This is a genomic window from Rothia endophytica, assembly GCF_039543885.1.
GTDB lineage: Bacteria > Actinomycetota > Actinomycetes > Actinomycetales > Micrococcaceae > Rothia > Rothia endophytica.
On the sequence record NZ_BAABKP010000001.1, the window covers coordinates 660,170 to 717,840 of the forward strand.

Sequence of the window (57,671 nt, forward strand, 5' to 3'; positions counted from 1 at the left end):
GTAGCGCACGTGGCTAAGCTGTATTTCCGTTTTGGGGCGATGAACTCGGGCAAGTCTACGGCCCTGCTGCAGGCTGCCTATAACTATGAGGAGCGCGGTCAGCGCGTCCTGCTAGCTAAGCCCCGTGTGGATACCAAGGGTGATGCCCTCATTGTTTCTCGCCTGGGCGTGACCCGCCATGCTGACTTCCTTATTGGGCCCGAGGACTCAGCTAAGGGTCTCTTTCATGCCGCTGCTGAAGTAGCTGAAGACCCTGACCGGATGCATTGGCACCTGCCCGTCTCATGCCTGCTAGTAGACGAGGCACAGTTCTTGACCTCAGAACAAATCGATGACCTGATGCGCATTGCCGTGCTGGAGGACATCCCAGTACTTGCCTACGGTATCCGCACCGACTTTCGTACTCACGCCTTCCCCGGTTCTGCTCGCCTGCTTGAAATTGCCCACACTCTTGAAGAACTTAAGACTATTTGCCGGTGCGGCCGTAAAGCACTCTTTAACGGGCGGACGCTGGACGGAAAGTTCATCTTCGACGGCGACCAGGTGGCCATCGACGGCGTGCACGTGGGCTACGAGTCCCTGTGTGCTACCTGCTACCTGGAAGAATCTGGCGGCGCGCTGAGCTAGGCATCCATCATTTTTCTGCAGGATGCTTGAACTATTTCGTAAAGCTCTGTTAAAGTAGTAATCACGATTCAGAAGCCCAACGCTAAGCCCTTTGACTTGTTGGCTGGCAACCGCCTTTCGCAGACGGTGCCCTTAAAGGAAAATCGGTCACCCGGCTCAAATGATCCGGTGAAAGTAGCGATTATTTTAGGAGGCCCTCATGGGTCAGCTTTCTTTTTCTTCTTCCAATGCCGATGCAGAAACCACCAAAGAACGTGTTGGTACCCGCTGTATTCTTCACACTGCCGGTCACGGAATTGTGCCTGCTGTTGGTATGAACGCTTCAAACATGGTGTGGGAGAAAGCCACTGTCACTGCCCGTCGCGGCACCCGGTTGCGGCTGCAAACAGCGGATGGTGCATCTTATTTCTGGCACCACGACCCGCAGCGCGTGGCTTACCTCTGCGCTCCTGAAGCCGGCGAGAACTCTGATAGCGAGACTCATGGGGAGGCGGCTACAACGGAGCTGCTGTGGAATTCCACCTATAAACTTTTGGGCAGGCGTTTCGATCATGGTTTCGCACTGGCACACCTTTCGGATAAACCGCTAGATGGCTGCGAACTAGCGTCCTCTCTTTCCTAGGAAAAGATAGATCAATATAAGGGGTGGTGGGCCAGACTTTCTGGCCCACCACCCCCTATTTTTGGAACTAATGGATAGTTTTAGTGAGGTGTGCGGAGGCTGTGTGCTGTTAGCCTGGAATCACTACCGAGAAGGGAAGACAATGAAGTCTTATACTGGACTGACACTTCTGGCTACCACCGTTCTCTTGGCCGGGTGCGGCTCATCTGGCACAGGAACAACAGATAATGAAACGGTAACCCCACCTGCTTCGTCAGCTGCTGCGGCAAACTCTTCGGTGCCTACGCCGAGCCCGATGCCTTCGGCTACTAGCTCATATGAGGCCCAGCCTGATCTAGTTGAGGTGACTACTACTTTCCCGGTGGGCAAGGAGGTGGCGGCCGATGAGAAAATCGGTATCTTGGTCAGCCCAACCGGCAATATTGGGTGTGACATCTGGGCGGTGGAGGGTCTCGCCCGGTGCGGCGTGAAGTCCTATTATGATGAGGCGAAGTACCCGACCGGTGATATTACTGGCCCTGCCTGGGTCTTTGCATTAGATGATGAGCTGGATGAGGTATCGCTGAATTCGCGTGGTGATGCCATGTTCTTCATGATGGGGGAGCACGAGGGTAATGCCCCGCAGGTTGTTGAGTACGGTACGACTGCTACCTACGGTTCGATTGAATGCCGCTCTGAGGAGGAGGCGATGACCTGTACCAACACTAAAACCGGTCACGGTGTAACTATGAGCCGTGAAGGCTATTCAACCTTTTAGGACCACTATTAAAAAGCTGGTAGCCTTCCCTTTTGGGAAGGCCACCAGCCTTTTTTATAATCTACTTACTTGAGCTTAGTCAGCTCACCGTTCAAGGTAGCACTCGGGCGCATTACCTTATCTGCCAGCTCGTCTGAGGGCTTGTAGTAGCCCCCCCCAGGTCCACGGGCTTACCCTGAACCTCCAGCAGCTCAGCCACAATAACCTCTTCTGAGAAGCCAGAGCCTAAGTAACGGTGGAAAAAGAGAGGAAGCGGAGGTCATAAAGGCTACACCCTGCAGGTGGTTGACCACGGTACGAAGCTACGTACTGTTCGATGCAGTATCGCTCTAAGGAAGAGGCAATGACCTGTACCAACATTAAAATAGGTTGTGGAGTAGAGATAAACAGTGACGGTTATAGAACTTTATGTGTAGACCCGTAAAAAGATTAAGCCAGAACCATATGCTTTGGTGTGTAGATTGACTTGCTCCTATAGATGTAGATAGTTCAAAAATTAATTTTGACTACCTATATTTGACTATAAAATCACGTAATATTTAGTAAATAATTTAAATGTGAAATAATACATGCCTCAAAATAAATGGTCGCTGAACTAGCGTTAAACAAATTTGTCATACTTTATTCGCCTATTGTCGAAAGCAGTTCTAGTTCCTTCGAGAATATTTATTGATGTGTCAGCTATATTGAATTCTGCTATACATCCAGAATCAATATAAAAACGTTGACCATCTGAATGGCAATGAATAATTTGATCTGCGTCTCCTACAATAGCTAAGTTGGCATTATGGGTAACAACTATAGTTTGTCTTCTCCCTGAAGCAAAATGAAGCGCGGGAACTAGATTTGAAGCAATCGTTTCATTATCAAGATTTTCTTCTGGCTGATCCAAAAGCAACGGTGTATTTCTTAAGTCCACTACTAAATAAAACATAGTGAGAATTAATCCACGTTGACCTGGCGATAAATGTGAGAGAGGTAACCCATGTCCAGTGATGCCAAATCTGACACCTAGCCAATCTAGATTTAATATAGTCATAAGGAAATCAGATAAACTAGTCCCTCTGTTGAATACATCTCTAGGATCCCTAGAGTCGCCACCTCCATCGCCCCTAAATGAATTAATTCTAGTAATGAGCTCTCGTAAAACTAAATTTATATTATTGAAATCTGAAACATCTAAATTTTCGTAAATTTCAGATGCCCATTCTTCGAAAAGTGAGCTTTTGTTTTTATTAATCAGACCAAGCAACGTATCCCAAATATTTTTGGAGACAATTTCAGTTGAGAACTCAAGGCCAATATCGCTTAGTATAGGAATTCCTTCTATATATTCAGCTGCAGGTTGGTATAAAGATTTGACAAACTCACTTTGTTGTCTAATTGTATGATGTATTTCTGAGGAAATATTAATCAAATCCTTTTCGATTTTGCTAAGCGTTCCAGGGATCGACTCAAGTCTTAGTAGTCTTCCTTCAATTTCCTTGATTGAACCTGGTTGCTGTTTAGATCCAATTATCAGGTCCTTTCGATTTTCGAGCAAATTAAGATCTTCAATTTTTGCCTGCCGTTCCCCATCTAGCATTCGCAATTGATTCTCCTGTGTGTTGAGTCTTATCTCCAGTTCATCCATCTCTGCGTTAATTTCATAAACTTTTTTTTCTAGTGCATCTGTAGCTTTTTTTGTCTTTTCGATAAGGCTATTAATTACTTCATTTTTTATTTCGATATATGCGATATTTTCTGAGCTGTCAGATATTTCTTGATAGTCAGTGTTAATTTTGTGAACTTGATTTTCAATCTTGACTAAGCGTTCAGCGAAGGCGGTCATGCTTGTGAGCCGTTCTTTGCTGGTGGAAATATTATGAATATATTCCAGTTTCAATTTCTTTTTTGATTCTATTTTTTCTTTGATTTGAGAAACTGTTTTTGAAATATCTGAAATTTTTGAGGATACATTATTTGAAATATCTGACTGGTTCGTATCGGTTGAGTTACTCAATACAGAGATTTCATTTTTTAACTCACTGATAGATTGATTAATGTTTTTGAGATCAGCTTTCTTGGTGTTTAAAATTGAAGAAAGATCGGTCTCTTTGTTGTCCCATTTAAAGCTGACATTTTTTTGATAATCATCTATTATCTTTAAAAGATTTCCACGTAAAGATGAAATTCTTTCCTGAAAGACTTTAGTTTTCGATTCAAGTAATTCATCGAAGTCACTCTTATTTTCACGGTCTTGGGTTTTGATATGAGTAAAAAGAATATTTTTTAATTCGCTTTCAAAAGCCTCTGCCTCAGTAACCTGGTAGTTACATACTCGCTCAACGAACATTTGAGGAAGATACTCAACTTTAACTTCGGTACTTGTGTCAAACTCTTCGTTGAGTGCGACAGACCTTTCGATACCGTTCTTCCAAGTTAGCTTAGCTGTATATCGATCAGCTTTAGATTTACTGTGAGGACTTAAAAATCTTTTTTTGTTGAGAAAAGCAAAATCAGAGTTGCGATTTGAGTTCCCAGCAAGAGCAATGCAATCTAGAAGCGCAGATTTTCCTTGCCCTTTGTTCCCAACTATGGCTACAAAGCCAGGGTTTAGCTTTAGATTATGATTAAATAATTCCAAGTCTGGATTATCAGATTTAATCTCAATTTTATTAATAAATTGATTTGGTGACTCTCTGATTTTTCTTATAGATTTTGGTAGAGATCCAACAAAAACTCTTCGGTCAAACTCGCTCAAAGCGTATTTTAGACCCTCAAAAGTCGTGATAGTGTTAATCCATGTGGAGCAGTTGCCGATACGCATAGACTCAGAAGATTCAGCATTATAATGAGCATCGCTGCAGTCTAGAATTTTGTGGGTTATATTGTGTCTTTTGAAGGATTCAACTTCATTTGCCCAATTGCTATTGTCAATATAAGCAGAGAAAATAAAATCGGATGTATTAATTAGATTTTTTTTCTCTGCAATTGACTGCCCATTCCATTTGATGGAAGACCATTCACTTTTTCCGATACCTAATAAATAATTACCTCTGAGAAACGAGTTATCAAGTGCTTCTTCAACACTTTTTAACGTTGTGTTTAGGTTATTAAAACCTTCCTGGAGGTCCGATCCGTAATCTACCAGCTTCTCAGATGGTACTTGAGCTTTGATTTGTTTGCCTAAATCGATTATTGAATCTTTGTCAATTACTGCATTCCATTGTTCTTCTGTGTTATTAGGTGAAAGTTTGTATTTAGATTCAATGCGACTTAGAAACTGGTTTCTGATTTGGCCCGGCGCCAGAGTATTGTTAAAAATTACGTGTAGGTTTACTCTTGAGAGGCTATTCTTAGACCCTCCGAAATGACTCAAGCGCATTTCGATAACAGGAAGGAATAGTTCAATATTGCTCATTCTCCCTTCATTGTGTGCTCGCAAGACCCTTTCATAGCCATCTAGTATCCAGTAATCATTGATTCCTATGACTTTGAAATTTTCGTCTAAATTTTCTATATCACTAAAAAATTTTTCCCATGAACTTTCGTTATCTCCAGCGTAATGTTGATGAATGGAAGCCGGAGTATGAACATGTAAGTCCCAAATTGACCACTCGGTGCCTGTTTTTGCCATCAGAATTCCTAGACGATTTATATTTCTGTTCGGCATGGAGCTAAGGAAAAAATTAACGCCGCGCTGAAATGTGTAGTTTTGCAAAAATAGCCATGAAATCTACGAGCATAATTTAGCTAGTCCGAATCGGTTTATAAAAAGAGAACTAACAGAAATTTTGCATTCGTAGATATCATGGCTTTGTGATGGGTGATTTCTATATGAGAAATTTTAGTTTACAGTCCGCCCACAATCTCATTTAGAGTTGCGCTTGGACGCATCGCTGCCTCGGCTAGCTCGTCTGAGGGCTTGTAGTAGCCCCCCAGGTCCACGGGCTTACCCTGAACCTCCAGCAGCTCAGCAACAATAGCCTCTTCCTTCTCGCCCAGACCCTCAGCTAGCGGTGCAAAAGCCTCAGCCAGCTCTGCGTCCTCGGTCTGAGCAGCTAGCTCCTCAGCCCAGAACTTAGTCAGGTAGAAATGCGAACCGCGGTTATCGATCTCGCCCACCTTACGTGACGGTGACTTGTTCTCATTCAAGAAAGTGCCGGTCGCAGCGTCCAGAGTGTTCGCCAGAACCTGCGCACGCGCATTATCAGTAGTCTTTGCCAGGTGCTCGAAAGAAGCCGCCAGTGCCAGGAACTCACCCAGTGAATCCCAACGCAGGTGGTTTTCCTCCACCAACTGCTGAACGTGCTTGGGCGCAGAACCGCCAGCGCCAGTCTCAAACAGACCGCCACCGTTGATCAGCGGAACAATGGAGAGCATCTTCGCGCTGGTGCCTAGTTCAAGGATGGGGAAGAGGTCGGTCAGGTAGTCACGCAGAACGTTACCGGTCACCGAGATGGTGTCTTCACCCTTGCGGATGCGGTCAATGGAGAACTGGGTGGCAGCCTCAGGTGCCAGGATGCGGATGTCCAGGCCCTCGGTGTCGTGGTCGTCCAGGTACTTGTTGACCTTGGCAATCAGGTTTGCATCGTGTGCGCGCTTCTCGTCCAGCCAGAAAACGGCGGGGGTCTGAGAATCGCGGGCACGGGAGACAGCTAGCTTGACCCAGTCCTGAACGGGGATGTCCTTGGTCTGGCAGGCGCGCCAAATGTCGCCAGCCTTCACGTCGTGTTCAATGAGCACATCGCCGTTGGATGCAACAATCTGCACCTTACCGGCTGCATCTAGCTGGAAGGTCTTATCGTGTGAGCCGTACTCCTCAGCCTTCTGAGCCATCAAACCAACGTTGGGCACGGTGCCCATGGTGACGGGGTCAAAGGCGCCGTTCTTACGGCAGTCGTCAATGACGGTCTGGTAAACACCGGAGTAGCAGGAATCAGGCAGGACAGCCAGGGTGTCAGCCTGCTCGCCTTCCTTGCCCCACATCTGACCCGAGGTGCGGATCATCGCGGGCATCGAAGCGTCCACAATGACATCTGAGGGGACGTGCAGGTTGGTGATGCCCTTATCTGAGTTGACGTACGCCAGCTCGGGGCCTTCTGCCAGGCTCTTCTCAATGAGGTCGCGGACGTCCTGCTGGATGTCGGCGGGCAGGGTCTCGATGCCGCTAATGATTGCTGCTAGGCCGTTGTTACCGTTGAGACCGGCCTCGTCCAGCTGCTTGCCGTACTTATCGAAGAGCTCGGAGAAGTAGGCGCGTACCACGCGGCCAAAGAGGATGGGGTCAGAAACCTTCATCATGGTTGCCTTGAGGTGCACGGAGAAGAGCACGCCCTCAGCCTTGGCGCGGACGATCTGCTCAGCCAGGAAGGCATCCAGCTTGGCGACGTCCATGAAAGTGCCGTCAATGATTTCGCCATCCAAAACGGGCAGGGATTCCTTGAGAACGGTCACGGTGCCGTCTTCTGCCACGTGCTGAATCTTCAGAGTGTCATCGCCAGAGATAACTACGGACTTTTCGTTGCTGAAGAAGTCGTTCTGACCCATAGTGGCCACGTTGGTCTTGGAGTCTGCGCTCCACGCACCCATGGAGTGAGGGTTCTTGCGCGCGTAGTTCTTGACCGATAGGGGAGCGCGGCGGTCAGAGTTACCCTCACGTAGCACGGGGTTAACTGCTGAACCCTTGACGCGGTCGTAGCGAGCGCGGACGTCCTTCTGCTCCTCGGTCTCAGCTTCATCAGGGTAGTCGGGGATGCCGTAGCCCTGTGCCTGAAGCTCAGCAATAGCTGCCTTGAGCTGGGGCACGGACGCCGAGATGTTGGGTAGCTTGATGATGTTAGCTTCGGGGGTCTTAGCGAGTTCGCCCAGTTCGGTCAGCGCATCTGCAACCTGCTGGTCAGCGGGCAGAATGTCGCTGAACTGTGCCAAAATGCGGCCGGACAGCGAAATGTCGCGGGTCTCAACCTCAATACCGGCAGTAGCAGCGAAAGTCTCAACGATGGGCTTGAACGAGTAGGTGGCCAGCAGCGGCGCTTCGTCGGTGTGGGTGTAGATAATCTTTGCCATAGGGTGGTCTCCCTTGATCAGTTTTTAGGCAGGTACTGTTATTCAGAATACTATCTTGTGCCAACCCTCACATAATTTTACGAAGCGATAAGTCTATGTGTTGAGAAGAGCTGAATTAGCTCTGCCGCAGGGCGCTTGTGCGGTGAGCTGGCTTGGCCCTTCTGGCCGGTACTCTAGAAAGCATGTCTGTTATCCGTGTTTCAGCAGTAGTTTTTGTTAATGACGATATGGAGGTGCTGACCGTGCGCAAACGGGGCACCACCGGTTTTATGTTGCCCGGGGGTAAACCGGAACCGGGGGAAAGCTTCAAAGAGACAGCCGTGCGTGAAGTCTATGAGGAGTTGGGGTTGAGGATTTCTGTTCCTGGACTGCAGGAGATTGGCGTCTTTACCCAGCCTGCCCTCAACGAACCCGGAATGATGGTCGAAGCTCATGTCTATCTGGCGCCCATCGTTGATACCAGCTGGGGTAAGGTGCACCCGCAGGCTGAAATTGAGCAGATCCGCTGGGTTCACCCGGTCGAAGGAAACCTAGAACACCAGGCGCCGCTCAACACCGAGGCGGTCTTTCCTGCCCTGGTCGAGCAGTTTGAGGACTTCGATGTGCAGAAATCCCTGACCGTCTTTATGGGCTCGTCCATGGGAAATAACCCTGTCTTCTCGGTTGAAGCAAACCGGCTGGGGCTTGAAGCTGCCCAGCGCGGCGTCAGGTTGGTCTACGGGGGTGCGCAGGTTGGTCTGATGGGGCAGATGGCAGATGCTGCTCTCTCCGCGGGAGGCGACGTTCTGGGTGTTATTCCCGAATTCATGGTTCCTCTAGAAAAAGCGCATAAGAACCTCACCGAGCTAGTGGTCGTGGAAACCATGCACGAGCGCAAGGCTCGTATGGCAGAGGAAGGGGATGCTTTCGTTGCTCTGCCCGGTGGCCCCGGAACCCTTGAAGAATTTTTTGAAACCTGGACCTGGTACTACCTCAACCAGCATAGTAAGCCTCTCTATCTGCTGAATGTGGGCGGTTACTGGAACCCGCTGATTGAGGCGCTCGAATCGATGGCGGACGCTGGGTTTGTGGATAGCCGCTATTTTGAGGCCTTAACGGTGGTGCAGGACGTGGATCAGCTGTTTGCGGAGCTGGGCTGGTAGCGGCAGCCTGGAGTGTCACTAAAGAGGTCAGTTCGCCTAAGAGAAATAAATTTTTTGGGGGCTGCCCTTTTCTTTAGGGTGAGGGGTTGACGGTTACACTTTTCTAGGAAATACTTTACAAGTAAAGTAAATATTTTCGAAAGGACCCGCCATGACTGCAGCCTCGCATGGAACTAATCTTCTGCCAGCAAATACCACCATGGGCACTGTCCGCCTGCGCGTCAAAGACCTAAAAGCTGTCTATGACTACTACACCCGTGGCGTGGGTTTAGTTGAACTGACTTCTGACCTACCCGGCGTCCACCTAGGGTTGGGAAATCAGGTGTTGGTGACTCTCGAGCATGACCCTTCCCTGCGCGCCCCCGCCCGCACCGAAGCCGGTCTTTTTCACGTCGCAATTCTCTTTGACACCCCGCAGGATCTCGCTAGGTCGCTCATTCGAGGTTTGACCTCCTACCGCAATCGATATGTAGGTTCAGGCGACCACCTGGTTTCCCAGGCTTTCTATTTTGCTGATCCAGAGGGCAACGGAGTTGAACTCTACATTGACCGCCCGCGCGACCAATGGCAGTGGTCTAACGGTGAGGTTTCTATGGACACTCTCCATATTGACCCCGTTGAATTTATTCGCCAACACTTGACCGATGAGCAGATCGCCTTGGCGGCAGAGACCCCAGCAGACTACGCAGGCACCGTGGGCCACGTGCACCTGCAGGTGGGTGATGTGGCTACTGCTCAACAGTTCTATGTTGATGCCCTGGGCTTTGAGCGCACTGCCGGTTTGGGTAACGCCGCGGTTTTTGTCTCTGCTGGCGGCTACCACCACCACATGGCCATGAATGTCTGGAATTCCCTGGGTGCCAGCCCTCGCCAAAACACGCTGGGTCTAGGAGTGGTGAATCTTCACCTGCCGGGGGAGGGAGCGCTCGATGCGCTGGCTGACCGCCTGAAATACAAGGGCATTGCTACCACTTTTGATGGGCAATCGCTGAACTTCATGGACCCTTGGAATAATCAGCTGCGCGCTCACTCTGCCTGATGCGTAGCCCGTGAGATTGAGGCCAGGGTCACTAGCGGGTAACTTGGTAGGCATGACAGAAACGCCGCAGAACACCGATTACCTGACCCAACTGATTGAACACCCCCGCATGGTCTCCCTAACCACAGGCCGCGAGGGTACCCCCGTGCTGACCATCAATACCCCTAACAAGGACGGCGCCAAATACCGCCCCCGCCTCTGGGCATTGGAAAAGAACACTGGTCACACTGGGCGCCCCTACCCGCTGACTGCACCCGACTCCGAGGCCAGCGTCCTCACCGTTACCGATGAAGGGACGCTCTACCTGAGCCTGGGCAAAGACGTGGACGAGGCCGATTCCGAGAGCCTCAAGGGAGTCTACCGGCTGCCTGAGCAGGGCGAACCCGAACTGGTCTTTACTTACCCCGGCGGTATCGACTCCCTAGTGGTGCGTGAGCGCGAGCAGGGAACCCGCTATATTTTTAGCGCTAAAGCCCACCGCGGTAGCTTGGAAGAGCAGGCATCAACCCTGGACTCACGGAAGAAAACCGGCACTAGCGGGGTGCTCTACACCGAGTTCCCTACCCGCTACTGGGATCATGACTTGGGCACCGGCGTCCCCGCCCTCTTCGTCAAAGACGGGGACGGCGAACCTCGGCGCATAGAACTACCTGGCGGCACGCGCGCTCAACTCAGTAGCTTCACTGTTTGCCCCACGGGCAAACTGGTGGCAGTCAGCGTGGAAACCAAAGAACGCGGTATTTATCAGCGCTCTAGCGTCTGGCTACTAGACCTGGACGGCGGCAAGGAGCCCCAGCAGATTGCGGCAGCAGACGGCACCCATGACTACGACCCCGGGAGCTTCAACCCCGGCGGTACCGGGCTAGAAATTTTGAAAGTACGCCGCTGGCAACCGGGCCAGTCCATTAAGCTCAACGCTCACTACTACGACCTAGCCAGCGCGAATCTCACCGAGTTGTCCAGCGATCTGGACCGCTGGTCCTCTAACCTGGTCTGGCTAACGGATACCGACTACGCCTTCGTCACCGATCACCTGGGGGCAACCGCTATCTTTACCGGTAGTATCGGCGGCAGCGAAACCCGCGCTCTGGTTGATGATGGCGCCAGCTACTTCTCCCATCTTGCCTATAACAGGGGGCAACTGGTGGCTCTGAAAAATAGTCACCAGCACTCTGCCTACCCGGTCAGTATTGACCCTGCCACCGGTGAGGTCACCCGCTTGGCCGCTCCCGCGCAGGAACTACGCGCTCCCGGGCGTCTGGAGCGTCTCACCAGTACCGCTGAGGATGGCACCCAGCTGACGAGCTTCCTTGCACTGCCAGAAAGCAGCGATGAAAAGAGTGACCCGCTGCCCCTGCTAGTCTTTGCTCACGGTGGACCTTGGGGCTCCTGGAACTCCTGGAGCTACCGCTGGAACCCCTGGTACTTTACCCAGGCTGGCTACGCCGTGGTGATGCCAGACCCGGCAATCTCCACTGGCTACGGCCAACAGATGATTGACCGCGGTGGGGACGACTTGGGGGGCACCCCCTACCGGGACATCCTGCAGGTGGTCGGAGAGGTAGCTGACCGCCCCGATATTCAGGCCGATAACGTTGCCTTCTCTGGCGGATCCTACGGTGGGTTTATGACTAACTGGGTGGCCGGGCAGGCTGGCACCCGCTTCAAGTGCTACGTCACCCACGCGTCCATCTGGGATTACCAGGCTATGTACTTTGTCTCTGATAACGGTGCCTGGCACGAGTGGAAACTCAGCGAAGGTGGGGAAGGCGATAGTATCTCACCGCGCCAGTTCGCTGCCAACATTGCTGCGCCCATGCTAGTCATTCACGGCGATAAAGACTACCGTGTGCCCATCGGCCAGGCCCACCACCTCTGGGCTGACCTGCAACACCACTCACCCGAGCTGGGGCACAAGTACCTCTACTTCCCGGACGAAGGCCACTGGATTCTCAAGCCGGGCAACTCGCGTCTCTGGTATCAGGTCTTTGGCGCCTGGTTGGCGCAACACCTGGGTGGCCAGGAGTTCCAAGCACCTGAACTATTAGGCTAAAGCCCTTCTTTCGCATTGCGCCGGCGTTTAACCAGCGAGACCGTCGGCGCAATGTTGATTGCTAACCACAAGGGGTTAGTAATGACAAAAAGCATAAAGAGCGTGCGCACCAGTGAGGACGCATCAGCAGGGATCACGAAATAGTTCAGAAGCAGAGTGGTACCGATATAGAGCACGGTGCCTACCACCACGTAAATCATGGCCCAGCGAAACTCAGAAGCGGACGCCGTGCCACGGTCATTCCAGTAATGGCGGTAAAAAAGCCGAACAGCGCGCCCAAAACCTACCTCTTCAGCAACGGCAGGCGCGCGGCGCTCGTCGGCCAGCTCGTCCTCAGTGAAACCGCCTGCGGCAAGAGCATCGGGGGTATCGTCACTCAGGGTCTCATAGACGAAGCTGGGGGTAGGATTTTTCTCAGACATACTCACCAGCCTACCCAAACCAGCCCCATAAATCATACGGAAAGATAGAGATGGCCACGCTACTGCTCACCTATTTCGGTGCCTTTGAAGGGGTGCCCTACAATCCCACCCGGGTAGTTGCCCGCCGGGCTGCTGACCTGCTTGCCGTCAGCGCCCCAGATTTAACGGTGCACCTCAAGGAGCTCCCGGTTGAATTTGCCGGTTCTAGCCGGGTGCTCAGCGAAGCCTTAGATGCATATGAGCCCGATATCGCTATCAGCCTCGGTGTGGCGGCTGGGCGGGAGAAGGTCAGCCTAGAACGAGTGGCTATCAATCTAGATGCAGCGCGTATCGCCGATAACGCGGGTGCCCAGCTCACCGATACTCCTATCCATCTGGATGGGCCGGACGCCTACTTTTCTGCTCTGCCCACCCGCACCATTTATGAGGAATTGAACAGAACCGGGCTGCCGGTAGAGCTGTCCTACACAGCCGGGACTTTCGTCTGCAACCACGTCTTCTACGAATTGATGCACGCTAACCAGGGCAGTATTCCAGCTGGCTTCATCCATATTCCGCTCTCTCACCCAAATCATGCACCAGAAACCCTGAAGCAGGACGCCGGCAAGCCCATCCGTGCTCACGCTGATACTGGTGGGGTAGAAAGCGGCGAGCTGCCCACTCTCGCCGAGGGGCAACTCGCTGCCATCATTGAGCAGTCAGTGCTCATTACCGAAAGGGCGTGATGCGACTAGCTCTTAACCGCCCCGGTCTCGTACCATAAACCGAGCATGGGGTATCAACTCGGGAATGACCCTATTACATACCACGGCGGCTGCTTTAGTCCCCGAGATGCAGGTGCGCGCTCATCCCGTCTCTACTCTGTCCTTGCCTGGCAAGGGCGGGCAGGAAGACTATAACACCTTAGCAATGGTTTCTATTTATAATCTTGAATCCAATATCGGCAGGTTCGACACCCTACTTGCTATTTTGCTGTTACTCTCAGCCCAAGGCATCTATCTCCTTGATGGGCCCCTGGCCGGATTATTGATGGGGGCAGGGGCCGAAGGCAAAGAAGAGAACTATGTCATCTAAAAAACTTCAGAATGTTACCAGCCCACAGATCCATCCAACTGACCCCCAACCTTTACCAACCTTTACCAACCGATAAGGCGGCTTTCATGCCTATACCCCCCGCTATCGAATTCAAGAACGTCACCAAGACCTATGGTGAGAACACCGTGGTCGATGATCTCAGCCTGAGCGTCCCTGCAGGAAAAATTACCGTTTTCGTGGGGCCGTCAGGCTGCGGTAAAACTACCTCCCTACGCATGATTAATCGCATGGTGGAGCACACCAGAGGCGAGATTCTGGTAGACGGTCACCCCAATACTGGACGCCCCGCGCACGAACTGCGGCGGTCTATTGGCTACGTGCTGCAGCAGGCCGGGCTGATGCCCCACCGCACCATCGTCGATAACATCGCTACCGTTCCCGTGCTCAAAGGGGTCTCTACCAAAGAAGCTCGTGACCAGGCACTAGAGCTATTGGAGAGGGTGGGGCTGGACCGGTCCTTCGCGAAACGCTACCCCGCCCAGCTATCGGGCGGTCAGGCCCAGCGGGTGGGCGTGGCCCGAGCTCTGGCCTCCGGATCTTCAATTTTGCTGATGGACGAGCCCTTCAGCGCCGTTGACCCGGTAGTGCGCAGCGACCTACAAAATGAGCTGCTGCGTCTACAACGTGAGTTGGGGGTGACCATCATCTTTGTTACCCACGATATCGACGAGGCCATCACCCTGGGTGACCAGCTAGCAGTTTTTGCTCGCGGCGGGCGTATTGCCCAGTTCGGCACCCCCGAAGAAATCCTGCGTCAGCCTGCCGATGATTTCGTAGCCTCCTTCGTGGGCCGCGACCGAGGCATGCGCCGCCTGACGTTTGCCTCAGCATCCGATGTAACCATTCACCCCCTTCAAGCTCTACAGACCCCCTGGCAGAACTGGCAGCTGAAGGTTGACGACGGTAAACCTGCTGGCTGGCTCGTGGACGGGCGGTTGATCCCGGGAGGTTCCCTCTACCGCGAAGGAGCTAGCCTGCGCGATGCCCTGGATTCGGTGCTGTCTTCACCTTCAGGTTGGGGCGTTGCCGTGGATAATGAGGGAAAGCTGCTTGGCCTGCTCAAATCCGATGACGTACTGGACGCCACGGAGACAGAACGCCAGCATCGATACGGAGTGGGCGCGTGAACTGGCTGTCTTCTAACCTCGACTATGTTGCGCAGTTAGCAGCTCTCCATGTATTGCAAGCCCTCATCCCGCTGGTGGCTGGCACACTGATTGCCCTGCCTTTGGCCCGTCTGGCGGTAGGACGCCGCCGCGACGGCCGTTCCACAGAACTGAGCACCACCGCCGGTAAGGTGCGCAGAGCTACGGTTATTAACTCTGCTGCCCTGCTCTATACCATCCCTTCGCTGGCACTCTTTGTACTCATGCCCCTCATCCTGGGCACCTCGATTACCTCCCTGCTCAACGTTTACGTGGCGCTTTCACTCTACGTGCTGGCCATGATGGTGCGCAGCTCCGTTGACGCCTTCGAATCCGTCTCACCCATCACCTTAGAAGCCGCCACAGCGATGGGCTACACCCCGGTCAGGCGTTTCTGGATGGTTGAACTGCCTCTGGCTATCCCCGTCATGGTCGCCGGTCTGCGGGTGGCTCTGGTCTCTAATATCTCCATGGTATCGGTGGGTGCCGTTATTGGCATTCAGTCCCTGGGCACCCTCTTCACCGACGGTTTGCGCCGCAACATTCCCGCTGAAATTATTGTGGGCATCGTTGGCACCGTCCTGCTCGCCCTCGTCCTAGACCGAGTGCTGGCAGCCCTGGGCGCCTGGAATACTCGCTGGAGGAAAGCATGAATATCTTTGAAAGCACCGCAGCCTGGTTTACTGCTGAGGGTGCCTGGGCAGGTGCCGGCGGTATCATCCAACGCACCACAGAGCACCTGGGCTACTCTGCGCTGGTGCTCCTCATTGCAGCCCTCATCGCTTTTCCGCTGGGTCTCTTAGTAGGTCACACCGGTAAAGGCGAAAACCTGGTGGTTGCACTCACCGGTGCCCTGCGTGCCCTGCCCACCCTGGGTCTTCTGACCCTGTTTGCTCTGTGGCTGGGGTTGGGGCTCACCGCTCCCATCGCAGCGCTCGTCATTCTTGCCATCTCACCTCTACTGGCAGGGGTTTACGCCGGAATTGCAGCAGTAGATCCAATCACCGTGGACGCCGCTCGTGCCCAGGGAATGACCGAATGGCAGATCTTGAGTCGGGTAGAAATTCCCCTGGCCCTGCCCCTCATCTTCGGCGGAATCCGTAACGCCGCTTTACAGGTGATTGCTACCGTCACCATCGTTGCCTATATCAACCTGGGTGGTCTGGGTCGTTTCCTCATTGACGGGTTAGCCGTGCGCGACTACTCCCGTATGGTGGGCGCGGTTCTTCTGGTCGCCGCCCTCGCCCTGCTGGTAGATCTTCTGCTCGCAGGTCTACAACGCCTCACGACTCCCGCCGGAACATCCTAGGACACCCTCATGAATATTTCTTTGAACACCACCTCCCTGAACCGACGCCGGTTCCTTGGCGTCCTGGGCATCGGGGCAAGCGTGAGCGCCCTGACCGCCTGCGGCATCTCCGGGGAAACAGCCTTCGGCACCGGTACCCAGGGCGGGCCCATCATCGTTGGGTCAGCCGACTTTCCCGAATCCCAAATCATCGCTGAAATCTACGCGGCGGCACTCAACCAGCGGGGCATATCAGCTGAAACCCGCCCCGCTATAGGCGCCCGTGAAGCCTACATCGGTGCCCTGCAAGAAGGGTCGGTGGGTGTGGTCCCTGACTACTCCGGTAATCTGCTGCTCTACTTCGATGCCCAAAGCACCGCGGTCACCGCTGAAGAGATTATTGCTGCCCTGCCCCAAGCACTGGGTGAGACCTTAGCCGCTCTGAAACCCTCAACCGCGGAGAACAAAGACTCCATGGTAATTACCTCCCAGACCGCGCAGAAGTTGGGCCTGCGTAGCCTGGATAACTTATCAGAACACAACCGTCAACTGGTGCTAGGTGCACCCCCAGAATTCGCAGAGCGAGGCTATGGACTGCCCGGCCTAGAAAAAAACTACGGTTTCACCCCGCAATCTTTTGAGCCCATCAACGATGGTGGCGGCCCCCTGACCGTCAAGGCACTGCTGGATGACCAGGTACAGATCGCTGATCTCTTCTCCACCGACCCAGCCATCATCGCCAACGATCTGGTAGTGCTAGAAGACCCCAAGAACAACTTCCTGCCCCAGCAGGTACTGCCAGTCATCAACGGTGAGCTTGTCTCATACGCCGCAGCTCAGGTGCTGAACGAGGTCTCAGCGGTGCTCACCACCGAGGATTTGATCGCGCTCAACACCCGTGTTTCTGGCGAAGAAAAGGCTAACCCTGCCACCGCCGCCCAGGATTGGGTTGCCGAAAAGCTCTAGACACGCACTGCTAGACAAAAGGTGCCCGGTTCGTAAGAACCGGGCACCTTTTTAGTTTTAGCTACTTGGGACTGAGCGTTTACTTGCGGTTGTTCAGGTAGAACTCAATCAGACCCTGGGTTGAGGAGTCCTGCTGAGCCAGGACCTCGCGGTCACCGCTCACAGCGGGTGCCAACTGCAGGGCGAGCTGCTTGCCCAGTTCAACGCCCCACTGGTCGAAGGAGTCGATGCCCCAGACGACACCCTGCACGAAGGTGATGTGCTCATAGAGGGCAATGAGCTGACCCAGAACTGACGGGGTCAACTGGGAGGCCATGATGGAGGTGGTGGGGCGGTCACCGGAGAAGACACGTGCGGGTACAATCTCTTCGGCGGTGCCTTCAGCGCGTACCTCATCAGCGGTCTTGCCGAAGGCTAGTGCCTTGGTCTGGGCGAAGAAGTTAGCGAGGAAGAGCTCGTGAACATCCTGCTCGCCATCCTTGGTGGGGTGCACCGGGTTGGCGAAGGCAATAAAGTCAGCGGGGATTAGGCGGGTGCCCTGGTGAATAAGCTGGTAAAAGGCGTGCTGGCCGTTGGTGCCGGGCTCGCCCCAGAAAACCTCACCGGTCTCGGTGGTGACAGGGGTGCCATCCGCGCGTACCGACTTACCGTTGGATTCCATGGTCAGCTGCTGCAGGTAGGCGGGGAAACGATGCAGGTACTGGTCATAGGGTAGGACGGCGTGGGTTTCGGCACCCAGGAAGTTGACGTTCCAGATGTTCAGCAGACCCATGAGAGCAGGGACGTTCTCTGCCAGGGGAGCGGTACGGAAGTGCTCATCCATAGCATGGAAGCCAGCCAGGAACTGCTCAAAAACATCGGGGCCCAGCACGATCGCCAGGGGAGTGCCGATAGCTGAGTCAACGGAGTAGCGGCCGCCCACCCAGTTCCAGAAACCAAAAGCATTCTCGGGGTCGATACCGAAATCAGCGACCTTATCCAGGGCGGTAGAGACGGCGACGAAATGGGCTGCAACGGCGTCCTTCTCATCCTTGCCTTCCAGCGCCCCGGCTTCGCGCAGATTGGTCAGCAACCACTCGCGGCAAACACGTGCGTTGGTCAGGGTCTCCAGAGTGCCAAAAGTCTTGGAAGCAACGATGAAGAGGGTGGTTTCTGGGTCCAGGTCAGCCACGGTCTCAGCGGCGTCGGTGGGGTCAATATTGGAGATGAAACGAGCGGTCAAGCCGGGCTGAGCGTAAGGCTTGAGAGCTTCGTAGACCATGACCGGGCCCAAGTCAGAGCCGCCGATACCGATATTAACCACGGTTTCAATCTGCTGGCCGGTGATGCCGGTCCACTCACCTGAACGTACACGGTCAGCGAAGTCGTAGACCTTAGCAAGAACCTCGTGAACGTCCTCATCCACGTTCTGACCGTCCACAATCAGCGGGGGCTGGGCATCAGCAGGGCGGCGCAATGCCGTATGCAGGACGGCGCGGTCCTCGGTGACATTGATGTGCTCACCGGCGAACATGGCAGCCCTGCGGTCTTCAAGATTAACTTCGCCTGCCAGCTTCATCAGCAGGTCAAGTGTTTCATCAGTAATGAGGTTCTTGGAAAGATCAACGTGCAAATCTGCGGCGGTGAAGCTGAGCTTACTAGCGCGCTGGGGGTCCTGCTCAAACCAGGTGCGTAGGTTGGCATCCAAAGCCTGGCTGTGAGCGTCCAGTGCCTTCCACGCGGTGGTGGTGACGGGGTCAACGATGGTGTTAACAGACATGTGCCTGCATCTCCCTTGCTGTTGTGGGGTACTTGTTTCCATCTTATGTTGGATTGGTGGGATTTTGATGTTTTTCGTGTGGTTTTTTGTGGTTTTGACGGCAAATTCTAGCCAGGAATCATCAGTAGTGTTATGGTTGTTGCCAGTGAGTGCCTCCACCTCGATACCTAAGCCAAGGGGTAGGGGAGGGCACTTTTTAATGTGTAAAGACGACGATAAACATACAGACTGCATACTAAAGGAATAGATACATGACTACTTCTCAGAACCAAACCCCGCCCGGTGCGGGCGTAGACCTGCGGAAGGGAGGCCTAAGTAAAGAGCAACGTCAAAATATGCGTGAGGGCAATCTTGCTCCCAAGGTTTTCTGGCCCGCCGCAGCCATCATGGTGCTTTTTGTTGGTCTGACTATAGCCTTCCCTCAACGTGCAAAATCAATTTTTGACGCCCTGCAGGCGGATGTTATCAACTACTTCGGTTGGTACTACGTTGCCATCGTCGCCTTCTTCGTGGTTTTTGCCCTCTACTTAGGGTTCTCCCGCATGGGTGATATCAAACTGGGTGATGATGACGACGAGCCTGCTTACAGCTTCACCACATGGTTTGCTTTTCTCTTCGCTGCTGGTATGGGCATCGGCCTGGTCTTCTACGGCGCGACCGAACCGCTGATGCACTATGTTGACCCCCGCCCCGGGGTGGAAGGCGGCAGTAGAGAGCAGATAGCGCAGGCGGCCATGAGCCAGTCCTTCCTGCACTGGGGACTACACCCCTGGGCTATCTACGTAATTGTGGGCCTTGCGATTGCCTACTCAGCTCACCGCCTCAAACAGCCCCTCTCTATTCGTTACTCCCTCAAGCCGCTGCTGGGCGACCGTGTTACCGGCAACTGGGGTAACCTCATTGATATCGTTGCCCTGGTGGGCACCCTCTTCGGTGTCGCCACCTCTCTTGGGCTGGGCGTGATGCAGATTGCAGCGGGTCTTGGCTACCTCAACATTCCGGCTGAGGGCAATCTCTGGCTAATTGGCATCATCCTGGTGCTCATGGGAATCACCCTCTTCTCTGTAGTCACCGGCCTTGAGAAGGGCATGAAGTGGCTCTCAAACGGCAACCTGATTCTGGCGGCTATCGTCTGTATCTTTGTGTTGCTGGTTGGTCCCACCCTCTTCATCTTCCGCGAGTTCATCGGTTCCCTCGGTCACTACCTACAAAATATTGTGGCCATGACCTTCGAAACCCTGGCCCTTTACGGCGTGGACGGCGAACAGTTCCAGGCTGCCTGGACTACCTTCTACTGGGGCTGGTGGATCTCCTGGTCGCCCTTCGTGGGCATGTTCATCGCCCGCGTCTCCAAGGGACGCTCCGTGCGTGAGTTCGTCACCGGCGTCCTGCTGGTCCCTGCCCTAACCTCCTTCTTCTGGTTCTCTGTGCTCGGCGGCACCGCCTTGCACCAGGAGCTCTTCAGTGGCGAGACCCTCAGGAATGCTGACGGCAGCGTCTCCGCTGAGCACGCTCTCTTTGAGATGTTCAGCAACCTGCCCGGCGGTGTTGTTCTAACCGTTGGTGCAGTCTTGCTGATTACCGTCTTCTTTGTGACCTCGGCTGACTCAGGCGCTCTGGTGTTGGGTATGCTGTCCACCAACGGCTCACCCGAGCCCAAGACCTGGATCCGTGTCTTCTGGGTCTGCGTAGCTGCAGTAACCTCTATCTCCCTGATTATTGTGGGTGGTAGCGAAGCGCTCTCCGCCATCCAGACCATCGCGATTCTGACCGCTCTGCCCTTCTCAGTTGTCATCATCATGATGTGTATCTCGCTCTATAAGGCACTAAGCGTTGAGCACCGCCTCTTTGTGCGCGCTCAGCGACGCAACGCCCGCGAAGAGCTGATGGACTCGGTGACTGACCGCGTGGACGAGCACCTTGATAGCCACTTCGATGCAGCCCTCGACAAGGCCGTAGAAGCTAAGGTTGAAGAAGCGGTTGAAGAAGCGGTTGAGAAAGCAGTAGATGAGGTCAACGTTCAGATCTCAGCGAACACAGCAGCAATCGATCAGATTCGTACTTCCACCGGTGCAATCCCCGTCGTTACTCCTAAGACACAGGAAAAGCCCTGGGATAAGTAACCCACCTCATTAAAATGAGTTATTGTGGCGGCGCCCTTTTCTACTCACTTGTACCTCAAGTAGTCAGAAAGGGGCGCCGCACCTCTATAAATATGTGTTCCACGTGATAGTTCCACTTGAACCGTGGGGCGGTATACTCAGAACGAAAGCCCAAAAGCACCCGGCTCTCTTTAATGAGCGTTCGGTGAGCTCCGGCGTCCTTTTACCCTAGATAAAGCGAGATATTTTACGCATGTCTGAAACTCAGAACACCGCTTCACGTAGCGACCTTCGCAACGTGGCAATCGTGGCTCACGTTGACCACGGCAAGACCACCATCGTTGATGCGATGCTCAAGCAGACCAACGCCTTCTCAACCCACGGCGACGTTGAAGATCGAGTCATGGACTCCGGTGACCTTGAAAAAGAAAAGGGCATCACCATTTTGGCCAAGAACACCACCGTGTTCTACTCAGGCCCCGCAGCTAACGGTGAGACCATCACCATTAACGTGATTGATACCCCCGGCCACGCTGATTTCGGTGGTGAGGTTGAGCGCGGCCTGTCTATGGTAGACGGCGTTGTTCTGCTGGTGGACGCTTCAGAAGGCCCCCTGCCCCAGACCCGCTTCGTTCTGCGCAAGGCACTTGCAGCTAAGCTGCCCGTCATCCTGGTTGTTAACAAGGTTGACCGCCCCGATGCGCGTATCGATGAGGTTGTTGGCGAGTCAATGGACCTGCTCCTGGGTCTTGCTGGCGACCTGGCGGACGAGGTTCCCGACCTAGACATTGACGCTCTGCTCAACGTGCCCGTTGTCTACGCTTCCGGTAAAGCTGGCGCTGCTTCACTGAACCAGCCCGCTGACGGCGCACTGCCCGATAACGAAGATCTGGAACCCCTCTTCCAGACCATTCTTGAGCACGTCCCTGCCCCCACCTACAACCCCGATGAGGTTCTACAGGCACACGTTACTAACCTTGACTCCTCACCCTTCTTAGGTCGCCTGGCGCTGCTGCGTATCTTCAACGGCACCCTAAAGAAGGGCCAGACCGTTGCCTGGGTACGCCAGGACGGTCAGACCAAGAACGTACGTATCTCAGAACTTCTTGCTACCAAGGCGCTGGAGCGCGTTCCCGCTGAATCAGCTGGTCCCGGTGAAATCGTGGCTGTTGCGGGTATCGAGGACATCACCATTGGTGAAACCTTGACCGACTCAGAGAACCCCAAGCCCCTGCCCCTGATCAAGGTTGATGACCCCGCAATCTCCATGACCATCGGTATCAACACCTCACCTTTGGCCGGTAAGGTCAAGGGCGCTAAGGTAACCGCGCGTCAGGTCAAGGACCGTCTTGATAAGGAACTGATCGGTAACGTATCCCTCAAGGTTCTTCCCACCCAGCGTCCTGACGCCTGGGAAGTACAGGGCCGTGGCGAGCTCGCTCTGGCGATCCTAGTTGAGCAGATGCGCCGCGAAGGCTTCGAGCTGACCGTCGGCAAGCCCCAAGTTGTGACCAAGGTTGTGGATGGTAAGGTCCACGAGCCCATGGAACACATGATTATCGATGTTCCCGAAGAGTTCCTGGGCGCAGTTACCCAGCTCATGGCAGCTCGTAAGGGCCGCATGGAGAACATGGCAAACAATGGCACCGGATGGGTCCGCATGGAATTTGCCGTCCCTGCCCGTGGCCTGATTGGTTTCCGCACCCAGTTCCTCACCGAGACCCGCGGTGCTGGTATCTCTAGCTCCTACGCCACCGGCTACGAGCCCTGGGCTGGCACCATCGAGTACCGCACCAACGGCTCCATGATTGCCGACCGCGCAGGTGTTGTGACCCCCTACGCTATGATTAACCTGCAGGAACGCGGATCCTTCTTCGTAGAACCCACCACCGAGGTTTACGAGGGAATGATTGTTGGCGAGAACTCCCGTGCGGATGACATGGAAGTCAACATCACCAAGGAAAAGAAGCTCACCAATATGCGTTCGGCATCGGCTGATAACTTCGAAAACCTGACCCCTCCCCGCAAGCTGACCCTCGAAGAGTCCCTCGAATTTGCCCGTGAAGACGAGTGCGTTGAGGTGACCCCCGAGGCAATCCGCATCCGCAAGGTCGTGTTGAACGCCAACGAGCGCGTCCGCGAGGCACGTAAGCGCGCACGCGCCTAACGAGGCAGAGGTAGCCATCATAGCTACCCACGAGCAACAGGGGAGTAGGGTAAACCTGCTCCCCTGTAGCTGTACCAGCTAGGCATCCTAGCCCGGCAAAAGCACAGAGAATGAGGACGTTTTGAGTCAGGACAACACCCCCTACTACCCGGTAGCCGGTGAACTTATTACGGAGACCGCAGTTGATACCCTCGCCCCGGCAGGTAAGTCATCGGGAGAGACCGTCTTTCTATTTGTGCACGCCCACCCAGATGATGAATCATCATCCACGGGTGCCACCATGGGGGCGCTTGCTAAGGCTGGCGCCCAAGTGCACCTCTTGACCATGACCCGCGGGGAAATGGGGGAGGTTATCGACCGTTCCCTCGCCCACCTTGAAGCTGAAAACCCCGCGAACACCGATGGGGGAGTAGCTCTGGGCAAACTGCGCACCGCTGAACTAAAACAAGCGCTAGCTGCTCTGGGCATCACACAGCATACTTTTCTGGGAGAAAGGAATGCCAGGGCCACCCAGACCCCACCTCTTTACCGTGACTCTGGCATGACCTGGGGGGAAGACGGTCGAGCTGCCCCCAACCCCCTCGCCGCACCCGACTGCCTAACTCGCACCTCTCTAGAGCCCCAAGCCGAGGCTATCGCCGCACTGATAGAGCAGGTTCGCCCCGACGTCCTAGTGACTTATGATGCGGACGGCGGCTACGGGCACCCCGACCACAAGCGCACCTATGAAGCAACACAGGCCGCTGTTGAGCTGCTTAAAGGTTCGGACGCCGCACCCACCCTTTTCTGGGGTATCGAGGGTGAAGCTGATGCAACAGATACCCGGCAGCAGGCTGTCATTACCGGGGACTTGGTGCGTAAACGCGACGCTATGGCGGCGCACGCCACCCAAATCACCATCACCGGGGATACCACCTTCGAATACTCCAACGGGGTGCCCCAACCCATCTCAGCCATCGAAACCTACCGGCTCCTTGGCGGTGAAATTGAGGGGATTAAGCCAGCACCCCCCACCGCACACCAGAACTCATCAGAGACCCAAGAAGAACCCCCTGGGGTTATTAATAGTCTGATTACCTCCATAGCCCTAGGTCTGCTGGCAGGTTTTTCAGGCACCATATATCATTCCTGGATCTGGTACATCAACCAAGACCTTTGGGTGCCCTGGGGCGCCTTGCTGGGCTGCCTGACCGTCTTCTTTGCCGCGACATGGGCCACCCTGCACACCCGCAAAAATTGGACTGCAGCACTGGTTGGCTTCACCGTCTTCACTCTCATCAGTATCTTTGCCTATGCCAAGGGCAACTCCATGCTGGTCTACATCAACCCCATCAATCCGCCGGGTATAGCCGGAACCCTCTGGGCGATGGGGTCCCTAGCCGCAGCCACACTATCGCTCATCGCTACCACCCGCTACCGCCTCAAACGCGGTTAGGTGCGGCGACTAAGGTTACATATTTTGACTGTTGCCTAGACCACAAAAATAAGCTCCATGGGCATGCACCCTATAAACTAGAGCACAGAACAAAACCTACCCAGCGCACCAGCCCCCACCCGCGCCCAGAAAGGCAGAGATGACCTACGTTATCGCCCAGCCCTGCGTCGACGTCAAAGACCGTGCATGCGTCGAAGAATGCCCCGTTGACTGCATCTACGAAGGCGAACGCTCCCTCTACATTCACCCCGATGAATGCGTGGACTGCGGCGCCTGCGAACCCGTCTGCCCCGTAGAAGCCATCTACTACGAAGATGACGTCCCCGAAGAATGGGAAGACTACACAGCGGCTAACGCCGACTTCTTTGACGATCTGGGCTCACCCGGTGGTGCAGCCCGGATGGGTCTCATCGAAAAGGACGTCCCCTTTATCGCTGCTCTGCCCCCACAGAATCAGGACTAAATAGCTTTCTACCCCTCTCCTCCCCTAACAGGGTGAGGTGAGGGGCTTTGCTTTTAAACTCGCAGTAGCCCAATGGAGCCACCTCCGACCTGCAACCGTGCCAGCATTCGAGCAGCTGCCAGCCGGGTTGCGGCGTCCTTGCGTAGACTAGAGGCAGAACAGAACGTAGCCTAGTGAAGGAAAACCTATGAGCGCCTTTGGCCTTTCTCTGCCCGACTACCCCTGGGACACCATGGCTCCTTACTTGGAAACGGCTAAGGCGCACCCGGACGGATTGGTCAACCTTTCCATTGGCACTCCCGTGGACCCTACTCCTGCTGTTATTCGGGATGCCTTAGCCGCGGCCACTGACGCTCACGGTTACCCCACCACGCACGGCACTGTGCAGGTGCGTCAGGCGATTGTGGACTGGTTTGACCGCCGCCGCGGAGTGCCAGGTTTGAGTGTCGAGCAGGTTATGCCGACCATCGGTTCTAAGGAATTGGTCGCCTGGCTGCCCTTCCTCCTGGGGTTGGGAAAGGGAGATGTGGTGGTGCGCCCCTCCGTTGCTTATCCCACCTATGACATTGGTGCTCAGCTGGCTGGTGCCACTGCTGTTGCAGCTGATTCTCTCGATGAGCTGGACGCCGATACCCGCGCCCGGGTGCGTCTGGTCTGGGTTAATTCACCCGCCAACCCCACCGGTATCGTCCGGGGCGTTGATGAGCTAAAGAAACTGGTTGATGACGCCCGAAGTCTCGGTGCTGTGGTCGCCTCTGATGAGTGCTATGCAGAGCTGGGTTGGGGTGAGTGGGACACCCAGCGCGGTGGAAAGCTTGTGCCTTCCATCCTTGATTCTCGTGTGTGCGGTGAGAGTCAGCAGCTGGTTTTCTCGGTCTACTCCCTTTCAAAGCAGTCCAACTTTGCTGGCTACCGAGGTGCCTTTATCGCTGGGGACGCAGAGATCATGCCCAACCTCATTAATTCTCGTAAGCACGCAGGCATGATTGTGCCGACCCCCGTACAGGCTGCTATGGCAGCTGCGCTCAATGACGATGCCCATGTGGAAGCGCAGAAGGATCTCTACCGTGCCCGCCGTGACCTACTGCTGCCAGCTGTGCAAAAGTTCGGGCTGACCGTTGAAAATTCTGAGGCCGGTCTTTACCTCTGGGCGACTGCCGGTGAAGGTACCTGGACGACGGTCCAACGCTTTGCTGAGCTGGGTATTCTTATTGGTCCAGGAGTTTTCTACGGTGAATCAGGTGAGGGCTATGTGCGCCTAGCACTCACCGGTTCTGACTCAGATATTGAGAAAGCAGCAGCTCGTCTAAAAGCTGCATAAACAGCGGTTTTAGAGGTCTTATTAGGGCGTAATCTTTTACCCTACCTCTCCTCTGAATGTGACCTCACCCATGGTTCTGTTGTAATGTGAACCATAGATGACATGCGTACGCGTGCGGTGTGGCTCTCAACGGTTGAAAGCCACACCGCTCTCTATGAAATCCTCTCTAGCGATTCGTGTACGTTTGACCTCACACACCAGGAGGAACAATGACAGAAAACCACGCGACCCTCAGCTATCAGGGCAAGGAACTGCCGCTGGCAGCGGTGGAAGCAACCGAAGGTAACGGTGCCTTCGAAGTAGCTGGCATGCTTAAAGAGACCGGTAAGGTAGCCTACGACCCCGGCTTCATGAATACTGCTAACGCAAAATCAGCGGTGACCTATATTGACGGTGACGCCGGAATCCTGCGTTACCGCGGCTATCCCATCGAAGAGCTGGCGGAGAAATCAAGCTTCATCGAAACCGCTTACCTGCTGATTTATGGGGAGCTTCCCACCGCTGATCAGCTGGAAGAGTTTGACCAGATGATCCGCCGCCACACCATGGTGCATGAGGATTTCAAGACCTTCTTCAACGGCTTCCCCCGTGACGCCCACCCCATGGCTGTGCTGGCGTCCAGCGTTTCAGCTATGTCTACCTTCTACTCAGATTCACTGGATCCTTTTGATCCGCGCCAGGTAGAGATTTCTACCTTCCGTCTGCTCTCCAAGGTTCCTACCCTGGCGGCTTATGCTTACAAGAAGTCCAAGGGCGAGCCCCTGATTTACCCCCGCAATGAGCTCAATTACTCAGAGAACTTCTTGCGCATGTGCTTCGGTTTCCCCACTGAGGAATACGAAGTTAACCCCGTGCATGCTAAGGCTCTTGACCTTCTGCTGCTCTTGCACGCAGACCACGAACAGAACTGTTCCACCTCCACGGTGCGCCTCGTAGGTTCATCTAACGCCAACATGTTTGCCTCGGTCTCCGCCGGCATCAACGCTCTCTACGGCCCCCTGCACGGGGGTGCCAACGAAGCTGTGCTGAAGATGCTGACTCAGATCCAGCAGGAGGGCATCAGCCCTGAGGACTTCATGGAAAAGGTCAAGCGTAAGGAAGACGGCGTGCGCCTCATGGGCTTCGGTCACCGCGTCTATAAGAACTACGACCCCCGTGCCCGCCTTACCAAGAAAACCGCTGACGAGGTGCTTGAGACCCTAGGTGGCAATAACGAGCTGTTGGATATTGCTATGCGCCTTGAAGAGAAGGCACTGAACGATGACTACTTCATTGAGCGTAAGCTCTACCCCAACGTAGATTTCTACACTGGCATGATTTACAAGGCGATGGGCTTCCCCGAGAAGATGTTCACCGTTCTCTTTGCCCTGGGCCGTATGCCCGGCTGGATCGCCCAGTGGACCGAAAGTGTGCAGGACCCCGACCGTAAGATCGGACGCCCCCGCCAGGTCTACATTGGCGAGAACGAGCGCCACTACCCGGGTGCGTAAACCTAGGGTTTAAACGTTAGAGCCGGCCCCCACAAGGGGGGCCGGCTCTTTTTATTCAGTCATGAATTGATGAGGCTTCGTAACCGTTAGGATTATTCTTCTGCCAGTTCCAGTGATCGCGCACCATGGTCTCAATGTCGCGGTGAGCGCTCCAACCCAGGTCAGAAAGGGCAGCTGAGGGGTCAGCGTAGGAGACAGCGACGTCGCCGGGGCGGCGGTCCACCATCTTATAGGGGAGCTCCTTGCCGGCAGCCTTCTCAAAGGCATGCAGAACTTCGAGAACCGAGTAGCCGTTGCCGGTGCCTAGGTTCCAGGTGTGCAGGCCCTGATGGCTGGTGATGTAGTCCAGCGCCTTGAGATGGCCATCCGCCAGGTCCGATACATGGATGTAGTCGCGCACGCCGGTGCCATCAACAGTGGGGTAGTCGTTACCGAAAATATTCAGGTGCTCGCGGCGGCCCACAGCTACCTGGGCGATGAAAGGCACTAGGTTATTGGGGATACCTGCGGGGTCCTCACCAATACGACCGGACTCGTGTGCGCCCACCGGGTTGAAGTAGCGCAGCAGGGCGATGTTCCACTTGGGGTCTGATGCAGCAAGGTCGACCAGCATATCTTCGATGTGCTCTTTGGTGCGGCCGTAGCAGCTCTGAGCATCCATATTGATTTTTTCGGTCAGCGGCATGGACTCCGGCTCACCGTAAACGGTAGCTGACGAAGAGAAAACGATGGAGGTGCAACCTGCCTCTTCCATGGCGTAAAGCAGGTTGAGGGTACCGGTCACATTGGTCTGGTAGTACCAGAGGGGCTTTTCAGCTGACTCGCCCACAGCCTTAAGACCCGCGAAGTGGATGACTGCATCTGGCTTGACCAGGTTGAAGAGCTGCTTCATCTCGGGCAAATCCAGCAGATCAACCTTGCGGAACTCTACGGTCTTTCCGGTCAGTTCTTCAACACGTGCCAGCGACTCCATAGAAGAGTTGGAGAGGTTGTCCATGACGGTGACCTCGTGTCCAGCGTTGAGCAGTTCAAGGACGGTGTGCGAGCCGATGTAGCCGGCGCCGCCGGTAACGAGAATTTTCACGTATTCCCCTCAAGTAAGGTGTGGTTATTTGTGATGTTTCTAGCTTAGCGGCTTAGTAGCACAGCGGCGGGGTTTGGCACACAGATGTGGGCACATGCACCGACAATGACGCCCCGCCCGTGCGGTTCTTGTCGGAACCGTTCACAGGCGGGGCGTCCTCAGCGAGGAGCTGATGCTCCGGCGCCTAGTCTAGCTTTTACTGCTTGCCCTTGCGAGTGGCCCGCATGGCAATACCTCCGGTTACTAGTAACAGGAAAGCAACAGCGAGCAGAGTAAGTAGCGGAGCGCCCGTATGGGCCAAGGAATGCTTGGGTGGGGAACTTGCTGCAGCTTCTTGGTTGCCTGTGGTTTCACCCGGGGTTGCTACTGCTGTGGGAGCATCCTCGCTGGGGGCAGCGGTGGGCTCATCGGTAGGTTCAATACTGGGATTTGCAGTGGGCTCTGCAGTGGGCGAAGCAGTGGGTTCAGCTGATGCTGAAGGTTCGGGGGTCTGACTGGGAGTAGGAACAGGTCCCACGCTATGATCTAGTGAGCTGGTGCCGACCGTCCAGTTCTTGACGAAGAAGTCGGTGGAGTCGATAGTCGTATTGGATACCGCCCAGTCAATCATCAGGTCGCGGACGGCCTTCTGCTCCTCATAGACAATGGGAGCTGAGGTCACGTGTGGGTAGCCCGAGCCACCGCTCCAGCGGTAGTTGTTAAGAGCCAGAATGACCTTCTGGTCATCGGCCAGGGGCGAGCCGTCGGCAAGGGTTAGATTCTCAATTCTTTGGCCCACAGGCTGGGAGATGTTGATGTGGTAGTTAACGCCAGAAAGCACATCGTAGGAGTAGTCCGGAATACCGCGGGTCGCACCGTCGTAGAGAGCATTGGTGACCGTTGACCAGTCCTCAATGACTGCTCCAGGCTCCTGCTGCTGATAGTAGCGTGCCGAGTATTCCAGGTAGTCCCGTAGCTGGGCTCCGGTCAGTTCAACCGCATAAAGGGTGTTGTCATATATGTAGAGTGAGGCCATATCAGCGATAGTCACAGGGCCCTGCTTGAAAACGGCAGTGCGTGAGAAAGGTGATGCCTCAGCAATCAGCGGTAGATCAGCGTAGGGGGTGCCTTCCAGTGCGCGTGCTACCTCATCGGTTTGTACACGGTTGATGAAGTCCAGCACCGCGGTGTCCTCCCAAGCAGAGGTAGCTGCCGGCATGTCTTCGGTAGCCTGGGCAACCACGGTCTGCACCCACTGGGTGGTTTCTGTGTGATAGGGCTCAATAGCCGCGCGGATACGCGGGTCGGCAGCGTAGTTACCGGCAGCCAGCGGCGCGGCGGTAGGACGCCCGGTCTCGTCCCACTTAACTTCAATCTCCCCATCAGCATCTTTCACCAGGGGAAGGGTCACTTCAGAGAGGAAGCGAGCCCAGTAGCCCGGCTGAGTGAAGAGCACCGGCTCCCCGTTTTTATTGGTGAAATACTCTTGAACCTTGTTGGTGACGTGGGAGTGCCCGCCTACCACCACATCAACATCCGTGGACTGTTCAGCGACCGACTGGGCAATGTTTTCGTTGAGATCAGCAGGGTTGTAGGTATAACCGGTAGCATCCAGACCGGTATGAGCAAGCACGATAACCACATCAGCGCCAGCCGCTTTCACCTTGGGAGCCCATTCAGCAGCGGTGGCAGCGGTGTCCCTAAACTCGAGGTTGCCCTCAACGGTTGCCTTATCCCAGACCCTCACCCCGGGGGTTACTACACCAATGACGCCAACCTGAACGGTCTCACCACCCACGGTTTTATTGATCATGGTATAGGGCTCATAGGCGGGCTGGCCGGTGCGGGCATCAATAACATTGGCAGCCAGCAGAGGCATAGCAAGGCTGTCCTTATACTGGGCGGATGCCTGCAATCCGTAGTTGAATTCGTGGTTTCCCACCACACCCGCGTCATACCCCAGCAGGTTAAAGACCGACGCCATGGGGTCCACTGTGCTTGCCGAACGGTTCTTCTGGTAGTAGGTGGCCAGGGGATTGCCCTGGTTAGCATCCCCATTATCGAGCAGGACGGTTGAGTCTTCACCCTTTGCACTGCGCGTCTGTTCAATGGCGGTTGCTAGGTGTTCCATACCCAGCGCCTTATCCCCAGTGCCGTAAGGCTCTCCGGTGAAGTAGTCATAGTTCAGTTGCCGCCCGTGAATATCGGTGGTAGCAAGAACGGTGAGGTTACCTAAATCGGTGTCACCGTCATCCGCTACAGCAGCCGGTGCTAAAAACGCGGATGATACCAGGCCAAGGCCTGTCAGTAGAGCGAGAGAACGCTTCATAAAAGAGGATCTTTCATCAGATAGTGTGTTGAATACCTGTGTGTGCGAGCTCTCTTCAGTTTAAAGGGCAAAAGCCCCGGCCTGCCACCCCATAGAGGAGGTTAAAATTGCAGGTCAGGGCTCTTGGCCGGTTAGTGCGCTTTAGTTAGCGTGCAACTCTGAGTTCAGCTCAACGGTTTTACCCTCACGAGGAAGCGCCTCAACGGCACCAGTCACCGAGTTGCGGCGGAAAAGCAGATTATTGAAACCCGATAGCTCGACAGCCTTGATGATTTGAGGCTCTGCGCCGGGGTTAAGCAGGGTGACGCGTGACCCTGCGGTCACATACAGACCGGCCTCAACGACGCAGTCATCGCCCAGAGCAATACCAATACCGGCCTCGGCGCCTAGCAGGGAGCGCTCGCCGATTGCAACGCGCTGGGTGCCACCACCTGAGAGAGTGCCCATGGTTGAAGCGCCACCACCGATGTCAGTGCCGTTGCCGATGACTACGCCCTGAGAAATACGACCCTCCACCATGGATTCACCCAGGGTGCCGGCGTTAAAGTTCACGAAACCCTCGTGCATGACGGTGGTGCCGGCTGCCAGGTGAGCACCTAGACGCACACGGTCAGCGTCACCGATACGGACGCCTGCGGGCACGACGTAATCAATCATGCGGGGGAACTTATCGACGTGGGTAACGACCAGGGCACCGCGGCGGCGCAGCTTCAGGGAGACCGTATTGAATTCGCTGGCCAAAACGGGGCCAAAATTGGTCCAGGCGACGTTGGCCAGCTTGCCGAAAAGACCCTCAAGGTTGATGGTGTTGGGTTCTACTAAAGTGTGAGATAGCAGGTGAAGGCGCAAGTAGGCGTCCTCTGCGTTGGCGGGGGCGGCGTCCAAATCAATGGTGACGTCTACGATTTCACGCACCACGTTACGGTCTTCATCGGTCTCTACCAGTGCTTCCAGATCAGCGACCACGGACTGGTCGGAGGTCTGTGCGAGAGTGGGGGCGGGGTACCAGACATCTAGTACGGTACCTTCGTGCTCGCCGCTTGCGACAATAGTTGCCAGGCCCAGGCCTGCTGCTGTGCGGGTCTTTTGTTCAGTCATAGATACCAGTTTACGAAATCAAGATGTACTGTGCAGTCTCTGCTTGTATGGTGGACGTATGACTGAACCTCGTGTTACTTCCCGTGACTTTGCCAGCTTTGGCCCGGCCACCCTTGACCTCATCCAGCCCGTGGAACAGCTAACCGCTGACCTGCTCGATATTTTCTCCGTATCTGGTGAGGAAACAAGGCTGGCAGATGCAGTGCAGATTGCCCTTGAAGGCATCGGCGGCTTAGAGATTACCCGTGATGGAGACTCCCTCATTGCCCGCACCCATCTAGGAAGGAGCCAGCGCATTGTGCTGGCCGGTCACCTGGATACCGTTCCCTTGCCCCGCGCTGAGGGCTCTTTGGGCACGGTGCCTTCAGTATGGAGGAACGACGAGGGGGAGCAGGTGCTGTACGGACGCGGGGCGGTGGATATGAAGGGCGGGGTTGCCGTTCAGTTGGCGCTAGCTGCCCACCTGGCTAATCCAGCCTACGACATTACCTACGTTTTTTACGACAACGAAGAAGTTGCTTCAGAGCTCTCGGGTCTTGCCCGCCTCATGCGTCACCACGAGCAACTATTGACCGACGCCGATTTCGCGGTGCTCCTTGAACCTACCGATGGCGTTATCGAGGGTGGCTGTAACGGCACCATCCGTTTCTGGATTCATACTGAGGGGCTGACTGCCCACTCGGGGCGTGCATGGAAGGGGGAGAACGCCATTCACAAGATGGCCGATGTCCTGGGCCGCCTGGCCGTCTACCAGCCTCAGACCTACGAGGTGGAAGGGCTAGCTTACCGAGAAGGTCTCAACGCCGTGCAAATCTCTGGCGGTGTTGCCGGTAACGTTATCCCCGATACTGCTGGCGTCCACATCAATTACCGCTTTGCCCCTAACAAAACTCTGCGCCAGGCTCTAGACCATCTCCAAGAGGTCTTTGACGGCTATGAGTTAGATTTTGTCGATCAGTCCCCGGCTGCCCGCCCTGGCCTGGACGCACCTATGGCGGCATCCCTGATTGCCTCGGTGGGGGGCGAACCCAAGCCCAAGTACGGCTGGACGGATGTTGCCCGCTTCAGTGAAATCGGTATCCCCGCGGTCAACTTCGGTCCGGGTGACGCACTGCTGGCCCACACGGATAACGAGCATGTGAAAGCCCGTGAAGTCCAAGCCTGTTACCAGGCACTTGCTACCTGGCTGACCGCCTAAGGCAGAGGCTGTAACCGTTTAAAGCCCGATCCATGAAAAGGTCGGCGGGCCCACCAGATGGTGGACCCGCCGACCTTTTCATGGACCGGAACTAAGGAACCCTAGTGCTTAGGGATCTTAAACATCATTTCGGTCTTAGGCCTAGCGTTATCGACCTCGCCGGGCACACCATCAGCGTGCTTAATCTCAACATCGGTGCGTGAGCTTAGGAACTGGGAGAGCCACTCAGCTAGCAAGGTGAGAGCGAAGTTAATCACTACGAAGATGAGAGCAGCCAACAGCAACATCTGCAGGATGTTACCTTCACCGGAGCCAAAGCGGCGGGCGGCTGCCAATAGCTCGGGGTAGGAGATGATGTACCCCAGGGCGGTGTCCTTGAGGATGACCACGAACTGCGAGAGCAGAGAGGGCATCATAGCGGTCAGTGCCTGAGGCATGAGAACTGAAGTCAGCACAGCCCAGGGAGTCAGACCGATGGCCAGGCCGGCCTCACCCTGACCCTTTGGCAGCTGGTGGACACCGGAGCGTAGTAACTCAGCAATCACCGAACCGTTGTAGAGGGTCAAGCCTAGAACGACGGCGATGAAGGGCAACTGGGAGGGTGAGAAGAAGGTGAACTGACCCAGGAAGAGCCAGAAGAAAATCATCATCATCAGCACGGGTACAGCGCGGAAGAACTCGACCACCACGGTGCCAAAGCCACGAATATATTTATTGGGTGCTAGGCGTGCCATGCCGAAGAAGAGACCAAATATCACTGAGGTAACAACTGAAATTAGTGCGGCCAGCAGGGTTTTACCCAGAGCAGGCAGGATGTAGTTAACCCAGAGGTTACCGGTGAAGAGTGAAGTCCATTTATCGGCTTCGAGCTGCCCCTGGCGCCCCATCACCATGAGAACGTAGGCCAGGATACCTGCCAGCAGCAGAATGGCAATGATGTTGAAAATACGGGTACGGGCACGTGCCTTGGGCCCCGGAACGTCAAAGAGAACAGAGGTTGAGGTCATACGTTTCATCGCTTCACCGCCAGTTTACGAGAGGCCCAGGTGGTCAGTAGACCGATGGGGACGACAATGATGACAAAGCCCATGGCAAAGACAAAGAAGATCATGAAAATGAGGTCTGAATTGAACTCAATCATGGACTTCATCATGCCCGATGCTTCTGCAACCGAGGCTACGGTGGCAACGGTGGTGTTCTTAGCCAGCGCGATCAAGGTGTTACCTAGCGGGGTAATGGAGCCGCGCAGCGCCTGCGGGAAGATGACATAGCGGGCGGTTGGCATGAAGCTTAGACCGATAGCGCGTGCTGCTTCTGCCTGCCCAACGGGCACCGTGTTCACACCTGAACGGATTGCTTCGCAGACGAAGGCCGCGTGGTAGATCGCGAGAACGATGGCGGCGTAGATAAAGAAGTTCCATTCAAAGCTGGTAGCCAGTGAGAGTTGGAACTGGGTCCACACGCCCAAAATTGCCAGGGTCATGAGAATAGTTAGCGGAGTGTTACGGATCAGGTGCACGTAAGCGGTACCTGCCCAGCGCAATGAAGGCACCGGGGAGATACGCATGAGCGCCAGCACCGAACCGAGGACGAACGAGCCGATAGCTGCCCAGAAGGTCAGCTGCACGTTGGTCCAGAACGCTCCGAGAACGTCATAGGTGGCAAAGAGCGTGGAGAGCTGTTCAGAGAACGACATGAAAGCCTCCAAAATCTAGAAAATGTGTGTTGAGAATGTTTACTGGGCGGGGACGGTGGCGCAGGCACTATCAAGAACGGGCGGGTTCAGCTCGGCGTTATAGACATAACCCGATGCTCCCACGTTCTTTTCTACAGCTTCTTCCCAGGCGCCGGTTTCTACCATCTTGTTGATGGCTGCGTTGATATCAGCGCACTGATCCGAGCCCTTGGGCAGACCAATGCCGTAGCGTTCTTCGGTGAACGTGTTGCCCACCAGCTTTAGTTCGCCCTGATTAGCTCTGGTAGCGCCAAGACCTGCCAGGATGATGTCATCGGTGGTGACAGCATCGACCATGCCGGCGTTGAGCGCGACCACGCAGTCAGAGTAGGAGTTCTGCTGAACCAGCTGCACGGTTGAGGAGTACTTATCCTGAATCTTTTTTGCAGAGGTAGAACCGGTGACAGAGCAGAGATTCTTACCTGCCAGGGAATCTGGGCCGGTGATATCGGTGTTCTCCTGCTGTACTAACAGGTCCTGGCCTGCGTAGAAGTAGGGGCCGGCGAAGTCTACGGTTTTGAGACGTGATTCAGAGATGGAGTAGGTCGCAAAAATCATGTCGACCTGTCCGTTGACGAGCATATTCTCGCGGTTAGCTGAGGGAGCCTCAACCCACTCAATCTGATCTTCTGAGTAGCCGAGTTCCTTGGCAACGTAGCGGGCGACGTCGGTATCAAAGCCGGTGTAGTCACGGCCGTCCTGATAGCCCAGACCGGGCTGATCGTACTTGATGCCAATGCGGATGCTCTCACCGTCAGATGAAGAGCCACACCCTGAGAGGGCGAGGACGCCGGTCGCAGCCAGGGCTACAGCGGCTAGTGCCTTGCCTTTGAGCTGTGAGAAGTTCATGGTGCACCTGCCCTAGTGACCGATAATCTTGCCGAGGAAATCCTTGGCACGATCTGACTGGGGGTTGGTGAAGAACTGATCGGGTGTGGATTCTTCGACGATTTCACCATCTGCCAGGAAAACAATGCGGTCGGCTGCCTTGCGGGCGAACCCCATTTCGTGGGTTACCACAATCATGGTCATGCCTTCGCGGGCTAAGGAAATCATGGTGTCAAGAACTTCGTTGACCATTTCGGGGTCAAGGGCGCTGGTGGGCTCATCGAAGAGCATCACTTTGGGCTGCATCGCTAGGGCGCGGGCAATGGCTACACGCTGCTGCTGGCCACCCGAGAGCTGGGCGGGCATCTTGTGTGCCTGATTATCAACGCCGACCTTCTTGAGCAGGCTCATCGCCAGGTCTTCAGCTTCAGTTTTGCTGAGACCGCGAACCTTGCGGGGGCCTAGAGTGACGTTGTCAAGGATGGACTTGTGCGCGAAGAGATTGAAGGACTGGAAGACCATGCCCACTTCAGCGCGCAGATCAGCCAGCGCTTTACCTTCTTGAGGCAGGCTGACGCCGTCGATTTTGATGTCGCCTGAAGAGATGGTTTCGAGGCGGTTGATGGTGCGGCAGAGCGTGGACTTGCCGGAGCCCGAGGGGCCGAGCAGGATGATGACTTCACCCTTGCCCACTTCGAGATTGATGTCCTTGAGGACGTGGTGGTCACCGAAGTACTTATTGACCCCGGTTACCTGGACCAGTGCGTCGTGAGTCATGCGGGTTTCCCTCCCTATGTGGTGTATTGACTGCCTCGCCGGTAGCATGGGCTACCGAACGTGTGTAGACAAAAAGGTGTATGTGCTTTACCTTACCCTCTCAAACGTAAACAGAAAGTTACACGGCAGGGGGTGAAGCGAGTAATAAGTGTTTGGGTGGGGTGACAAACAGTAAAGCGCCAGCCGTTGATGGTGGGAAGAGACCGTGAATTATCTTTTAGTTGGCCTGACTTTTCTAGTACTGGCGGTAGTGGTAGCTGCTTGCGCGGTGCTGGGAACTGATCGCTTGATACCGGGGCGAAGGGTGTTAGACGCTCTGAGCTCTGACGGGGTGGATGCCGCGGTGGGGGGCGAGCTGCCGCTGATTCTCTCGGATCACCCTCGCGGTAAAGAACTGCACAGCATCCGTTTCTCTACGGCCTTTTTTGGCTATCACCGAGATGAGGTGGACGGCGTGCTGGCTAAACTCATGGACGAGAACACACGCCTGCGCTCCCTCCTTGAAAGCGATAGTTCCTCAGCTGAAACGGATAACCCTGGGCAGATCTCCTCGGAGCGACCCTAGATGCAGGACAACCGCTCGGAGGGGCAAGGATCTGCCGCTACGCTTTCAACCCTGGACAGGCTGAGCCTGCGACTGAATGAGATAGCTCTTAGACTGGCCCTTCACTTTGGCAGGTGGCCGGCGGCGGTGCAGGTTATGCTGGTCTACCTTGCCAGTCGTATTGTTAGCTGGTTTATTTTCAGTACGGTTGGTCTACAGCAGACCTTCAGCCCCTGGAAGCAGGGCGCTATGAGTTACGGCGAGTTCGTGATGATGTGGGATGCCGACTGGTACCAGAAAATTTCGCAGCAGGGTTACCCGCAGACCCTCCCTCTGGATGCGAACGGACGGGTAGCTCAAAATGAGTGGGCCTTCTACCCTCTCTATCCGCTTCTAGCCCGCACGCTGGTGACGGTGACAGGCTTACCCTACGAGACCGTAGCCCCCGCCCTTTCTCTACTAGCTGGTTTTGGTGCTGCCTGGTTGCTCTACCGCCTCTTTCGCCTCTGCTGTCAGCGGGCATCCGACTCTCTCGGCACGGACCGAGGTGAAGAGCGATGGCATACTACCGCCCTGTGGGCTGTAGCTGCTGTCAGTTTTTGCGGTGTGGCCCCGGTGCTACAAACCGGTTATGCAGAGTCTTTGGGGTTGCTCTTTCTCATCTGGACCCTTCTCTACCTGGTTCAGGGTTCCTACACCCTGATGCTGGTGCCAGCCCTATTTGCTGCCCTTACCCGACCGGTGGGGGTTCCCCTGGGAGCCGCCGTTGGAATGTGGTGGATGGTCTGCTGGCTAAGAGATTATTCAGCCCGTAGACCTCAGCGCGGTGCCGCCCTGGCCGCTCTCGGCACTACCGGCTGGCAGCTAATTTCAGCAGTGATGGTCTGCGCTTTTGCCTTCATCCACCCTGCCCACGCCTGGCTGGTGACCGGCAGAATCGACGCCTATACCGCCACCGAGACAGCCTGGCGGGCAGGCGGGGAACATGTTCTGCCTTTCATGCCATGGGTACATCAAAGCCAGCACTATCTGGGGGTTGCGGGGCCGCTGGTCCTCACCCTTCTTCTCCTGCTCTTTTTCGCGGGTCTGCTGAGCCGCACCGTGCGACTTAGCCTGCCTCTGCCCCTGTTGCTCTGGGTCTGGAGCTATACCCTCTACATGCTGATGTTCTTTAACCCTCAGTCCTCTACCTTCAGGTTGCTCCTGCCGCTCTTTGCACTGTATCTGCCGCTGGTTATGCTCTCATCCTCTCGGGCCTACCGGGGTCTGCTGGTGCTGAGCGGGGCAGCCATGCAGTTTGGCTGGGTGGGTTGGCTGTGGCACTGGAAACAGCTACCCGGCGGGGGAGATTACCCACCCTAAACAGAGCTGAAAACGGGATGTCCCCACAAAAAGGTGCACAGGCTTTATTATTAAAGGAGTCACACAGCGGGTTCGCCTCAGAGCCGCGTTTTTTTAGACAGCATCGCAAAGGAGAGACCACCGATGGCAGCACAGAAACCCCGCACTGGCGAGGGCCCGCTTGAAATTGTCCGTGAAGGCCGCAGCATCGTTATGCGTATCCCTGTAGAGGGCGGTGGCCGTCTGGTGTTGGACCTCTCTGAAGCTGAGGTAGAAGCAATCCGCGAATGCGTTGAAAAGTTCTAAAGACCTTAGAACCCTGAATTTTTAGTTCACCCCGGTGCTTAGCGCCGGGGTTTACTTTTTGTAAATGAGGTACAGTCCGCTGCCGGCAAAAACTAAGGAGACGTGTACATCGTCCACACAGGCTGCGACGTCGGTAAGCAGGCGCCGCAGGGAAACGCTGCGGGCATCACGGGCTACCGGATCAGCAACAGCGCCACCTGCCAGCGGATCATGAACTACTAGCAGACCGCCGGGTGAAAGCAGAGCCAGGGCATCATAGGTAAACTGCTCAGCCTGGTCAGCACCTGCATCGATAAAGGCGAAATCATAGGAGGCTGCCGAGAGACGGGGGAGCACATCGGTGGCGTCCCCGGTAATAATGCGCACCCGGTGGTTCTTATCGAGCCCAGCTTCTGCCAGTAGTTCACGAGTGAGCTGGGAATGGGCAGCATCAATATCGAGGGAGGTCAGCGCCGCTCCCTCACGCAGTCCCAAGAGCAGAGCAACCGTTGAGACGCCGCAACCTGTACCAATTTCAACGGCGTGCTCCGCCCCGGTGGATGCCGCTAAAACGGTCAACAAAGAAGCTACAGAGGGAGCCACCGGGGCCGCACTCTGACGCTCAGCCTGCTGCCTCGCCTGGGTGAGAGTTGGCACCTCATAAGGAAACTCTTCAGCGTAACGCCAGCTACGAATCTGTTGGTTGGTGTTCAAAGCCCTACCTCTTCGTTTAGCTCTTCATGATTCTAAGAACATCTTATTGAACGGTACCCAAGATTGCCCGTTTTGCCCAGGGAATACTGGTAACCTCGTGATGTGTTTGGAATTAGTGGTCTCGAGTTCATCGTCCTGGCGATCCTGGTGTTTGTAGTCATCGGGCCTGAACGCATGCCCGAATACGCCCAGCAACTCAAAGATTTCGTCAAGCAAATACGCCGCATTGCCTTTGACGCTAAGGACGACCTCAAGGAAACTCTCGGCCCTGATTTGGGCGACATCAACTGGCGCCAGTATGACCCTCGCCAGTATGACCCCCGCGTGATTGTGCGTGAGGCTTTCGCTGAGGACGAGGAAGAGCGCCGCAAAGAACTTGAGGCTAGGGCTCAGGCCGCACCAGCCGCATCGGTGACCTCCCGCTTGCCCCGCGGCGCCTGGGCACCCTTTGACTCCGAGGCAACCTAATCCCCTCACTCTTTAGAAGAAGGGCCCGCACCAAGAAGGTGCGGGCCCTTTCCTTCTGCAAAAAACAAGTATTCACCAGGGATGGACATCGCTAGCGAGCACCAACAGAGCAAGAACCCTAAATAATACTGTTAGACGTTGAAGGGCAGGGGCTTCCCGGCCAGCCCGCGGGGGCGGTGTGTTAGCTGAGTTGCGATATCGGTGAAGACAGCTGCTGCCTTAGTTTCTGGTGCCGACCAGACCACCGGGGTACCAGCGTCCCCGCCCTCGCGCAGTGCCATATCCAAGGGGATAGATCCCAGGAGCGGCACGGGGTAGCCCAGGGCTTTGCCCAGGGAATCAACCAGGATTTGGCCGCCGCCCTCACCGAAAAGAGCCATAGTGGAGCCATCGGGCAGGGTCATAGCTGCCATGTTCTCGATAACGCCGGTCACTTTCTGCTGGGTTTGAAGGCTGAGGGTACCAGCGCGCTGGGCAACGTCCACAGCGGCATGCTGCGGGGTTGAAACCAGCAGGATTTCTGCATGGGGGAGTAGCTGTGCCATCGAGATGGCGACATCCCCGGTGCCGGGAGGCAGGTCCAGGAGAAGGACGTCCAGAGCGCCGAAATGGACGTCAGTCAAGAACTGTTCCAGGGCTCGGTGAAGCATGGGGCCACGCCAGGCCACCGGTTGATCTGCGGCTACGAACATGCCGATTGAGATGACTTTGATATGACCGTTGCCGGTGGGTGCTTCAACGACCGGGGGGATGATCATGTCATCCATGCGGGTGGGACCTTCGACCAAGCCCAGTAGGCCGGGGATAGAGAAACCGTGCACATCGGCGTCGATGATGCCGACGCTCAGCCCGGCCGAGGCAAAGGCTGCTGCCAGGTTGGCGGTTGCTGAGGATTTACCAACACCGCCCTTGCCGGAGGCGACAGCAAAAACGCGGGTGAGGGATTCCGGCGCGATAAAAGGGTTAGCTTTGGTATGCCCCAGACGCTGACGCAATTCGGAACGCTGGTCGGCACTCATATAACCGATTTCAAGATCCAGGTGCTCTATCTCGGCAACCCGACCAACGGCTTCCCGCACGTCCGCTTCGATGGTGTTCTTGAGCGGGCACCCCTCGATGGTGAGCAGGATTTTTACTCGGGCGGTGGTGCCATCCACCTGGGAAGTTTCCACCATACCCAGCTCGGTGATGGGTAGACGCAGCTCCGGGTCAATGACCGTGGCTAGAGCGCTGTTAAGAGAGGTATCGGGGGTCTGTTCAGTCATGTTTACGGGGCCGACTACTCAGGTGAGCCGTCGATATCCTTCACCATCTTCTTCTTACGGTTCTTAGGGCGGTGTTCACTCAGCAAGTCAAAAGCGCTGGTTGAAGGGTTGGCTGAGTTGGGGTCAAAGTCCGGGAGCTCCATTTCGTGGTCGCTCTCATCCAGGCCGCGTGCCAGATGCTCAGCGCGGGCAAAGAGCTCTTCCTGGCGTTTTTGAACCTCTTGAATTTCGTCCATCAAATCTCGCATTTCACTGCGCACGAAGTCGCGGGTGGCTACCTCACGCAAAGTGATGCGCAGGGAAGCAATTTCGCGGGTCAGGTACTCAGTTTCTTCCAGGTTCTGCTGGTCGCGCTGGCGGTCCTGTTTAGAGACCACGCGGTCGCGGTCGTCCTGCCGGTTCTGCGCTAGAAGCAGCAGAGGCGCGGCATAGGAGGCCTGCAGGGAGAGCATGAGGGTGAGCAGGGTGAAGTTCAGTGCCCGAGGGTCAAACTGCATTTCCTCGGGTGCCAGGGTATTCCAGCCCAACCAGACGGCACAGAAAACGGTCATCCACAGTAGGAACTGCGGGGTGCCCATGAAACGGGCAATTTTTTCGGTCATCTGACCGAAGGCATCCGGATTGGGGTTGGCCAAGAAGAACCTGCGCCGCTTTTTCTCTTGGGGGGTGCCCAGAGTCTGCGCGGTATCTAGCGAAGGGCGTGCATCACTCAAAGCGTCGGCCTACCTTTCGGATCGGAGTCCCATCATCATAGGTGCGCCAGTCATCGGGCAGCATCTCATCGAGCACGTCATCCACCGTGACAGCTCCGACCAGGCGGTCAAACTCGTTAACTACCGGCACGATGGTAAGGTCATAGGTTGCCAGCACACGGGAGACTTCCTCGATGCTGGCGGCATCGTTGACTGCCTCAATTGAAGTATCCAAAATGTTGCCCACCTGCTCGCTGGGGGAATGGCGCAACAAACGCTGCATATGCACCAGACCCAGGTACTTGCCAGTGGGAGTCTCTAGGGGTGGACGCGCCACCATAACGGCAGCGGCCAAGGCAGGGGAAATTTCCTCTTGGCGAATGTGCGCTAGTGCCTCGGCAACAGTAGCTTCGGGGGAGAGCACAATAGGTACGGGGTTCATCAACGAACCGGCGGTGCCCTCCTCATATTCGAGCAGACGGCGCACGTCATCGGAATCGTCCGGGTCCATGAGGGTCAGCAACTCTTCACGCTGCTGATCAGAGAGTTCGCTGAGCAAGTCAGCGGCGTCATCGGGTTCCATTTCTTCCAGCACGTTGACCGCGCGCTCTACCTCAAGGTGGGAGAGAATCTCTACCTGATCGTCCTCGGGTAGCTCCTGCAAGACGTCCGCTAGGCGTTCATCTTGTAGCTCTTGGGCTACCTCTACCTTGCGCTTTTTGTTCATCTCGTGGATGGCATCCGCAAGGTCAGCGGGGTTGGAGTCCTCATGGCTTGCCACGAATGCAGTGGCTGCCTGGGGCTCAAAATCGGTGGAAAGGATAGCTTCATGCCAGTCGATAATGAGTGTTTCTTTACGGCGGCGCATCAGCGTATTGTGCCCGCGGGAGACGAAAAGTTCAGAGATGAACCAGTCACCATTGCGGCGTTGCTCCATCGCAACGTCCTCAATCTGGGCTCTGCCAGAGCCGTCCCGCAACTGCACCTTACGGTCAAAAAGTTCACCGACGACCAGGGCTTCTGAACCGCGTTGCTCAAAACGGCGCAGGTTCACCAGACCCGTCAGAATAATTTGGGTGGAATCGATGCTGGTCACGCGCGTCATGGGCACAAAAATACGTTTTTTGCCCAAAATCTCAATTACGATACCCACAACCACCGGCTCTTTGAGCTTGCCCAGGGAACCCACCGCTGAGAACTGCGTGAAACCGTGTTTAAGCACCACAACATCCCGCAAGCGGCCTAAACGGTCACCGTGCGGGTCAAAGACATCCAGACCAAGAAGGCGGGCAATAAAAATCTTATTCGGTGCAGTACTCACAGTTTCTAAGGGTACTAGCCTTTACAACGCCCCGCTACGCCGCACCCGCTGTGACAGCCGTCCTTTCTTCTTTCCGAGGCAGTAAGGGCGCCAGTGCTCTCGTCCCGACCAGGAGCACCTCTGCGTTCACCAGGGGCGATAAAGCACCGCCCATCCAGCAAGCTGTCAGCAGAGTAAGAGAAAATGGGGGAATGGACCAACTGAAAGCACCCCCGGCCCTCACCATGGCAGACGGCTCGAACATCCCGCCCGGTGAACTTGTGGCAACTTTTTCTGACCGCAAAGAACTTAACAAGGCGGTCGAATTTCTGGCAAGCCAAAAGTTCCCCGTGCACAGCCTCTTCATCGTGGGTCATGACGTCAAGCAGGTAGACTACGTCACCGGCCAGGCAACCTACCCCCGAGCCGCCCTGAACGGTGCACTACAGGGCATCATGCTAGGCATCATGGTAGGTGTTTTCAACTCGATTCTTACCCAAACCTCCATGCTCGCCAACATTCTGAGCATCGTTCCACTGGCGATTGCCTTCTGCATCATCTGGTCCATCCTGGTTGCTTCCCGAGCTAAGGGAAAGGGGATTCGCACCCGCACCCAGATGCTGCCGACTCGCCTAGACCTCATGGCTATCCCCGCTAAAGCTGCCGCCGCGCGTCATCTGCTGCGCGTTCCTCTGCAGGGCCACCCTCACCAGCCCGCCCAGCATCACCACCAGCAGATGCCCCATCAGCAGGCACCTCACGACCAAGCTCCTGGGCAGCCGGTAGCACCAGCCCAGCACCCTCACGCCACTTCCGTGCCCGCGGGCTCACTAGCAGCACCTCAGCCTGCTCACGGACAGGTCGAAGCGCCCACTCCGGTTTTTACCCCACCGGCTGAAACCAACAAGGACGGGTCAAGAGCCGCCGGTAAGTTCGGTCTGCGTATCGACAACCCTCAGCAGTTTGAGCAACAGATTCGTGAGCAGCCCGCTCCCGCCACCACCAATGAACGGGTGGAGCAGGTACGTGCCCAGCAGAGCGAGTCACGCTACGGGATCCGCGTGGAGGATGAGGCAGAGTTTGAGAAAACCATTCGCCAGGCACCCGCTCCTGCACCGAAAAAGGACGAGGGCAGCCCAGAAAGCTAGGATGCCGCCGTCAATCTGCTGGTAAACACCGCCCCTGTGCCGCCCGTTAGCGCGTGCACTCCCAACACAAAGCCCCTCACGAGTAGTAACTCGCGAGGGGTTTCTTGGTTCTAGGCTGGGGCTAGCTACTGAGCTGAGCCATCCAATCCTCAATGCCCTCTACCGTGCGGGGCAGGGCGGCCGAAAGGTTCTCGTTGCCGTTTTCGGTGACGAGCACGTCATCCTCAATACGGATGCCGATGCCACGTAGCTCCGCTGGGATCCCTAGATCCTCTTCCTTGAAGTAAAGACCGGGTTCAATGGTGAATACCATGCCGGGTCCTAGTACGCCGTCCATGTAGAGCTCACGCTTTGCCTGGGCGCAGTCATGCACATCTAGGCCCAGGTGGTGGCTGGTGCCGTGGGGCATCCAGCGGCGGTGGTGCCCGCCTTCTTCTGACAGGGAAACTTCAGCCGTGACGGGCAGCAAACCCCACTCCTCAAGACGGCTCGCCAGCACCTGCATAGTTGCGGCGTGAATATCCTTGAAACGGGCACCAGGAACAGCTGCTTTAAAAGCGGCCTCTGATGCTTCCAAGACAATGCTGTACGCCTTAGCCTGAACCTCGGTGAACTTACCGTTGACGGGGAAGGTACGGGTGATATCTGCAGTGTAGAGGGTGTCATCTTCAACACCGGCGTCCACCAGCATGAGTTTGCCGTCTTCGACGGTGCCGTTGTTACGGATCCAGTGCAAAACAGTGGCGTTGTTACCGCAGGCGGCAATGGTGTCGTAGCCTAAGTCGTTGCCTTCAGAACGGGCCTTGGCAAAGAAAGCGGTTTCGATGATGCGCTCGCCGCGGTGGTGGTCGCGGGCAGCAGGTAGAGCTTTGATGACCTCTGCGAAACCGTCAATGGTGTTCGCTACCGAGCGGCGTAGGTTCTCTACCTCAATGCTGTCCTTGACCAGACGTGCCTCTGACAGCGCCTCGGTAAGCACAGCGTCCAGCTTGTCAGATTCTTCTAAATCGACGGCGGTGTTGTAGCGGGAGGTATCGACCAGGGCATCCACGTTGAGGTCAACATCGCGGACTAGGCGGATACGAATGCCGCCCAGCGCCTGGTTACCAGCGTTCTTGGTGATTGCAACTTCAAGTTCGGACAGGTCAGCGGTTGCAATACCGTACTCGGCTGACAAAGCCTCAAGGGTGGGGCGGGCTCCTACCCAGAACTCACCGTAACGCGGGTCCTTATAGAACTGCTCGGTGTCCCGGCCCGCCAGAGGGCGGAAGTAGAGGGTCGCTTCATGGTCAGACCCGTTATCACCGGTGCCTTCTTCAACCGGCTCAAAGACCAGCACGGCATCCGGTTCGTGATCCAAGCCTAACCCGGTCTGGTGAGCGAAAGCTGAGTGGGGGCGGAACCGGTAGTCGGTGTCATTGGAACGCACCTTCAGCGGGCCAGCTGGGAGAACCAGCCGTTCGCCGGGGAACATCGCTGAGATAGCGGCACGGCGTTGAGCGGAAAAGTCCGCGACGGTGGAGCGCGCGGGTAGCTCGGTGTCTGCCGGTGCCCAATTGACTGCCATGAAATCAATAAAGGCTTTGGAAGAAGGTGCTGCTGAGCGGTTATTTACGCGCTCTTCGATGGGCTGTTCAGAGCCTGCTGTATGTTCAGAAGTGGTCATATCTCCACTCTAACCTATGGTTTCGCACCCGCTTGGGTGCTCGGTACAGTAGAGGGTATGTACGACCTCCACACCCACTCACAGATTTCTGACGGCACCCAGAGCTTGGATGAGTTAGTCGGTGAAATCGCTACCACCGGGCTGACCGGTTTCGCCCTCACCGACCACGACACCACCGTCGGGTGGCAGCGCGCTGGGCAGCTGGCAGAACACTTTGGGTTGGATTTTTTGCCCGGTATGGAGGTCTCGTGTTCCGGCCAGGGAGTCAGCGTCCACCTCCTGTCGTATATGCATGATCCTCTGGACACCGCTCTGCTGGCTGAAATTTCTAGGGCCAGGGAGTCGCGGGTGGGAAGAGCCCAGCGCATGGTGCAACTTCTGGCAGAGGACTATCCGCTCACCTGGGAGGCGGTTCAAGATCATACCCATGAAGGGGCTACCGTGGGACGCCCGCACATTGCAGATGCACTGGTAGCTGCCGGAGTGGTAGCTAACCGGTCCGAGGCCTTTGAAACCATTTTGACGGCCCGCTCCAAATACTATGTGCCTCACTACGCGGTGGACCCTGTACAGGCGGTTAGCTTAGTGCGAGCCGCCGGGGGAGTTCCTGTCATGGCTCACCCCCGGGCGGTAGCCCGAGGGTGGGTAGCGTCTGAAGAGCTGATCTTTGCCATGATAGACGCCGGTCTTGCTGGGCTAGAGATTTACCACCGGGACAACGGTCCTGAAGACCGCGCCTGGCTACTACAGGTAGCTAAAGAACACGACCTGCTGGTCACCGGCTCATCCGACTACCACGGCGCAGGCAAACCTAACCGTCTGGGTGAGAACACGACTGACGGCGAAACCGTTGCCCGGATCCGCGAGCAGGCGCGTTAGATTCTTACCTTCTGCCGCTGAGCTGTCCCTAGACAGGACGTTTATTCTCTGTTTACTGCTGGAGCCAAGCGGTCGCTGGGCCGGGTAGCTGGCCGTCTACTAGCTCCGCTGAGGCTAGAACCAGCTGACCTGCCGGAAGCTCAATGGTCTGGTCGCCGAAGTTAGTGACGTTAACCCAGCCGGAGGGGCGGCGGAAGGCGAGTACCTGCTCAGAGTCTGTCTCCAGCCACTCTATTTCTTCAGCCCCCTGGAGCTTGCGGCGGGCTGTCAGCGCTGCCCGGTAGAGGTTGAGTGTTGAGCTGGGGTCGGCATCCTGCAGGCTCACTGCAACGTCAGCAAACCAGGTGGGCTGTGGTAGGTGTGCAGTGCCGGGGCCGAAGCCGTAGGAGCTTCCGTGGCTCTTCCAGGGCAGGGGCACCCGGCAGCCGTCGCGGCCAACATTGACCCCGGGGGAGTTGAAGAAGGTGGGGTCCTGACGCTGGCTATCGGGGATGTCGGCAACCTCGTGCAAACCGAGTTCTTCACCCTGGTAGAGGTAAGCTGAGCCCGGCAAAGCGAGTTCGAAGAGGGTGGCTGCACGCGCACGGGCCAAACCTAGGGCACGATCCAGCTGACTTTCGGGGCCACCGGCGAGTAGCCACTCGTGGCCCACCTTCTCGTTGGTCTTCCCTTCGACAAAAGGCAGGCCGTAGCGGCTGGGGTGCCGCACCACGTCGTGGTTTGAGAGCACCCAGGTGCTGGATGAGCCGGACTCAGCAGACAGCTCCAGGTTCTCGGTCACGATCTTTTTGAACTCGTCAGCATCAAAGTGAGCGGTGAGCAAATCAAAGTTAAAAGCCTGTCCCAAACCCTCGGGGCTGGCGTAAGCGGGGCGGCGGTCTCGCTCTACCCAAGCCTCAGCAACGGCAGTGCGTGGCGGGGTGTACTCGTTGAAAACGGTTCGCCATTCGCGGTAAATCTCTTGGACCTCGTCGCGATCCCAAATAGGGTGAGTTCCGTCCTTAGGCAGTTTCTGCAGTTCTGCTTCGCTGGGCAACTCGCCCCACATGTCACCCTTAGCGAGGCCGTGGGCGACGTCAATGCGGAAACCATCAACCCCCCGATCTGCCCAGAAGCGGAAGGTGTCCAGGAAGTCCTGGTGTACCTCGGGGTTGCGCCAGTTCAGGTCGGGCTGTTCCTTGGCAAAGATATGCAGATACCATTGGCCGTCCCCGACCTGTTCCCAGGCTGGACCACCAAAAATTGATTCCCAATCTGAGGGCGGTAGCTCACCCTGTTCGCCCGAGCCATCACGGAAGATGTAACGGTCACGCTCGGGTGAACCGGGGCCTGCGGCTAGAGCTGCTTTGAACCAGACATGCTGGTCTGAGCTGTGGTTTGGCACCACATCCACAATGAGCTTGATACCGGCCTCGTGCAGAACCCCAGACATCTCATCAAAATCCTCCAGGCTGCCGATTTTGGGGTCAACATTGCGGAAATCGTCCACATCGTAGCCACCATCTGCCAGCTGGGAGGGGTAGAAGGGCGACAGCCAGACAGCGTCTACACCCAACTTCTTGAGGTAGGGAACCCGGCTGGTGATGCCCTTTAGATCACCGATCGAGTTACCGTCGCCATCGGCAAATGAGCGGGGGTAAATTTGGTAGACGGTGGCTTGACGCCACCAGTTAGGATCATCAGCAGCGGGGACCAGGAGGTTCTCGAGGGTGCTCACAGTGAAGTGCCTTTCAGTCGGGGGAGGGCTTATGTCAAAGCCTATAGAACCGTCTGCGCCTTCGAGCGCTCTTGGCAAAAATTCCCGACTTTGGAGCGACCCCATCACCTCCATCTGCTTCATCCAGCCCGCCGTGCAATCAGTATTCGGCTATGAGCTAAGTAGAAGAAAGAGGAATGTGCGCGCTCCTGTTTGTCCCCGTAAGCTAGGTTACATGAAGTTCCTGAACGATATGACTCCCTCCACCGATCTGACCTACAACGACGTTTTTATGGTGCCCTCTCACTCGTCTGTAGGCTCACGTATGGGTGTTGACCTTGCAACCGCTGACGGCACCGGCACTACCATCCCTCTGGTCGTTGCCAACATGACCGCCGTTTCAGGCCGACGCATGGCAGAAACTGTTGCCCGCCGCGGTGGAATCGCCATCATCCCTCAGGATGTTCCCGCCGACATTGTGGCTGAGACCATCGCTCGGGTGAAGAACGCCCACCTGCTCTTCGAAACTCCCATCACGGTCAAACCCCACCACACTGCTGGCTATGTGCGCCACCTTTTGCCCAAACGCGCCCACGGAGCTGCCTTCGTCATGGACGGAGAGCAACCCATGGGTGTTGTCACCGCAAAAGACCTGCGCGGCTGCGATAACTTCGACCAGGTGGAAAACGTCATGTCCACCGAGCTGCTGACCCTTCCCGACACCGTCAGCCCCCAGGAAGCCTTCGAGATTCTGCACCAGCACTCCCGTAAGGTAGCACCCGTTGTGGACGCGCAGGGCAACCTGGTAGGTGTTCTCACCCGCGCAGCAGCACTGCGCGCCAGCCTCTACACCCCCGCCACCGATGACCAGGGCCGCCTGCGCATCGGGGTCGCTATCGGAATTAACGGCGATGTAGCCGGCCGTGCCCGCACGCTCCTGGACGCCGGTGCCGACGTGCTGGTGGTAGACACCGCCCACGGCCACCAGGAAAGCATGATTGAAGCCCTCAAAAAGGTGAAGGCTCTCAACCCGCAGGTGCCCGTCGTCGCTGGCAACGTCGTCACCGCTGCTGGCGTTCGTGACCTTGCTGAAGCAGGCGCTGACATCATCAAGGTCGGCGTTGGCCCCGGCGCCATGTGCACCACCCGCATGCAGACCGGCGTAGGCCGCCCCCAATTCTCAGCCGTGCTTGAATGTGCAGCCGAGGCCAAAAAACTGGGCATCCATATCTGGGCAGACGGCGGCGTCAAAGACCCCCGCGACGTGGCCCTAGCCCTAGCAGCAGGTGCCTCCAACGTTATGATTGGCTCCTGGTTCGCCGGCACCTACGAGTCACCCGGTGACGTTCTGCAGGACGCCGACGGCCGTCTCTACAAGGAATCTTTCGGCATGGCATCCCGTCGCGCCGTCACCAACCGCAACGCCCAAACCGAAGCCTTTGAAAAAGCCCGCCGCGAAATGTTCGAAGAAGGAATCTCATCAGCCCGCATCTACCTTCCCCAGGGCAAGGGCGGGGTTGAAGACCAAATCGATTCCATCATCTCCGGCGTCCGATCCTCCTTCACCTACGCCGGCGCCTCAAGCATCGCACAATTCGCTGAGCGCGCCACCGTAGGCATCCAGTCCGCCGCCGGCTATGCCGAGGGCCAGGCACGCGAAACCCGCTAGCCCGACCCCTTAATCATTACCGGGGGGGCACTTGTTTACCCGGTGGGTAAACCTTCCTGCCTAAGAAATATGGCTGGGTTGGTCAGAAAGAAATTTTCTTTCTGACCAACCCAGCCATAGCCCTTTAGATTAAATTAATTTAGTTTTCTGCGCGGGGAGTGCGGCGGCGACGACGGCGGGTGCCCTCCCCACTCTTCTCCACTGACTTTTCCCTCGGGGTACGCTCAGCGCTACCATCGCCCTGACGGGTGCGGCGGCGACGCTCACCCTGGGGCTTATCCACGGTGCGCTCGACACCTTCCGATGAGCGTTCACGTGAGCCATCGCGAGCACCGGAGCGACGGCCACGGCCCTCACCGCGATTACGGTTGCCTTCGCGACTATTGGAACGGCGCCGCTCATTACCTCCGCGAGGGCTACGGTGTTCGTGGCCCTCCCCGTAATTCTCTGCCTCTTCAGCATCCAGACCGGCAGCAGTCTGCTCACTCTTGGGAAGCTTGCCCTTGGTGCCCTTCTCGATGCCCAGGTCAGCGAAGAGGTGGGGGGAAGAAGAATAGGTTTCTACCGGGTCATCAACACCCAGCTCTAGGGCAGCATTGATGAGCTTCCAGCGGGGTACATCTTCCCAGTCCACCAGGGTGACAGCGGTACCGGTGTTGCCCGCACGGCCGGTGCGGCCTACACGGTGCAGGTAGGTTTTTTCGTCTTCAGGGCACTGGAAATTGATGACGTGGGTAACGTCCTCAACGTCGATGCCGCGCGCTGCCACGTCGGTGGCGACCAGAATATCAACCTTGCCGTTACGGAAGGCGCGCAGCGCCTGTTCGCGAGCGCCCTGGTTGAGGTCGCCGTGGATAGCGCCAGCTGCGAACCCGCGGCCCATGAGTTCCTCTGAAAGGCGGGCGGCGCTGCGCTTGGTCTTGGTGAAGATGATGGTGCGCCCTCGGCCTTCGGCACGCAGGACGCGGCCGACCAGCTCGTCCTTGTCCATGGGATGGGCACGGTAAATAACCTGGCGGATAGAAGCCTTGGTGGCGGTTTCGTCCTCGCCACTTTCAGCACGAATGTGCATGGGACGGCTCATGTAGCGGCGCGCCATGGTCAGCACGGCACCGGGCATGGTAGCCGAGAAGAGCATGGTCTGGCGCTTTTCGGGAATCAGGGAAAGCAGCTTTTCAACATCGGGCAAGAAGCCCAGGTCTAGCATTTCGTCGGCCTCATCGAGCACCACAATTTTGACCTGAGAAAGGTTCAAAAAGTGCTGGCGTTGCAGGTCAATGAGACGCCCCGGGGTGCCAACGATGACCTCAACACCTGCTTCAAGTTCTTTAACCTGGCTTTCGTAAGGACGGCCACCGTAGAGGGTAGCGACGCGGGCGTTGCGCTTAGTCGCTGCGACGGAGAGGTCGTTGCCCACCTGAATCGCAAGTTCACGGGTAGGGACGATAATGAGCGCCTGGGGTGCTCCTGGGGTCTTCAAAGACGCCCACGCTTCGTCCTCACGACCGACGACGGACTGAATCGCAGGTAGACCAAAGCCGAGAGTCTTACCGGTGCCGGTCTTAGCTTGGCCGATGATGTCATGCCCCGAAAGAGCAACGGGAAGGGTCAGAGCCTGAATTGGGAAAGGAGTGGTGATACCCTTTTCTGCCAAAGCATCGCTGATGTCCTGGCGAACGCCGTAATCGGCAAAAGTGCGGCTGTCGGTGGTGACCGTTTCAAAATTTTCTGTCAAGAATCGTTTTCCTTAGATGGTGCCGCAGCGAGGTGCGGCAATGGGGAAGCCGATCGCAGGTTAGTCTCGTTCAATCGACCGCACAAACGGTGCGGGAGAACTTTGTTCAGGTGTTGATAGGTGAGGTTCACGACCGGGCAACCAAATAACTTTTTCATTCTACCGGCAAAAAGGCATAAAGACAGGGCAGGTGGGTGAGTCACCTGCGACTCACCCACCTGCCCTGAAGCGTGGGAGAGTTATTCGCCCACGCCGATGCCGAAGCCGATGCGACGCTTGGACTCAGCGCCGATTTCAACGAAGCCAATTTGAGCTGCTGGTACCAGGGTGGTTGCACCCTTGGAGTCAGTCAGTTCAAGAATGCTGCCCTGAGCCAAGGCGTCTGCCACTTTAGCCTTGATGTCAGCAGCGGTTTCATCCGAGTCGACAACAACCTGGGTGGGCACATTCAGCACGCCAATTTTGATTTCCACGAGAAACTCCCTCAATACGGTAGGGCACGATGAAACCGTGCCAAGCTTTACCCCAGTGTACGTGAGCGCACTAGTTCTCAGGCTCCTCGGCGTCCTATGTTCGTAACAGGCGAAACCGGTCTTTAGACTTGTTTATTCCCAGTCCTCGTCGATGATTGAAATGCCACCCCAGGCAAGGCGGAAGGTGGCCCTTTCGGCTGCTGCAAGTGCTTCATCAGAGCTGCCATTGTCGATCACGACCTGTGTTGAGGAAAGTACCATACCGGTCAGCATGCGGGCAGTCAGCATTGCTTCCTTAAAGGATAGGCCAGCATTGGGCGCTAGGATCCCGGCGATATGTTCTGCAATGAGGGTATGCAAATTTTCGATGCGTTCAAGCACCGCAAAGTCGTTGTGGATATCTGATGCAAAAATCAGGCGGTAGCCGGCAACGTTAGTGCGGGCATACGTAAAGAAAGCGCTGATAACCCCCTCAACGCGCTCCCTATTGACCTCCGATTGATGCAGGGGCGCGATGACGAGCTCCAACATATTCTTGATTTCTTCATCAAGCGCCGCCAGGTAGAGATTACGTTTACCCGTAAAATGCTGGTACAGCACCGGTTTGCTCACATTTGAGGCGTTAGCAATGTGATCCATAGTGGTGTAGTGGTAGCCTTGGGCAGCAAAAATCCGTACTGCGTTATTGATGAGCTGCTGCCTCCGCAAATCCTTAGGTAGGCGGGACACAACAAACGCATCGTTGGAGCCTTCTGGTGCATTGGGTGCTACTACAAGGTGAGAGCTCATCTGGAGATAAACCTTAGATGTAGGGATGGGGTCTTGCTAGTGAAGCCATGAATCTAACCCCTGCGTACGGCTCCAGGTTATGAAGCGTCATCTTGCGAAAGGGCCGGATCTTGGATTTGTTCCTGCACTTCGATGCCATACAGCGCCTCGAGGGCGGATACGTAGTCATCAATCCTGCCGTCACGGGCTAGTTCCCTAGCTCGCACGGTGGGGGTGTGCAAAAGTGATTTAACCATACGGCGCATGGCAAATTCGAGTTCTTCGGTGGCCGCCGTGCACCCGTATTGATGATGAACTTTAGCTAGTTCTGCATCGAGAACGCTCATGGTGTGCTGCCTGAGAGCAACAATAGCAGCGTCCACATTGCGTGCCTTCTCTTTGACCCTGAATTCAGCAGCTTCTTCGTCCACAATTGTGCGGGCAGTATGCACTGACTCCACGGTTTCTTCCGGTGAGGCTATGCGTACCGACTCCAGGGTAATGAGTTCGACGTTGGGTAAATCGGCCACCTCTGGGGCGAAGTCCCTAGACAGTGCTAGATCAAGGATGACGCGCTTACCTTCGGGGATTTCGATGGGCAGCATGGGGGAGGAAGCGCCAGAGCAACCAATGATAATGTCGGCCTTTTCCATAGAGGAATAGAGGCTACCGTGGGACACCGCTTGAGCGCCTCTCTTGTCCGCAAAAGAAGCTGCGCGGTCACTGCGAGAATAAACCCAAATATCGGTACATCCACGCTCATGCAGTGCGGCAATAGTCGCACCGGCATAGGCGCCCGTGCCAAAAACCAGCGCGGTGCGAGTAGCCCAGGTCTTCTCGGTAATGTCATCAGAAATATCTAGAGCGACAGAAACAATCGACCGGCCACGAGAACCCAGCATGGTGCGCTGACCAACTTTACGTGCTGTAGCAGCCCCGTGATCAAAAAGCCGAACCAGGTTGCCGGTTGCCCGCCCCTTTTCTTGCGCCAAAGAAAGAGCACGACGCACCTGGCCGGTAATTTCCCGCTCCCCCACAACCGCAGATTCCAGCCCAGAAGCAACCGTGAAAAGGTGATGGGCGGCATCCGAATTAATGAAAACATCAAAGCTGCTCTCAACAATGTCATAGCTAAGACCAGAGCGTGCTGAAACCATTTCGAAAATCTTTTCTGAAGTGAGAGCTACATCGTTATGAATGTTTTGCTGGGTCGCCCCCGGCTTGCTAGCTAGTTCAACGTAAATTTCTAGACGGTTGCAGGTAGACAAAATAACCTCGCCTTGAATGCCTTTGCTGACAAGGTGGGAGGGCAGGTCTTGAACACCCTCGCTGAGATGAGCGATGGTGGTGAGGTCTACAGTGCGGTGCGATGCAACGAGGCTAAAAATAGTCACAACGTTCTTAATAATAAACAAAAACTTGTTTGAAATCGTTGACAGGGTGTCACTAAGGTGACGCTGGTAGGTGCCAAGCGTGGGCACTGGGGCTTGGCAAGGCTGCATTTCGCGGCGTAGCGAATCTGACCTTAAAGGTACATTTTTTCTGGTGGTAGCCGGGTCATACATCTCGAGGTTTACTTCAGCGACACCCTGTCTCTAAAATTTTTTATTTTAATTGGCACAATAGTGTGTATGAGTATGAACCAGAGCCCTCCCCTCAGGCAGCGTGCCCTGCTCACCGATGAGCAGCTTGCGCACCTTCCTGCCAACCACCCCCTCAAAACTGCGAATACCGGCGAATCCGCCATGATTCGCACTCTCACCGGGCGCCCGGCTGACCATGCCCCGGTCTGGTTCATGCGTCAGGCTGGTCGCTCTCTGCCGGAATACCGCGAGGTTCGTGAAGGGATCCCCATGCTGGATGCCTGCCTCACACCCGCACTGGCTGCCGAAATTACGGTGCAGCCCGTTCGGCGACACAAGGTGGACGCGGGTATTTTCTTCTCTGACATCGTCATCCCCATGAAGCTTGCTGGGGTCAACGTTGATATCGTTCCTGGCCGCGGCCCGGTGCTGGACGCCCCCGTACGCACCATGGAAGAGATCAAGAACCTGCCGGAACTTGAGGACTCAGCCCTAGACCCCATCCGCGAAGCTGTTGCCCTGACCGTCAAAGAGCTAGGATCCACCCCGCTCATCGGTTTTGCTGGCGCACCCTTCACCGTAGCCGCCTACATGGTGGAAGGTGGCCCTTCCCGCGACCATTTGCGCCCCCGCACCATGATGCACGCAGACCCGGAAGCCTGGGACGCCCTGGCAGCCTGGGCAGCACGCACCAGTGCCCAGTTCCTGGCAGCTCAGATTGAAGCTGGCGCATCAGCGGTGCAGCTCTTCGACTCCTGGGCAGGCTCCCTGGGCGAGGCTGACTACCGCCGCTTCGTGCAACCCCATTCTGCCGCCGTCCTCTCAGCTGTTGAGCATTACGGTGTGCCCCGCATCCACTTTGGTACCGGTACCGCTGAACTACTGCCCGCCCTGCTAGAAGCTGGTGCTGATGTGATTGGCGTGGACTACCGTCTGCCCCTATCCGTAGCCCAGGAGCGTCTGGGCGGCGGCATCGTACTGCAGGGCAACATTGATCCAGCGCTGCTTGCCTCGGGCTGGGAGGCGCTTGCCGCCCACACCGACGCGGTACTGGAGCAAGGACGATCCGCACCGGCCCATGTCGTCAACCTGGGCCACGGCGTACCACCGACCACTGACCCCACCGTGCTCACCGCCCTGGTGGACTACATCCATACCCAAACTCGTAAAGGCTAGGTAGAAAGCCTATGGCAACCGGAGCTTCACAGGCGGAGACCGCACTCGTTATCGGTGGCGGTATTTCGGGTCTTCTTGCTGCGCGCGAGCTAGCGCGTGCGGGTAAAAGAGTCACCCTGGTTGAACGCGAGGAGCCTCTGGGCGGTGCGGTAGGTTCGCATCAGCTCGCTGGGCTGGTGCTGGACTCCGGTGCAGAGTCCTTTGCCACCCGCACCCCGGTGGTCACCAACCTACTGGGTGAACTGGGGCTTGAAGACCAAATCGTGCAGCCCAACCCCTTGGGATCCTGGCTCTACCTGCCTGAAGGCGCCTTCCGCTCACCGTCCACCGGTGTGCTGGGTATCCCCGGAAGCTTTGATGACCCAGCTCTCAAACAGATTTTGGGGCGTAGAGGCTACCGCCGAGCCACCCTAGATAAGGTGCTACCTCGCTCGGCTGGTTCTACGGCAAAAACCCTGGGCGAACTCGTCCGAGTGCGCATGGGCCAGCAGGTGCTCAATCAGCTGGTTACCCCCGTCGTATCGGGTGTCTTTTCAACCCACCCTGACAAACTCGAAATTGCCACCATTGCTCCGCGCCTATTGGACGGTCTGGCCCAGTACGGCTCTCTGGCCGCTGCCTCTGCTGCTCAGCGGGCTGCTTCACCGGCTGGCTCGCAGGTCGCTGGCATTGAGGGCGGCATGAACCGGCTATCCGAGGCACTGGTCGATGAATTGCTCAATCTTAGAGTGAGGCTAGTCAGCGGGTTCGACACTATTGCCGTTGACCGCGATCCCTCGGATGGCCGCTGGACCGCTATCCAGCGCCAGCCCCACAGTGGTGAGCGGGCAGCCGTTATTTCTGCTGACCTTCTGGTCGTCGCCACAGACGCCCAAACCGCTGTGCGCCTACTGGGCCCCTACCTGCCAGCTAGCGCCCTGCCTGCTGTGAAACCGGGCCCAGAGGTTGCCCTGGTCTCCCTTGTGCTGGACGCTCCAGCACTGGACGCCAACCCCCGTGGTACCGGCCTTCTGGTGAGCGAGCAGGCCACCGGCGTCCGTGCCAAGGCACTGACCCACGCCACTGCCAAATGGAGCTGGGTTGCCGACAGGGCTGGGGAGGGGCGCCACGTCATCCGGTTGTCCTACGGCCGTGCTGGCCAGGAGAACTCACCGCTCTCCGACCTTGCCCTGCACGATGACCAGTTGGTCACTTTGGGCCTGCATGACGCAGGGCGTCTGCTGGGCGTGCCCCTGAGCAAGTCATCGTTGGTTGCCGCTGATGTGGTGCGCTGGCGTACGGCGCTACCCTCCACCGG

At 56.1% G+C, this 57,671-nt stretch carries 49 protein-coding genes and 1 riboswitch (1 of these 50 cut by a window edge); of the genes, 28 read left to right on the forward strand and 21 right to left on the reverse strand.

Annotation, left to right across the window (positions count from 1 at the left end):
• The first annotated feature begins 9 nt into the window (after window positions 1-9).
• From ABD982_RS03010 to ABD982_RS03020, 3 genes are all read left to right on the forward strand, one after another.
• A complete protein-coding gene (locus tag ABD982_RS03010; RefSeq protein WP_345444569.1) occupies window positions 10-627 on the forward strand; it encodes a thymidine kinase in 618 nt (205 codons plus the stop codon).
• Window positions 628-692: 65 nt separating this feature from the next.
• Window positions 693-810: riboswitch (SAM riboswitch) on the forward strand.
• Between the two features lie 16 nt (window positions 811-826).
• Window positions 827-1,249 (forward strand): hypothetical protein, encoded by a 423-nt coding sequence (locus ABD982_RS03015; RefSeq protein ID WP_345444572.1) that lies wholly within the window; start codon window positions 827-829, stop codon window positions 1,247-1,249.
• A gap of 142 nt (window positions 1,250-1,391) precedes the next feature.
• Entirely contained in the window at window positions 1,392-2,006 is a 615-nt protein-coding gene (locus ABD982_RS03020; protein WP_345444575.1) for a hypothetical protein, read from the forward strand.
• Between the two features lie 601 nt (window positions 2,007-2,607).
• On the opposite strand, the gene ABD982_RS03030 is transcribed toward ABD982_RS03020, so the two are convergent.
• Entirely contained in the window at window positions 2,608-5,625 is a 3,018-nt protein-coding gene (locus ABD982_RS03030) for a TrlF family AAA-like ATPase (RefSeq protein ID WP_345444578.1), read from the reverse strand.
• Between the two features lie 215 nt (window positions 5,626-5,840).
• Complete coding sequence (locus ABD982_RS03035) at window positions 5,841-8,057, reverse strand: NADP-dependent isocitrate dehydrogenase (RefSeq protein WP_345444582.1); 2,217 nt, start codon at window positions 8,055-8,057, stop codon at window positions 5,841-5,843.
• A 182-nt stretch (window positions 8,058-8,239) separates the two neighbouring features.
• Here ABD982_RS03035 and ABD982_RS03040 point away from each other — a divergent pair, with 182 nt between their 5' ends.
• The 3 genes from ABD982_RS03040 to ABD982_RS03050 all read left to right on the forward strand — a co-directional run bounded on the left by ABD982_RS03040 (window position 8,240) and on the right by ABD982_RS03050 (window position 12,291).
• Entirely contained in the window at window positions 8,240-9,199 is a 960-nt protein-coding gene (locus ABD982_RS03040; protein WP_345444584.1) for a TIGR00730 family Rossman fold protein, read from the forward strand.
• 151 nt (window positions 9,200-9,350) lie between these two features.
• Window positions 9,351-10,238: a VOC family protein gene (locus tag ABD982_RS03045; RefSeq protein WP_345444587.1), complete on the forward strand. Its 888-nt coding sequence runs from the start codon at window positions 9,351-9,353 to the stop codon at window positions 10,236-10,238.
• Window positions 10,239-10,290: 52 nt separating this feature from the next.
• A complete protein-coding gene (locus ABD982_RS03050) occupies window positions 10,291-12,291 on the forward strand; it encodes an alpha/beta hydrolase family protein (RefSeq protein WP_345444590.1) in 2,001 nt (666 codons plus the stop codon).
• Here ABD982_RS03050 and ABD982_RS03055 read toward each other — a convergent pair.
• Window positions 12,288-12,713: a hypothetical protein gene (locus tag ABD982_RS03055; protein WP_345444593.1), complete on the reverse strand. Its 426-nt coding sequence runs from the start codon at window positions 12,711-12,713 to the stop codon at window positions 12,288-12,290. The genes ABD982_RS03050 and ABD982_RS03055 overlap by 4 nt on opposite strands.
• A 50-nt stretch (window positions 12,714-12,763) precedes the next feature.
• Between ABD982_RS03055 and ABD982_RS03060 the strand changes: the two genes are divergently transcribed.
• From ABD982_RS03060 to ABD982_RS03085, 6 genes are all read left to right on the forward strand, one after another.
• Window positions 12,764-13,438, forward strand: a complete 675-nt coding sequence (locus ABD982_RS03060; RefSeq protein ID WP_345444596.1) for a pyroglutamyl-peptidase I — start codon at window positions 12,764-12,766, stop codon at window positions 13,436-13,438.
• A 52-nt stretch (window positions 13,439-13,490) separates the two neighbouring features.
• Entirely contained in the window at window positions 13,491-13,787 is a 297-nt protein-coding gene (locus ABD982_RS03065) for an aromatic amino acid lyase (protein ID WP_345445757.1), read from the forward strand.
• An 86-nt stretch (window positions 13,788-13,873) separates the two neighbouring features.
• Entirely contained in the window at window positions 13,874-14,935 is a 1,062-nt protein-coding gene (locus ABD982_RS03070) for an ABC transporter ATP-binding protein (RefSeq protein ID WP_345444599.1), read from the forward strand.
• Complete coding sequence (locus tag ABD982_RS03075; RefSeq protein WP_251379134.1) at window positions 14,932-15,606, forward strand: ABC transporter permease; 675 nt, start codon at window positions 14,932-14,934, stop codon at window positions 15,604-15,606. The genes ABD982_RS03070 and ABD982_RS03075 overlap by 4 nt, the downstream gene beginning before the upstream one ends.
• Entirely contained in the window at window positions 15,603-16,262 is a 660-nt protein-coding gene (locus ABD982_RS03080) for an ABC transporter permease (protein ID WP_251379133.1), read from the forward strand. The genes ABD982_RS03075 and ABD982_RS03080 overlap by 4 nt, the downstream gene beginning before the upstream one ends.
• Window positions 16,263-16,271: 9 nt before the next feature.
• Window positions 16,272-17,207, forward strand: a complete 936-nt coding sequence (locus tag ABD982_RS03085) for an ABC transporter substrate-binding protein (protein WP_345444607.1) — start codon at window positions 16,272-16,274, stop codon at window positions 17,205-17,207.
• 79 nt (window positions 17,208-17,286) lie between these two features.
• Here the strand turns inward: ABD982_RS03085 and pgi are convergent, their stop codons facing one another.
• Window positions 17,287-18,966 carry a glucose-6-phosphate isomerase gene (gene pgi, locus ABD982_RS03090; protein ID WP_345444610.1) on the reverse strand — a complete coding sequence of 560 codons (1,680 nt, stop codon included), beginning with the start codon at window positions 18,964-18,966 and terminating at the stop codon, window positions 17,287-17,289.
• A gap of 251 nt (window positions 18,967-19,217) precedes the next feature.
• Between pgi and ABD982_RS03095 the strand changes: the two genes are divergently transcribed.
• The 6 genes from ABD982_RS03095 (at window position 19,218) to ABD982_RS03120 (ending at window position 27,944) form a co-directional block, all read left to right on the forward strand.
• Entirely contained in the window at window positions 19,218-21,089 is a 1,872-nt protein-coding gene (locus ABD982_RS03095) for a BCCT family transporter (RefSeq protein WP_345444613.1), read from the forward strand.
• Between the two features lie 232 nt (window positions 21,090-21,321).
• On the forward strand, window positions 21,322-23,235 hold the full coding sequence (gene typA, locus ABD982_RS03100; RefSeq protein WP_251379129.1) for a translational GTPase TypA: 1,914 nt from the start codon (window positions 21,322-21,324) through the stop codon (window positions 23,233-23,235).
• 121 nt (window positions 23,236-23,356) lie between these two features.
• Window positions 23,357-24,670: a PIG-L family deacetylase gene (locus ABD982_RS03105; RefSeq protein WP_345444617.1), complete on the forward strand. Its 1,314-nt coding sequence runs from the start codon at window positions 23,357-23,359 to the stop codon at window positions 24,668-24,670.
• 139 nt (window positions 24,671-24,809) lie between these two features.
• A complete protein-coding gene (gene fdxA, locus ABD982_RS03110) occupies window positions 24,810-25,133 on the forward strand; it encodes a ferredoxin (RefSeq protein WP_345444620.1) in 324 nt (107 codons plus the stop codon).
• Between the two features lie 187 nt (window positions 25,134-25,320).
• Window positions 25,321-26,454, forward strand: coding sequence for a succinyldiaminopimelate transaminase (dapC, locus tag ABD982_RS03115; RefSeq protein WP_345444623.1), 1,134 nt, complete (start codon window positions 25,321-25,323; stop codon window positions 26,452-26,454).
• Between the two features lie 209 nt (window positions 26,455-26,663).
• Window positions 26,664-27,944 (forward strand): citrate synthase, encoded by a 1,281-nt coding sequence (locus ABD982_RS03120; protein WP_345444626.1) that lies wholly within the window; start codon window positions 26,664-26,666, stop codon window positions 27,942-27,944.
• A gap of 55 nt (window positions 27,945-27,999) precedes the next feature.
• Here ABD982_RS03120 and galE read toward each other — a convergent pair whose 3' ends face one another.
• The 3 genes from galE to dapD all read right to left on the reverse strand — a co-directional run bounded on the left by galE (window position 28,000) and on the right by dapD (window position 32,434).
• Entirely contained in the window at window positions 28,000-29,028 is a 1,029-nt protein-coding gene (galE, locus tag ABD982_RS03125; RefSeq protein WP_345444629.1) for a UDP-glucose 4-epimerase GalE, read from the reverse strand.
• Between the two features lie 196 nt (window positions 29,029-29,224).
• Window positions 29,225-31,336 carry a 5'-nucleotidase C-terminal domain-containing protein gene (locus ABD982_RS03130; RefSeq protein ID WP_345444632.1) on the reverse strand — a complete coding sequence of 704 codons (2,112 nt, stop codon included), beginning with the start codon at window positions 31,334-31,336 and terminating at the stop codon, window positions 29,225-29,227.
• Window positions 31,337-31,477: 141 nt separating this feature from the next.
• Window positions 31,478-32,434: a 2,3,4,5-tetrahydropyridine-2,6-dicarboxylate N-succinyltransferase gene (gene dapD / locus ABD982_RS03135; protein WP_425570004.1), complete on the reverse strand. Its 957-nt coding sequence runs from the start codon at window positions 32,432-32,434 to the stop codon at window positions 31,478-31,480.
• A 58-nt stretch (window positions 32,435-32,492) separates the two neighbouring features.
• On the opposite strand from dapD, the gene dapE reads away from it, so the two are divergent.
• Window positions 32,493-33,632 (forward strand): succinyl-diaminopimelate desuccinylase, encoded by a 1,140-nt coding sequence (dapE, locus tag ABD982_RS03140; protein WP_345444636.1) that lies wholly within the window; start codon window positions 32,493-32,495, stop codon window positions 33,630-33,632.
• Between the two features lie 101 nt (window positions 33,633-33,733).
• Here dapE and ABD982_RS03145 read toward each other — a convergent pair whose 3' ends face one another.
• From ABD982_RS03145 to ABD982_RS03160, 4 genes are read right to left on the reverse strand one after another with little or no spacing between them, the layout of a single operon-like run.
• Window positions 33,734-34,639 carry an amino acid ABC transporter permease gene (locus ABD982_RS03145; protein ID WP_345444639.1) on the reverse strand — a complete coding sequence of 302 codons (906 nt, stop codon included), beginning with the start codon at window positions 34,637-34,639 and terminating at the stop codon, window positions 33,734-33,736.
• Between the two features lie 5 nt (window positions 34,640-34,644).
• Window positions 34,645-35,328: an amino acid ABC transporter permease gene (locus tag ABD982_RS03150; protein WP_251379120.1), complete on the reverse strand. Its 684-nt coding sequence runs from the start codon at window positions 35,326-35,328 to the stop codon at window positions 34,645-34,647.
• A gap of 39 nt (window positions 35,329-35,367) precedes the next feature.
• Window positions 35,368-36,216, reverse strand: coding sequence for a glutamate ABC transporter substrate-binding protein (locus tag ABD982_RS03155; protein WP_251379119.1), 849 nt, complete (start codon window positions 36,214-36,216; stop codon window positions 35,368-35,370).
• 12 nt (window positions 36,217-36,228) lie between these two features.
• Entirely contained in the window at window positions 36,229-36,957 is a 729-nt protein-coding gene (locus tag ABD982_RS03160; RefSeq protein WP_345445761.1) for an amino acid ABC transporter ATP-binding protein, read from the reverse strand.
• A 220-nt stretch (window positions 36,958-37,177) separates the two neighbouring features.
• On the opposite strand from ABD982_RS03160, the gene ABD982_RS03165 reads away from it, so the two are divergent.
• The 3 genes from ABD982_RS03165 to ABD982_RS03175 all read left to right on the forward strand — a co-directional run bounded on the left by ABD982_RS03165 (window position 37,178) and on the right by ABD982_RS03175 (window position 39,163).
• A complete protein-coding gene (locus ABD982_RS03165; RefSeq protein WP_345444643.1) occupies window positions 37,178-37,537 on the forward strand; it encodes a DivIVA domain-containing protein in 360 nt (119 codons plus the stop codon).
• Window positions 37,538-38,878 carry a hypothetical protein gene (locus ABD982_RS03170; protein ID WP_345444645.1) on the forward strand — a complete coding sequence of 447 codons (1,341 nt, stop codon included), beginning with the start codon at window positions 37,538-37,540 and terminating at the stop codon, window positions 38,876-38,878.
• 123 nt (window positions 38,879-39,001) lie between these two features.
• The gene (locus ABD982_RS03175; protein ID WP_237202120.1) at window positions 39,002-39,163 is read left to right on the forward strand and encodes a DUF3117 domain-containing protein; all 162 of its coding nucleotides are present in this window, start codon (window positions 39,002-39,004) and stop codon (window positions 39,161-39,163) included.
• Window positions 39,164-39,214: 51 nt separating this feature from the next.
• Here ABD982_RS03175 and ABD982_RS03180 read toward each other — a convergent pair whose 3' ends face one another.
• Complete coding sequence (locus ABD982_RS03180) at window positions 39,215-39,856, reverse strand: O-methyltransferase (protein WP_345444648.1); 642 nt, start codon at window positions 39,854-39,856, stop codon at window positions 39,215-39,217.
• Window positions 39,857-39,958: 102 nt separating this feature from the next.
• Between ABD982_RS03180 and ABD982_RS03185 the strand changes: the two genes are divergently transcribed.
• Window positions 39,959-40,324, forward strand: a complete 366-nt coding sequence (locus ABD982_RS03185; RefSeq protein WP_345444651.1) for a twin-arginine translocase TatA/TatE family subunit — start codon at window positions 39,959-39,961, stop codon at window positions 40,322-40,324.
• A 131-nt stretch (window positions 40,325-40,455) separates the two neighbouring features.
• On the opposite strand, the gene ABD982_RS03190 is transcribed toward ABD982_RS03185, so the two are convergent.
• From ABD982_RS03190 to ABD982_RS03200, 3 genes are read right to left on the reverse strand one after another with little or no spacing between them, the layout of a single operon-like run.
• Window positions 40,456-41,589: a P-loop NTPase gene (locus ABD982_RS03190; RefSeq protein WP_345444654.1), complete on the reverse strand. Its 1,134-nt coding sequence runs from the start codon at window positions 41,587-41,589 to the stop codon at window positions 40,456-40,458.
• A 14-nt stretch (window positions 41,590-41,603) separates the two neighbouring features.
• Window positions 41,604-42,302 (reverse strand): DUF1003 domain-containing protein, encoded by a 699-nt coding sequence (locus ABD982_RS03195; protein WP_409349928.1) that lies wholly within the window; start codon window positions 42,300-42,302, stop codon window positions 41,604-41,606.
• A complete protein-coding gene (locus tag ABD982_RS03200; protein WP_251379113.1) occupies window positions 42,295-43,602 on the reverse strand; it encodes a magnesium transporter MgtE N-terminal domain-containing protein in 1,308 nt (435 codons plus the stop codon). The genes ABD982_RS03195 and ABD982_RS03200 overlap by 8 nt, the downstream gene beginning before the upstream one ends.
• A 191-nt stretch (window positions 43,603-43,793) precedes the next feature.
• Between ABD982_RS03200 and ABD982_RS03205 the strand changes: the two genes are divergently transcribed.
• The gene (locus tag ABD982_RS03205; protein WP_345444660.1) at window positions 43,794-44,729 is read left to right on the forward strand and encodes a YflT domain-containing protein; all 936 of its coding nucleotides are present in this window, start codon (window positions 43,794-43,796) and stop codon (window positions 44,727-44,729) included.
• A gap of 121 nt (window positions 44,730-44,850) precedes the next feature.
• Here the strand turns inward: ABD982_RS03205 and ABD982_RS03210 are convergent, their stop codons facing one another.
• On the reverse strand, window positions 44,851-46,395 hold the full coding sequence (locus ABD982_RS03210) for an aminopeptidase P family protein (protein ID WP_345444663.1): 1,545 nt from the start codon (window positions 46,393-46,395) through the stop codon (window positions 44,851-44,853).
• A 57-nt stretch (window positions 46,396-46,452) separates the two neighbouring features.
• Here ABD982_RS03210 and ABD982_RS03215 point away from each other — a divergent pair, with 57 nt between their 5' ends.
• The gene (locus ABD982_RS03215; protein ID WP_345444666.1) at window positions 46,453-47,274 is read left to right on the forward strand and encodes a PHP domain-containing protein; all 822 of its coding nucleotides are present in this window, start codon (window positions 46,453-46,455) and stop codon (window positions 47,272-47,274) included.
• A gap of 52 nt (window positions 47,275-47,326) precedes the next feature.
• Here ABD982_RS03215 and ABD982_RS03220 read toward each other — a convergent pair whose 3' ends face one another.
• Window positions 47,327-49,096, reverse strand: a complete 1,770-nt coding sequence (locus tag ABD982_RS03220) for a glycoside hydrolase family 13 protein (RefSeq protein ID WP_425570005.1) — start codon at window positions 49,094-49,096, stop codon at window positions 47,327-47,329.
• Between the two features lie 109 nt (window positions 49,097-49,205).
• Between ABD982_RS03220 and ABD982_RS03225 the strand changes: the two genes are divergently transcribed.
• Entirely contained in the window at window positions 49,206-50,639 is a 1,434-nt protein-coding gene (locus tag ABD982_RS03225; RefSeq protein WP_345444672.1) for a GuaB1 family IMP dehydrogenase-related protein, read from the forward strand.
• Window positions 50,640-50,778: 139 nt separating this feature from the next.
• On the opposite strand, the gene ABD982_RS03230 is transcribed toward ABD982_RS03225, so the two are convergent.
• The 4 genes from ABD982_RS03230 to ABD982_RS03245 all read right to left on the reverse strand — a co-directional run bounded on the left by ABD982_RS03230 (window position 50,779) and on the right by ABD982_RS03245 (window position 55,009).
• Window positions 50,779-52,374, reverse strand: a complete 1,596-nt coding sequence (locus tag ABD982_RS03230; protein ID WP_345444675.1) for a DEAD/DEAH box helicase — start codon at window positions 52,372-52,374, stop codon at window positions 50,779-50,781.
• 239 nt (window positions 52,375-52,613) lie between these two features.
• A complete protein-coding gene (locus tag ABD982_RS03235) occupies window positions 52,614-52,847 on the reverse strand; it encodes a DUF3107 domain-containing protein (protein WP_345444678.1) in 234 nt (77 codons plus the stop codon).
• Window positions 52,848-52,979: 132 nt separating this feature from the next.
• The gene (locus tag ABD982_RS03240) at window positions 52,980-53,636 is read right to left on the reverse strand and encodes a TetR/AcrR family transcriptional regulator (RefSeq protein ID WP_345444681.1); all 657 of its coding nucleotides are present in this window, start codon (window positions 53,634-53,636) and stop codon (window positions 52,980-52,982) included.
• Window positions 53,637-53,713: 77 nt separating this feature from the next.
• A complete protein-coding gene (locus tag ABD982_RS03245) occupies window positions 53,714-55,009 on the reverse strand; it encodes a glutamyl-tRNA reductase (protein ID WP_345444684.1) in 1,296 nt (431 codons plus the stop codon).
• A 243-nt stretch (window positions 55,010-55,252) separates the two neighbouring features.
• On the opposite strand from ABD982_RS03245, the gene hemE reads away from it, so the two are divergent.
• The gene (gene hemE / locus ABD982_RS03250; RefSeq protein WP_345445763.1) at window positions 55,253-56,374 is read left to right on the forward strand and encodes a uroporphyrinogen decarboxylase; all 1,122 of its coding nucleotides are present in this window, start codon (window positions 55,253-55,255) and stop codon (window positions 56,372-56,374) included.
• Window positions 56,375-56,385: 11 nt separating this feature from the next.
• On the forward strand, window positions 56,386-57,671 hold the 5' portion of the coding sequence (gene hemG, locus ABD982_RS03255; RefSeq protein WP_345444687.1) for a protoporphyrinogen oxidase. It continues 163 nt past the right edge of the window; the window shows 1,286 of its 1,449 coding nt (coding positions 1-1,286); it begins with the start codon at window positions 56,386-56,388; its stop codon lies beyond the right edge, outside the window.

Bases quoted from the DNA above. Each gene is read 5' to 3' on its own strand.
- ABD982_RS03015 (WP_345444572.1), top strand. From the start codon at position 827: ATGGGTCAGCTTTCTTTTTCTTCTTCCAATGCCGATGCAGAAACCACC.
- ABD982_RS03020 (WP_345444575.1), top strand. From the start codon at position 1,392: ATGAAGTCTTATACTGGACTGACACTTCTGGCTACCACCGTTCTCTTG.
- ABD982_RS03030 (WP_345444578.1), bottom strand. From the start codon at position 5,625: ATGGCAAAAACAGGCACCGAGTGGTCAATTTGGGACTTACATGTTCAT.
- ABD982_RS03035 (WP_345444582.1), bottom strand. From the start codon at position 8,057: ATGGCAAAGATTATCTACACCCACACCGACGAAGCGCCGCTGCTGGCC.
- ABD982_RS03040 (WP_345444584.1), top strand. From the start codon at position 8,240: ATGTCTGTTATCCGTGTTTCAGCAGTAGTTTTTGTTAATGACGATATG.
- ABD982_RS03045 (WP_345444587.1), top strand. From the start codon at position 9,351: ATGACTGCAGCCTCGCATGGAACTAATCTTCTGCCAGCAAATACCACC.
- ABD982_RS03050 (WP_345444590.1), top strand. From the start codon at position 10,291: ATGACAGAAACGCCGCAGAACACCGATTACCTGACCCAACTGATTGAA.
- ABD982_RS03055 (WP_345444593.1), bottom strand. From the start codon at position 12,713: ATGTCTGAGAAAAATCCTACCCCCAGCTTCGTCTATGAGACCCTGAGT.
- ABD982_RS03060 (WP_345444596.1), top strand. From the start codon at position 12,764: ATGGCCACGCTACTGCTCACCTATTTCGGTGCCTTTGAAGGGGTGCCC.
- ABD982_RS03070 (WP_345444599.1), top strand. From the start codon at position 13,874: ATGCCTATACCCCCCGCTATCGAATTCAAGAACGTCACCAAGACCTAT.
- ABD982_RS03080 (WP_251379133.1), top strand. From the start codon at position 15,603: ATGAATATCTTTGAAAGCACCGCAGCCTGGTTTACTGCTGAGGGTGCC.
- ABD982_RS03085 (WP_345444607.1), top strand. From the start codon at position 16,272: ATGAATATTTCTTTGAACACCACCTCCCTGAACCGACGCCGGTTCCTT.
- pgi (WP_345444610.1), bottom strand. From the start codon at position 18,966: ATGTCTGTTAACACCATCGTTGACCCCGTCACCACCACCGCGTGGAAG.
- ABD982_RS03095 (WP_345444613.1), top strand. From the start codon at position 19,218: ATGACTACTTCTCAGAACCAAACCCCGCCCGGTGCGGGCGTAGACCTG.
- typA (WP_251379129.1), top strand. From the start codon at position 21,322: ATGTCTGAAACTCAGAACACCGCTTCACGTAGCGACCTTCGCAACGTG.
- fdxA (WP_345444620.1), top strand. From the start codon at position 24,810: ATGACCTACGTTATCGCCCAGCCCTGCGTCGACGTCAAAGACCGTGCA.
- dapC (WP_345444623.1), top strand. From the start codon at position 25,321: ATGAGCGCCTTTGGCCTTTCTCTGCCCGACTACCCCTGGGACACCATG.
- ABD982_RS03120 (WP_345444626.1), top strand. From the start codon at position 26,664: ATGACAGAAAACCACGCGACCCTCAGCTATCAGGGCAAGGAACTGCCG.
- ABD982_RS03130 (WP_345444632.1), bottom strand. From the start codon at position 31,336: ATGAAGCGTTCTCTCGCTCTACTGACAGGCCTTGGCCTGGTATCATCC.
- dapD (WP_425570004.1), bottom strand. From the start codon at position 32,434: ATGACTGAACAAAAGACCCGCACAGCAGCAGGCCTGGGCCTGGCAACT.
- dapE (WP_345444636.1), top strand. From the start codon at position 32,493: ATGACTGAACCTCGTGTTACTTCCCGTGACTTTGCCAGCTTTGGCCCG.
- ABD982_RS03145 (WP_345444639.1), bottom strand. From the start codon at position 34,639: ATGACCTCAACCTCTGTTCTCTTTGACGTTCCGGGGCCCAAGGCACGT.
- ABD982_RS03150 (WP_251379120.1), bottom strand. From the start codon at position 35,328: ATGTCGTTCTCTGAACAGCTCTCCACGCTCTTTGCCACCTATGACGTT.
- ABD982_RS03155 (WP_251379119.1), bottom strand. From the start codon at position 36,216: ATGAACTTCTCACAGCTCAAAGGCAAGGCACTAGCCGCTGTAGCCCTG.
- ABD982_RS03170 (WP_345444645.1), top strand. From the start codon at position 37,538: ATGCAGGACAACCGCTCGGAGGGGCAAGGATCTGCCGCTACGCTTTCA.
- ABD982_RS03175 (WP_237202120.1), top strand. From the start codon at position 39,002: ATGGCAGCACAGAAACCCCGCACTGGCGAGGGCCCGCTTGAAATTGTC.
- ABD982_RS03190 (WP_345444654.1), bottom strand. From the start codon at position 41,589: ATGACTGAACAGACCCCCGATACCTCTCTTAACAGCGCTCTAGCCACG.
- ABD982_RS03205 (WP_345444660.1), top strand. From the start codon at position 43,794: ATGGACCAACTGAAAGCACCCCCGGCCCTCACCATGGCAGACGGCTCG.
- ABD982_RS03210 (WP_345444663.1), bottom strand. From the start codon at position 46,395: ATGACCACTTCTGAACATACAGCAGGCTCTGAACAGCCCATCGAAGAG.
- ABD982_RS03215 (WP_345444666.1), top strand. From the start codon at position 46,453: ATGTACGACCTCCACACCCACTCACAGATTTCTGACGGCACCCAGAGC.
- ABD982_RS03220 (WP_425570005.1), bottom strand. From the start codon at position 49,096: ATGGGGTCGCTCCAAAGTCGGGAATTTTTGCCAAGAGCGCTCGAAGGC.
- ABD982_RS03225 (WP_345444672.1), top strand. From the start codon at position 49,206: ATGAAGTTCCTGAACGATATGACTCCCTCCACCGATCTGACCTACAAC.
- ABD982_RS03240 (WP_345444681.1), bottom strand. From the start codon at position 53,636: ATGAGCTCTCACCTTGTAGTAGCACCCAATGCACCAGAAGGCTCCAAC.
- hemE (WP_345445763.1), top strand. From the start codon at position 55,253: ATGAACCAGAGCCCTCCCCTCAGGCAGCGTGCCCTGCTCACCGATGAG.